Genomic DNA, 56996 nt, shown 5'->3' with positions numbered 1-56996 from the left:
CTGCGGCACGGACAGCACCACCGGGGAATACGCGAAGGGGGCCGCGTCCGGCTCCAGCGACACATAGCTGCGCCGGAGCCCGGTGGAGCGCGCCCGTGCCGCCGTCGCCGCCGTGGCCGGGATCCAGATGTCGGGCTGGGGTCCGATGTCGCGCTGCGGGTCGGCCTCGTCGCCGACCGGCCGCTGCCAGGGGTCCGACTGGTCGCGCAGGCCCGCCACCACGGCCGCCGACCCGGCGCCGTACACCGTGATCCCGCTGCGCCGGCAGCCGTCGTCCGTGGTGTTCGCCGCCGACGTGAGGTAGGTGTCGGCCGCCTCGCGGACGGTGGACTCCAGGTCGGGATCGGTGAGCAGGCGCAGTTCCAGGGGCGGGGCGCAGGGTGACCCGCCGGACGCGCCGTGGCCGAAGACCAGGTAGCCCGTGAGACCGAGGACGGCGACGGCCAGGCCGACGGCGGCGGCGGTGCGGCGGGGCCGACGGCGCGGGGAGCGCCACGGTCCGCGCGGGCGAGCGGTCCGGCCGGGCCGCCGGGACTCGGCCGGGCCGGTGGACCGGGGCCGGGTGAGGGTGCGGGCCGGGTGGACGCGGGTCCTTGCGGCCCGGACGGCGCCGGCTGCCGCGGCGAGGAGGCCGCGGATCCGGAGCCGGAGGGGCACGTCCGGACCCGGGGGCACGGTGGGTCCGGCGGGCGCGGCCCCGACCGTCCGGCCCGCCCCGGCCCCGGTCTCCCCGCCGGATGCGGTGGCCCCCGGCCGGACCGCCAGCAGCACGTCCACCGCCGGGTTCTCCGTACGGCTCTGCGGTTCCCAGGGTTCCCCCCGCTCGGTGCGGTGGTGGGCGGACATGTACAGCCTGAGCGCTTCCGAGAGGGCCAGGAACCGGACCTCGTCGCCCTGTCCCTCGACGCCGTCCGTCAGCAGGTCCACCAGCCGGGCCGTGAACGGCGTGGGGGTGTCGCCGTCCCCCGCGTCGACGCGGTGGTTGGCCTGCACGCCCATGAGCACGGAGACGCGCCGTCTGATGTCGGGTCTCTCCACCGCCTCCCACACCCGGGCCGCGTTGCCCGCGTTGCAGCAGTCGAGGACGACGACGATCCGCTCCGCGTCGCTGTTGGCGAGGATCCTCAGCACGTTGGTGAACGGCGCGGCCCCCTCGAACCCGGCCGTCCCGCCCCGGACGACCTCCGCGTCACGCATCTGCAGCCACAGCTCGTCACCCGCGCTGGGCACGGCGCCGTGTCCGGCGAAGTAGAGCAGGAGCAGGCCCTCGGCGGCGTCGACGGCCGTGCGCAGCTCCTTGCGGAACTCCCCCAGCACCGGGGAGGCCGCCACGGTGATCCCGTCCGGCCCGAGGACTCCGCCCCGCTCCAGCGCGCCGGCGAGCAGCGAGAGGTTGTGCGCGACGGCGGGCAGCGGGCTCGGGACGCCGTGACGGTGCTCCGGCCGCGTGAACTCGTACGCGGACACCCCGACCAGCAGTGCCCGGTTCACTCGTCCGCGCGGGTCGAAGCGGTCCACCCGACTACCTCTCGTCGGGGTCCACGGAATCGACGCGGGCATCGGGCGGATCACCGTTCTCGACGGAGCCGCGGTTGTCCCGCCAGGCCCCCACGGCACTCTTCACCTGGGCGAGCAGTTCCTTGAAGAGAGTCTCGGCGCCCGCGCCGATCAGGACCAGCACGATGTCCGTGCCGACGCCCATGGGCGTGCCCCGCGCGTCGGTCCCGGCGCGCTCCTCGATCCTGAGGTCGCCCCGCCCGACCAGCTCCTCCAGAGGCTTCTCGCGCTCCAGCCACTTCTTCAGTGCGCCGACGTCGCTCTCGCTCGCCGTCCCGTCCAGACGCACACGGACGGCACGGGTCGCCACACCCTCCCCCTCAGCAGTCATGACTCACCATCATGGCACCGGAGCACGCGTCCGGGGAGGCTCTCGACCGGGGCAGCGCGGCACGGACATCACGCACGCGGCGCCCCTGTGCTCCCCGTTGTCGGCGACATGACCTAGTCTTCGCTCACTCGTCACACACGGCTCACAGGTCACACACATGACCGGGACGCGATCCGTACGGATGACACCCACAGCTTCGTTCGTTCCGGGGGGTTCGAATCAGCGTGCGTATGCGCACTCTTCCCGCCGCCACTGCGCTGGCGGTCCTCTTCAGCTCGGCCGCCCTGGCCCTGGGCGGCACCGGCGTCGCGGCGGCCGACTCCAGCGGGCCACTCGACGTCAAGGACCCGTACGACACGGTCGTGGACTCCGTCCACCAGCGGCTGTTCATCAGCGACCCCGGCTCCCACCAGATCGTGGTCACCGACTACGCGGGCCGGATCGTCGGCAGGCTCACCGGTCTGCCCCAGGTCTCCGACCTCGAACTCGTCCCGGACTCGGGCACCTTGTACGCGGCCGTCGAGGGCGCCGACGAGATCGTGGCCTTCGACACGGCGCAGCTCACGCGGACCGCCGCGTATCCGACCGGGACGCATACCGAGCCCTCCTCGCTCGCGCTCGCGGGCGGCAGGCTGTGGTTCGCCTACGGCGACCAGTGGGAGTCGGGGCTCGGCGCCGTCGACCTGACCGCCGGGACACCCACGGTCACGCTCGATCTCGGCGCGGACCACGACTACGCCAGTCCGCCCCTGCTCTACGCCGACCCGGACAACCCGGGGACGCTGGTCGCCCTCGACGCGGGCATCAGCTCCGGTCCGGTCCTCGTCTACGACGTCTCCTCCGGTACGCCGGTGATCCGCGTCTCCGCCGACAAGGGCGGCTTCCCGAAGGACGCGGCCCTCACCCCGGACGGCCAGAACCTCGTCGTGGCAGGACCCGGGAACAAGGCGCTCACCGAGTACCGGCTGTCCGACCTGGAGCAGGTGCGCACCTACCCGGTGCCCGACACCCCGCAGGGCGTCAGCATCGCCCCGGACGGCACGGTCGCGGCGACCACCTGGGACTTCGACGACACCGGCGACACGTATGTCTTCACGGGCGGCCCGGACCAGCCCGCGAGCGTGCGCAACCTGCAGCCGGGCACGGTGTGGAACCGGCACGGCGCGGTCTGGTCGCCGGCCGGCGACAGCTGTTCGTGCTGACGGAGATCGCCTACTCGACCACGTTCCACGTCGTCGACGAGCCGCGGAAGTACGCCGGCACCCTGACGGTCGACGCGCCCGCGACCGCCTCGCGCGCCAAGTCCCTCACCGTCGACGGCAGGCTCACCGCCGGCCTGGCGCTGCCCGCCGGGACCCCGCTGACCGTCACGCGCACCGACATGGAGACGCCGAACGGCAAGTCGCTCGGCACCAAGACCCTCGGCTCCGGCGGCAGGTTCTCCTTCAAGGACACCCCGCCCGCCGGCGGCAAGGTGAAGTACACGGTCAAGTACGCCGGCGACGCCACCCACACCCCGGCGGCCGCCACGGACACCGTGGACGTCTCCCGCAGCGCCCCCTCCCTGACCCTCGACAACAACCGCAAGGTGTACGCCTACGGCACCGACGTGAAGTTCACGGCGCACCTGGGCTCCATCTACAAGAACCGCACGGTCGAGATCTGGGCGGACCCCTTCGGTTCCGACAAGCCCGACAAGCTGGTGAAGACGGGCAGGGTGAACTCGTCGGGCCACCTGTCGGTGACGCTCGACCTGACGCGCGACGCCAAGGTCACGGCGAAGTTCGCGGGAGACGCGCACTACGCGCCGAAGTCCGTGAGCAGCACCGTCGGCGCCCAGGTGAAGGTGTCCACGGCGATCAGCGGCCAGTACCGGACGAAGGCGGTGTACGGCCACACGTACGCCTATTTCCACAAGTCCAAGGACCCGCTGTTCACCACGACGATGACGGCGTACCCGAACCGTCGCCAGCGGCTGGAGATGGAGGTGTACTACCAGGGCACCTGGTACGACGCCGGCACCGACTACTTCAAGCTCGGCTCCACGGGCGTCTCCGAGGTGCGCCTCGGCGGCACCCACGAGACGGGCTACCGCATGCGGGTGCGCTCCTCGTACTACGACAACACGTCGGGCGACACCGTGAACTCGACGACGCACGGCGCCTGGAAGTACTTCCTCTTCACCAGTTGACGTACCCGGCGTGATCCGGCGGCCCGCTTCCCCCGCGAGGGGAGGCGGGCCGTCACACCTGGGCCTCCAGCCGGCTGAGCCGGCCCTGCACATGGTCCAGCGCACCCTGCCGGCGCCCCGGTACGCGCAGCCGCAACCCGGCCAGCGCGAGCCCCAGTTCACGGGCGCGCGGCGGGTCGTCGACCCGGCCCCACTGATGATGGGCCCGGTCCACGGCCGACTCGACGGACGGAGCGTCGCCGGGCTGTCCCGCGTCCAGGCGCGCGGTCGCCACCGACAGCCAGACCCGGCAGCTGCCGGCCGCGTCACCCGCGAGCATCGCCAGGTCCGCACGGACCTCCGCCCAGTGCAGGGCCTGCTCGGACGCGGTGCCCCAGGTGCGGACCGCCTCCTGTTCCCGGCGCGCGGCCAGCGCCGCGGCCTCTTCGTGCCGGCCCGCCTGCGCGGCGGCGGTGATCGCGGCGTGCGGGTCCGGCGCCGCGGGCACCCGCGCGTCCACCGCCAGCACGATCCCCGGCCGCCCGCCCTCACCGTCGGCGCGGGCCAGTGCCCGCTCGTGCAGGAGCGGCAGTTCGGGCCGGTGACCGCTGCGCAGGATGGTGGCGACGGCCTTCATGTACGCCGGGGACGCCACCGTGCGCCGGGGCGGCGGCGGGGCCACCCGCCCGTACAGGCCGACGCCCTTCCCCACCGGCAGGGTGTTCGTGGCGAGGTACTCCCAGCTCTCCGCGTCGGCGTGCAGGTCGGCCAGCAGCGCGGTGTTGCCCGGCGGGCGCAGCCGGAGTTCCTCGGCGATCCAGTGCCAGGGGAAGGCCGTGTAGCGGACGGTCGCCGGGGTGGTGCGGGCGAGCGCGAGATGGGGGAGGCGCTGACGGCGGTCCAGTTGGAGCTGACCGGTCACGAACACCGTCAGCGGACCGGGTGCCGTCGCCGCGGCACGCAGCCGGGTCAGGACGGCCTGCGGGTCCAGCGGGTCGGCCAGTTCGACCACGTTCGCCGTGTCCGTGCCGGACAGCACCGCGGGGGAGACGGCCGCGAGTACGGGGAGTACGGACGCCGCGTCCACCAGACATCCCTTGCCCATCGGCGAGGCCGCGAGGAGCAGCACGGTTCCGGGCATGGTTGCCTCCCCATCGATCACGTACGCCAGCACCGTAACCGCTGCGCCTGCAAAGGGGGCACGACAGACGTGCAAACGCCCCCTATGGCTGGCTTGTGCCGTCCGCCGTGCTGCCGCCGCCCGTCCGCCGCCGTACCGCGAAGATCGTCGTGTCGTCGGAGAGGCGTCCCCCGCAGTGCCGCAGCGTGCCGTCACGGACGAATTCGACGAGGCGTTGCGGATCGGCGGTGCCCGGGTCCGCGGAGAGGGCGCCGGCCACCCGTTCGCGGAGCGGGAAGAACACGCCGTCGGCGTCACGGGCCTCGGTGACGCCGTCCGTCACCAGGAGCAGGGTCTCGCCGGGTGCCAGCACGGCCGTCAGGACAGGGGGCCGGTCGGTGGTCAGGGCGGCGAGGCCCAGCGGCAGGCCGTGGCCCGGCGGCAGGCCGCGTACGCCGTCGGGGGTGACCACCAGCGGTGGTTCGTGGCCGAAGTTGACGAACTCCACGGTGTCGCGGTCGTCCTGGGGGAAGCCGACGAGGATGCCGGTGGCGAAGCGGTCCTGGTCGTCGCGGCCGAGCGCCGCCCGGTAGCGCACATGCCGGAGCATGCGCACCTCCAGCCGGTCGGCGACCGTGTCGAGGGTGGGCTCGTAGAACCCCGCCTCCCGGAACGTGCCGAGCAGCGCGGCCGCCGCCTCCACCGCCCCGAGCCCCTTGCCCTGGACGTCGCCGAGCAGCAGCCGGGTGCCCCGGGGGCCCGGCTGGATGTCGTAGAAGTCACCGCCGACCCGGGCCTCACTGTCCGCGGCGAGGTACACGGCCGCGTGGTCGAGGCCGCCCCAGCCCGCCGGCATCGGTCGCAGCACGGTGCGCCGGGTCGTCTCGGCGACATCCTGCATGTGCAGCATGCGCCGCTCGCCGCGGACCCGGACCACGCAGGCCAGGATGGCGAGGAGGCTGCCGACGGCTACGAGGATGAAGTCGGGCAGTCCCGTCCGGTACTGGTGCGGCCAGGACCTGTCCACCGCGAAGTAGGTGAGGATCGAGAGGCACGCGAGGACCGCCGTGCCCCACACTCCGCAGATCGCCGCCGCGATGCCCGGCACGAGCACGATCCAGGAGATCATCCGGAACGCGCCCGAGGTGTTCCAGTCGGCCGCCGCGATCGCGCCGAGCAGCAGCGCGGGCGGCAGCCACGCGACGCTGCGGCCGCGCAGTCTCAGGAGCTTCTGCCGCTGGACCGGATCGTCCCGTCCGGCCGGGGACGCCAGCGGGCCGAGCGGGGACAACCAGTCGCCCACCTCGCCGTACCGCCTGTCCTTCTCGGCGCGACCGATGTCAGTACGCCACGGACATCCGGGCACGCGGGTGCGTGGGCTTCTCCAGCTCGTCGACGAAGGCGACCGCGTAGTCCTCGGCGCTGATCCGGCTGTTGCCCTGGTCGTCGGTGAGCATCCGGTCGCCGCCGGTCCTGAACCGGCCGGTGCGCGGGCCGGGGGCGATCTCCGCGGCGGGCGAGACGTACGTCCAGTCGAGGTCGTCGACGGTGCGGTAGTAGGTGAGGGCGTCCCGGTGGGCGAACGCCTCCGCCAGCACGGTCTCGGGGAAGCCCGGCTGGTCGCAGAGCTCCTGTCCGGGCGCGACCTCCAGACTGCCCGCGCCGCCGACGACCACGAGCCGTGCCACGCCCGCCGCACGCGTACCGTCCACGAGCGCGTGGTTGAGGGCGAGGAAGGGGCCCGTGAGATCCGTACTGTCCCTCGGCGGTACGCACGCCGAGGCGACCGCGTCGGCGCCCGCCGTCAGTTCGCTCACCTTCGCCGCGTCGGCGGCGTCCGCGGCGGTGGCGGTGACCCCGGGGACCGGGGACCGCCCGGACCTGCTGACCGCCAGGACACGGTGGCCGCGCTCCAACGCCTCCGTGGCGATACGGCTGCCGACCATGCCGGTGGCGCCGAAGAGTACGAGCTTCATGGAAGTCAGCGAAACACGGGGCCGAGGCCCCCGCATCCCGACTTGCCAGGCGTCCGGGCGAGGTGTGCCCTGGAAGGCAGGGGCGAGGAGAGAGGAGTGCTCCCATGGCTCACGCGGCACCTGCCTCATCGGCGTCAGGGACACGGCACACATCACGGACGCCACGGCCCTCGGACGTCTTCGACGCGCGCACCCACGCCGTCGCCCAGCGGGCGGTACCCGTGCTCGGCGGGCTCGTCTACGGATTCTGGGCCGCGGCCATCAACCGCGACGGCGGACCCATCACGGGCTGGAACGTCCTGTTCGGGTTCGTGAGCGCGATCGTGTTCGCCGCGGTCTGCACCGGCGTCCTCATGGTGGCGCCCCTGCTGAGACGCGAACTGCACGCGGTGCTGTGGGCCGTGTTCGCCGGCCTCGCCTTCGGCTTCATCTACAGCCAGGCCGATCACAGCGTGTGGCGGTCCACGATGATGTCGCTGGCCGTCGCGTTCGGCGTGTTCGCGGTGAACTTCTACCGCTACTACACCCACGAGGACGGAGCGGGTCATCGCGCGGGCTGACGTCCCGCCCGCTTCGTATGTGGTGCACGAGACCCCGGCGGCCGCCGGGGTCTCGTGCACCTCCCTCACTCACCTACCTCCTGGAACGCCGGTCCCAGGAGTCACGGGGCGTGCCGCCCACGCCTGGCTCTTCCGGATTCCAGGAAACACCCGTTCGGGTGAGCCCTCCACCGGAGCGGGCGGAGCCCGTGTGCCGCCCGGCCTTCCCGGGGGTGCCGTCCGGGTCCCCGTCCGGGTCCCCGTTCGGCTTGTCGCATGCCCCCATATGCAGTCACACCGCTCGCGCCCTGCTCCGCCGGGGCTTTGCCTGAAGGGGTGTCCCCTCGTGCCCGGAGCGTCCTGTCGGCCGTTCTGATCGTCCTCGCCTGTCTGCTCGCGCCGCTCGGCGCGCTGTCCGGCTGGGCGATGTACGGCATCGGCGACAGCGGGCGGTACGAGGCCACGGTGGCGCCCCTCGCCTCCGACTCGGACGTGCGGGAGGCGATCGTCTCGGCCGTCACGGACGGGATCCTGCGCGAGGTCCACGTGGGCGCACCGCTCCAGAAGCCGGTGAACCACTTCGTACGGGACGCGGTGCGTTCGTTCACCCAGACCCCGGCGTTCCGCACGGCGTGGCAGGCGGTGAACCGGGCCGCGCACGACGCCGTGATGCGCGCGCTGCACAGCGACCGCGAGGAGGCCGTGACCATCGACCTCGCGCCGGTCGCCGAGCGGGTCAAGAGCCAACTCACGGTCGAACACATGCCGTTGGCGAACCGGATCCCCGTCGAGCACACCGAGATCACGGTGTTGCCGTCCGAGGACCTGAACCAGCTCCGGAAGGGGTTCCACGTGCTTGAATTCGCCGGCTTCTGGCTGCCGGCCGCGGCAGCCGTCCTCGCCGTGACGGGCATCCTGGTCGCCGTGTGCCGCAGACGAGCGGTGCTGGCCACCGGACTCGGCACGGCGCTGGGCGCCGCGCTGCTCGCTGTCGCGATCGCCGTCGGCCGCCGGCTCACGCTCGCCGACCTGCCGGCCGACGTGTCCCCCAGCGCGGCGGGCGCGGTCTACGACGCCCTCACCGGCACCCTCCGGCTCGTCTCCTGGCTGCTGCTCGCCCTCGGTGTCACGGTGGCGTCGACCGCGCTGCTCACCGCCGCGTTGGGGCGCCGCCGGCGAGCGTCCGCGGCGCCCGCGCAGGCCTCGGCGGACCAGCCGACGCAAGTCCGGGCCTGACAGGCGCTGCCTGAGGGAGGATTCGGGCATCCCACACGGACGAGTGGAGGGCCGGGCGTGGACACTGCGGCAGCGGAGCGGACGGACGAGCGGCGGCCACGGCGGCCACGGCGACCGGCCGGACGGAGGGCCGGGCCCTGGATGTCCGGCGCACTGCTCACCGGCCTGAGCGTCGTCGTGGGCTGCCGCGCCGCCGACACCGACGGGATCACCCCCGTGCCCCAGCTGCTCGCCTTCCTGCCGTGGCTGCTCGCCCCCCTCGGTCTCGCCCTGCTGCTCGCCCTGTTCGCGCGCTGGCGGACCGGGATGGTGTGGGGCGTGGTGGTGCTGGGGGCGATCGCCTGGTTCACCGAGCCGTACGGGAGGACCCGCGAGCCCGTCGGCAGTCCCGTCGCCGAGCTGCGGGTGCTGGCCTCCAACGTGCAGTTCGGAAGGGGAACCCCCTCACTCATCGCCGCCGTCCGGCGCGAGCGGCCCGCCGTCGTGTTCGTCGAGGAGTGCGAGTACGCCTGCTCCCGGGCACTGCACAACGCCTTCCAGCGGGCCGACGGCCCCTATCCGTACCGGGAGTCCGTCGAGGGCGCCGGCTCCGACGGGTCGGTCATCCTGAGCCGCTTCCCGCTCACGAAGGCCGCCGGCATCCGCGCCACGATGGGGATGCCGGGGGCCGTGGCCGACGTCGACGGCCACCCCGTACGGCTCCAGCTCGCGCATCCCAAGCCCCCGCTGCCGGGACAGGTCGGCCTCTGGCGCCACGAACTCGGCGAGCTGCGCGCCTACGCGTCCGCCGACAAGGCCACCCCCACCCTGATCGCCGGGGACTTCAACGCCTCCCAGGACCACGCCGCCTTCCGCCACCTCCTCGACACCGGCCTGCGCGACGCCTCCCGCCTCGCCGGCTCCCCGCGCACCCCCAGCTGGCCGGCCCGCACCACCCCCGCCCTCGGTGCCCAGATCGACCACGTCCTGGTCTCCGAGGAGTTCTCCGCGACCGGCGCCGCCTTCCTCCCCGTCGCCGGCAGCGACCACCGCGCCCTGCTCGTCGATCTCACCCTCCACCAGCCCGGATGAGTCCGGGGACGACTCCGCCCGGCTCCGTGAAACGGTCATAATGGGCCCATGCCCCGCCAGTTGCCCAGTGTGCTCACCCCTCCCGACTGGCTGGTCAGGAACCTCCGCCCGCAGAACGCCCCCGTCTCCCGCGCCGCCGTCGTCCGCGCCGCGGTCGCGATGTCCCTGCCGCTGGTGGCCGGCCTCGCCGTGGGCCGGCCCGCGTACGGGGCACTCGCCTCCATGGGCGCCCTGTCCGGCGTCATCGGCGACACCGCCGACGCGTACCGCATGCGCATCCTCACCATCGCCGTCCCCCAGCTCTTCGGTGCGGTCGGCGTCACGATCGGCGCGCTCGCCTTCGGCCACGGCTGGATCACCGTCACCGCCGTCACCGCCGTCGCGCTCGTCTCCGGGATGTTCTCGACGATCGGCTCCGTCGCCTCCGTGTCCGGACTGCTGCTCCTCCTCAACTGTGTGATCGGTGCCGGGCTGCCGTTGCCGGGCCCGTGGTGGCTGGCGCCCGTCCTGATGTCCGGCGGCGGCCTGCTGGTCCTCGCGCTCGCGCTGCTCGCGTGGCCGCTGCGCTCGGGCGTGCCCGAACGGATCGCCGTCGCGGACACGTACCGGGCCGTGGCGGACCTGCTCGCCGCGAGTGGCACCGACGCGTACGACGACCGCCGCCACACCGTCACCCAGTCCCTCAACCAGTCCTACGATCTCGTCCTCGCCCGGCGCGCCCGCCACCACGGCCGCAATCCGGAGCTCGCCCGGCTGCTGGCCCAGCTGAACGCCGTCACCCCCGTCGTGGAGAGCGCTCCGGCCGCCCACCAGTACGGCCGACAGCACGCCGAGCCGCTGCCCGCCGAGGTGCCCGCCGCCGTGCGCCGGCTCGCGGACGCCGTCGAGTCGGGCCGTACCGGCCCGGCAGACCTCAAGCTGCCCGTGCCCGCCAACGAGACCGCGCGCGCCGTCGACCACGCGCTGACCCACGCGGCCGGCGTCGTCACCGACCGCACCCCCGACGCGCGCGCCGCCGACGACCCCGTCGGCAGACCCGCCCGCCTCGGCGTCCGCGCGGCGCGCTCGGCCCGCGACGTCCTCCTGTCCTCCGGGTCCTGGCGTTACGGACTGCGGCTGGCCGTCTGCATCGGCCTCGCGCAGGCCCTGGTCTCGCTCGTGCCGGTGGCCCGCTCGTACTGGGTCGCCCTCACCATCACCTTCGTGATGAAGCCCGACTTCGGGTCGGTCTTCTCACGGGCGCTGATGCGCGCGCTCGGCACGGTGGCGGGGCTCGTCGTCGCGGCCGTCGTCCTCGCCGCGGTGCCGCTCGGCTGGTGGGACGTGGCGGCCATGGTCGTCCTCGCCCCGCTCATCCCGGTCCTCGGCGCACGCGGCTACGGCCATCAGACCGCCGCCGTCACCCCGGTGATCCTGCTCCTGTCCGACGTCCTCAACCACCAGGGCACCGCCCTGCTCGTCCCGCGGCTCGTGGACTCCCTCATGGGATGCGCGATCGCGCTCGTCGCCGGCTATCTGCTCTGGCCGGAGAGCTGGCACACCCGTGTCGGCGACCGGCTCGCCGACACGGTCGCGGACACCGCCCGCTATGTGGAGTACGCCTCCGCGCAGGACGCCGACGCCGCCGAACGCGCCCGTATGCGGCGCCGCCTCCACCGCGACCTGTCCGGCATCCGCACCGAGTTCCAGCGGGCCCTGAGCGAACCCCCGCCCAACGGCCGGCGCGCCGCCGCCTGGCTGCCGCTCGTCGTCGCCGTCGAGCGGATCGTCGACGCGACCACCGCGGCCGGGGTACGGATCCGGCACGGGGCCCCGCGTCCGTCGGCCGCCGAGTTCGCGCAGGTGGCCCTGCAACTGCGGGAACTGTCCGAGGGGCTGCGCGAGACGGACGTGCTCGTCGCCGTCCGTACGGATCTCGCCGGGCCGGCCGGCAGTGTGCTCGAACCCCTCCGGCAGGAAGTCGCCGCGGCCCGCGCGATCGCGTCACCTCGCTGAACGACCGGGGAACGGACCGGACCGGACGGGGGCCTCAGCCCTCAGCCTCGGCACCGGCACCGGCCCGGAAAAGCGGCGGTGCGGGCCGCCCGTGCAGGGGGCGGCCCGCACCCGTGGGGGGTGGGGCTGGTAAGGGGTCCGGCTAGCGGGCGTTCGCCTTGCTCAGGGCCTTGTCCAGCGCCTGTGCGAAGCCATTGGCCCACAGCTGGTTGACACGCGACCGCTCGGTCGTGTTGGGGTTCGCGTTGGTGCAGGAGGGACCGGGGCCGCCGCCCGACATCAGCTCGCTGCACGGACCGGAGTAGTGGTCGGGCAGACCGAGGACGTGACCGGTCTCGTGCGCGGTGATGCGGATCGGGTTGTACTGCTCGCTCTGCGCGTAGTCCAGGAAGACGTACCCGCTGCCGTGGCCGTCCGTCGAGGCGTACGAGCCGCGCGAGTCGTTGCCCTCGCGGTAGGTGAAGTCGGCGCTCGACGCCGAGCCCGACTGGAGCTTCACGTTCGCCACCGCGCCGTTCCATATCGCGGTGCTGCGCGCTATCTCGGTACTGAAGGAGGGCGCGCGGGAGGCGTTGTAGATCACGGTGACGGCCGCCGCGCTGTTCGGGTTCGCGGCGCGCTTCTCGGCGACGGACTTGATGACCGCCGCGAAGAACGCCTGGTTGACCTTGCTCTCCTCGGCGGAACCCGCGTAACCGGAGTAACCGGGGAGGGCGGAGTGTCCGGCGTGGACGGCGTCCCGCGCGGGGACGGGAGCCGCCACGGCGGGGACCGTGCCGAACCCGGCGGCCGCGAGGCCCAGACCGAGCGCGGCCGCGAGCACGGCCTTGGACTTGGGCAGGGGAACTCTCATCGATGACTCCTCGTGTGGGGGGTGAAGTCGTCACCGTGAGTTTCGGTGCCTGTGCGGCGGCTGTGATGATGGCAAGTGGCGATAGGCCAGGGCTATCGGCCCGTGGGGTCCGCCCAACTCGCCCGTTCCTCATGGGGTTTGTGCGTCTGGTGCAACCTCTGCTTCCGACTTAGGCTCCGCAGGCATGGAGCTTGAGGTCAGGCACCTCCGCGCGCTGTGCGCCGTCGCCGACACCGGCAGCCTGCACCGCGCCGCGCGCCTGCTCGGCGTCGCCCAGCCCTCGTTGAGCACCCAGCTGCGCAGGATCGAACAGGAGCTGGGCGGCGAGCTGTTCATCCGCGAACGGACCGGCTGCCGCCCCACTCCGCTCGGCCGGATCGTGCTCGGGCGGGCCCGCCCGCTGGTGGCCGAAATGCGGTCCCTCGTCGCCGAGGCGCGGGCCGCCGCCGCCGACGGACTCCAACTGCGTATCGGCTCCACCGCGAGCCGCGCCCTCGCCGGGTGGCTGCGCCGGCTGCGCGAACACCGCCAGGAACCGCTCCTCCAGATGGACGTGTCCGCGAACGCCCTGCTCAACCTGGTCGCCGAGGGACGGCTCGACGTCGCCTTCGTACACGAGGTGGAGGGCTGCCCCCTGCGCATCCCGGACGGACTGCGGCTGCGCGTCCTGGTCGAGCGCGAGCCCCAGTTCGTCTCCCTGCCCAACGATCACCCGGCCGCCGTGCGTCCCGTGGTCCACCTCTCCGAGCTGGCCCAGGACCGCTGGATGGTGGATCCCACGGTCGACGGCGAGTGGGACGCCGTACACCGGATGCTGCGCTCCGCCGGGCTCAACCCCCGTGTCCTGCACGGCGACTACCACACGGCGGCCTCCCTGGTCGCCACCGGCGAGGTCGTCACGGTCTGCCAGCCCACCCGCCAGTCCGGCCCCGAGACGGCGGTGCGCCCCCTGCACGGCGACCCGCTCGGCGTACGACTGCTGCTCGCGGCCCGTACGGAGGCGGAGCTCGACGGCGTCTATCCGGAACTGGCGGAAGCCTACGAGGAGACGGCACGGCAGGCACCCGCGTACCGGGAGTGGCTGGAACACGGCGGTTCGGGAACGCCGGTCCCCGCCCTCCCGTGAAGGTCGGCCGGTCTGCGCCCGGCTTCCTGTGTGAGGATGTGGGCCACGGCAGCAGTCTGCGCACTTTACTCTTCTCATACGAATCCATGACCTGGACTTGGTGCGGGGGAGAGGTGGGCGCGGGGGTGCGGTGGCCCGATGAACGTGCGGTGAACCCGTGGGATCCGTAGGGGTCTTGATAACGCTCTTGACACCGCTACCTGTCGGTACCCGACCCTGCCCAAGATCGCCGACAGCGGCCGCTAACCTTACGTGTCCGTCCTGGCCAGGGATTGACGGGCTTCAACTCATGCGAAGGGTTGCGCACATGGGCATTCTCACTCTCCTGCGGAACGCGTTCGGCCGCTCACGCCAGGGGCGTGACGCCGACGCGGAGACCTCGCGGGAAGCTTCGGCTCCCTCGGTTTCGGCCCCGGCGGCCGAACACGTTCCTTCGCAGGAGGCCGGACCGGTCTCCGCGCCGATCCCCTCCCAGGCGGCCGAACGGGCCCCCGCGGAGACCGAACCGAAGATCCCCTCGCCTTCGTCCGAACCGACGCCGGGGCCGACGTCGTCGGTGGTCGACGAGCTGGTGTCGGCGGCGTTCGACAACGTCACGGTCCCCAAGCCGACGGAGTCGACGGAGTCGGCCAAGCCGACCGGGGCGACCGGGGCGACGAAGTCGTCCGAGCCGGAAACGGCGACGACCTCGTCCCCGGAGACGGTGACCGAGGCCGCGCCGACGGCCGAGGTCGAGCCGGAGGCCGAGGCGGAGGCCGAGGCTCAGGTCGAGGCGGAGGCCGTGGTCGTCGCCGAGCCCGAGGCGGACGCTGAGGTCGACGCCGTGGTCGTGACCGAGGCCGACGCCGTGGTCGTGACCGAGGCCGAGCCGGCGCCCGAGACCGGGCCCAAGGCCGAGGTCGAGGCCGCACCCGTGGCCGAAGCCGAGGTCGAGCCTGCGGCTGAACCCTCGGTCGAGCCCGTTGCCGAGACCGAACCCTCGGTGGAGGCCGAGCCGGAGGCCGAGGCCGCCGCCGAGCCCGTCGCCGAGGTCACCCCCGAGCCGGAGCCCGAGGTCGAGACCACGCCCGCGACCGAGGTCGCGCCCGCGGTCGACGCCGAAGCCGCGGTCGTGGCCGAAGCCGAGGCCGTGGTGGAGGCGGTCGCGCCCGAGGCCGAACCGGTTGCGGAGGCCCCCGAGGTCTCCGAGCCGGAGGCCGAGGAGCCCGCCGCCGCGCACGCTCCGGAGGCGGAACCGGTCGCGCAGAACGCACCGGAGCCGACGCCGGTTCCCGAAGCCGTCGCCGCGCAGGCCGCCGAGCCCGCGGCCGCCGAGGACGCAGCCGAGGCCGGGGCCACGCCCGGGGCCGGAAACGACACTCACGTCGACACCGACCCCGACACCGACACCGACGCCACGACTCCCGCCGTCCCCCTCACCCACGTCCAGTCGACCGCCGCGACCCTCACCACCGCGTACCGGGAAGCCGCCACCACCCTCGAGAAGCAGAACCTCACCGGCGCCCGCGCCAAGGTCTACCTCGTCCTGGACCGCTCCGCGTCGATGCGCGCGTACTACAAGGACGGCTCGGCCCAGGCCCTCGGTGAGCAGGCCCTCGCCCTCGCCGCGCACCTCGACCCCGAGGCCACGGTCCCGGTCGTCTTCTTCTCCACCGAGCTCGACGGCACCGGCGAGCTCACCCTCGCCGACCACGAGAACAAGGTCGACGAGCTCCACGGCACCCTCGGCCGCATGGGTCGTACCAGCTACCACGTCGCCGTACAGGAAGTCCTCGCCCAGCACGAGAAGTCGCAGAACCCCGCGGCCCCCGCGCTGGTGATCTTCCAGACGGACGGTGCCCCGGACGCCAAGACCCCGGCCACCCAGGCGCTCACCGACGCGGCGCGGTCCCACCCCGCCGTCTTCTTCTCCTTCGTCGCCTTCGGCGAGCAGGAGAACAAGGCGTTCGACTACCTGCGCAAGCTGAAGACCGCCAACGCGTCCTTCTTCCACGCGGGTCCCACCCCCCGCGAACTGACGGACGCCGAGGTCTACGAGGGGGTCCTCGCGAACTGGCGCCCGTAGGCGGCGCCGGCCCCGGCCGGAACCCCAGCGCGGACCACCGGAGGCCGCCCGCTTCCCATCCCGTAAAACGGGAGGCGGGCGGCCTACCCATGTCGGCTACGATTTCAAGGTTCGTAAGACGACCGGCGACCCGATCCGAATCGCCGGCCGTCACCCCACGTAGCGACTTGGGAGCAGCCCGCGATGGCTCGACACCTCATCACCAGCGCCCTTCCGTACATCAACGGGATCAAGCACCTGGGCAACATGGTGGGGTCCATGCTCCCGGCGGACGTGTACTCCCGCTACCTCCGCCAGCGCGGCCACGACGTGCTGTACATCTGCGCGACGGACGAGCACGGCACCCCGGCCGAACTGGCGGCGAAGGAGCGGGGCATCCCCGTCGACGTGTTCTGCGCGCAGGCGCACGACGCCCAGAAGGCGGTCTACGACGGCTTCGAGCTGGCCTTCGACTACTTCGGCCGCAGTTCCAGCGAGCAGAACCGCGAGATCACCCAGCACTTCGCCCGCCGCCTGAACGAGAACGGCTTCATCGAGAAGCGCGCGATCCGTCAGGTGTACTCGCCGACGGACGGCCGTTTCCTCCCGGACCGCTACGTCGAGGGCACCTGTCCGCACTGCGGCTACGACAAGGCGCGCGGCGACCAGTGCGAGAACTGCACGCGCGTCCTGGACCCGACCGACCTGATCAACCCGCGTTCGGCGATCTCCGGCTCGACGGACCTGGAGGTCCGCGAGACGACGCACCTCTTCCTGCTCCAGTCGAAGCTGCAGCACGAGGTCGAGGCCTGGGTCTCCCGGCACGAGGAGGAGTGGCCGCAACTGGCCTCCTCCATCGCCCGCAAGTGGCTGACCGAGGGCCTGCACGACCGCGCGATCACCCGTGACCTCGACTGGGGCGTCCCGGTGCCCGCCGACACCTGGCCGGAACTGGCCGCCGAGGGCAAGGTCTTCTACGTCTGGTTCGACGCCCCGATCGAGTACATCGGCGCGACGAAGGAGTGGGCGGACGCGGCGCCCGCCGGCGAGGTCCGCGACTGGAAGTCCTGGTGGTACGAGGCCGACGACACGGTCCGCTACACGGAGTTCATGGCGAAGGACAACGTCCCGTTCCACACGGTGATGTTCCCGGCCACGGAGCTCGGTGTCCGAGAGCCCTGGAAGAAGGTCGACTACGTCAAGGCCTTCAACTGGCTGACGTACTACGGCGGGAAGTTCTCCACGTCCCAGAAGCGCGGTGTCTTCACCGACCAAGCGCTCGACATCCTGCCCGCGGACTACTGGCGCTATTTCCTCATCGCCAACGCCCCCGAGTCGGACGACTCGTCCTTCACCTGGGAGCACTTCACCACCACGGTCAACAAGGACCTCGCCGACACCCTCGGCAACTTCGTCAACCGCGTCCTGTCCTTCTCCAGGAAGCGCTTCGGCGACGAGGTCCCGGCGGGCGCGGCGGCCGGCGAGGCGGAGACGAAGCTCGGCGAGGAGATCGCCGGTCTGCTGGCCGAGTACGAGACCCAGATGGAGGCCCTCCAGTTCCGCAAGGCGGCGGCGGCGCTGCGTGCCCTGTGGTCGGCGGGCAACTCCTACCTGGAGGAGAAGGCCCCCTGGCTGGAGATCAAGACCGATCCCGACGGCGCGGCCCTGACCCTGCGCACGGCGATGAACCTGATCCACCTCTACTCGGTGGTCTCGGAGCCCTTCATCCCCGCCTCGGCCAAGGCGATGCGCTCCGCGTTCGCGCTGGCGGACGACACGGCGGTGTGGGTGTCCGCGGACGAGGCGAAGTCCCTGGACGCCGTGCCGGCGGGCACCGCGTTCACCGTGCCGCCGGTGCTCTTCGCCAAGATCACGGACGAGGACCTGGAGTCGTACAAGGAGCGCTTCGGCGGCGCTCCGGAGTAGTCCGGACAGCGGGAGCGGGGCCCGGCGTCACTCGACGCCGGGCCCCGCTGCCATGTCCGGCGGCCGGAAACCGACCCCGCTGGTGACATGCGCGCGCCCACCCGTATGGTTTCGCCATGGCAGTCCCTCCGGTCATCCCGATCGCCTTCGAGCCGAAGTCCCGCACCGAGACCATAGGTCGCTACGCGGACGGCCAGTTCCTGGCGTCGGTCACCTACGCATTCCCCGAGGGCTACCGGCCCGACGACGGCTGGGAAGAGCACAAGCACCTCTACACGGTGCTGCACACCTTCGACTCCCAGGGCCACTACCGCGACTCCGAGATCTGGTGCGCGGGTACCTGGGCCGAGCAGCAACTGACCCCGGACGGCGAGGGTTCGGTCCTCTCCCTGGCCAGGGCCCACCTGGCGAAACTCCTGCGGAGCCTGCCCCGGCGCTCCTACACGGACATCGCGGTCCGCCCCTTCCAACTCACCGTCGACGGCGTGCTCTTCGGCCTGGTGATCAAGGAGGACGAGGAGGAGACCTGGGCCGAGCTCTACCCGGACCGCCTCGGCTTCGCCGACCCGTGGGACGGCACGTACGACACCTGAGCCCCACGTACGGCCGCCGGCACTCCGGCGCGAACCGACCCCGGCGGCGTGAACGTTTCATCGACCCCCGAAAGAGTGATCCCCTCCTGTCGGCCCGACACCCGGGCCAAGATCTCTCTAGGTTCAGCCGCATGGTCACATCAGCTCACGAGGGCTCGCACCGGATCTTCCAGGAACGGCCCGAGATCCTCACCCCCGTCTTCGGGGTTCTGGGCATCGCGTTACCCGAGAAGGCAACGGTGGACGCGATCACCACCGACGTGACGGAGACCCGCCCGCTGGAACGCCGAGTAGACACCCTGCTGCGGGTCGGCCCGTCCGACGGGGATCCTTTCCTGCTGGCCATCGAGGCGCAGGGGAAACGAGACGCGGACAAGGCGTCGAGCTGGTCGTACTACGTCGCCCACCTCCAGGCGAAGTACGACCTGCCCGTACTGCTGCTCGTGGTCTGCCAGGACAGGGCCACGGCCAAGTGGGCGGCAGGCCCTTTCGACTGCGAAGCGCGTGGCTGGACAACCCAGCGAACCTGTCCCCTGGTCATCGGGCCGGACAACCTCCCGGTGATCACTGACCGGCGAACCGCGGCCGAGAACCCCGCGATGGCCACCTTCTCCGCACTGACACATGCACGAAGTCCCGACATCGACGCCATACTGGAAGCGCTGGGTCGCGCTCTCCAGTCGATGGATGAGAAGTCCGCGGAGTATTACAACGAGTTCCTGGACGTCAACCTGGGGCGCACCCCAGCCGGAGACAAGTGGAGGGAAATCTTGAGCTTCGTCACCTACTTCCCGGGCCGGGGCACCGTTCGAGAGACGGCGTACCTCGAAGGCAAGGCCGAAGGCAAGGCAGAAGGCCAGGCAGAAGGCCAGGCTGAGGGACGGGTCGAAGACCGCGCCGCGCTGATCCTGCGCGTGCTGGAGAAACGCGGTATCGACGTTCCCGAGCCCGCCCGGGAGCTCATCGGTTCCTGCACGGACCTCGACACCCTCACCCTCTGGTTCGACCGGGCCCTGACGGCCGCCAGCAGCGAGGATCTGTTCGTCGAGGAGTCCGGCGCCGGCGACGGCTCCGTCTGACGTTCGCGGAGGGGGCCGCCGAAGTGCCCCGCGCCCGGGGTGCCTTGGCGGGGCCCGGTCCGGCCGGCCCGTATCGGCCTGCCTACCCTGGCTCGGTGATCACCACTTCGTCGGTCCTCGGACAGTTCGATCTCTGCGCGGACCGGGCGGCGTTCCCCGATATCGACAACGGCTACTACTACCCGGTCGACGCGCGGCTCCATGTGCTCGGGGACGGTACGCGCTGGGCCATGGTCGCCGAGCTGCTCGGCTACAACCCGCGCGGCGGCAATCTCATCGACGTCATGCACCGCTTCGGCAACTGCCTCACGCACGGTGAGCCCGGGTTCGGCGCGTTCCTGGACCGGGTGGACAACATGGCGGAGATCGATCCCGAGGATGCCGAGGTCTGCGCCGGAGGAGCCCCCCTGGTCGTCCGGGGGACCGCCCTCACGGTCGGCGCCGACGCCGGCACCCCCCTGCAGGACGTGTTCCGCCTGCTGGCCCCGGAGAACAAGCGGCTTCTCCTGGCCGACGAGACGGAACTCCGGGACGGCCTCCCCGCCGACCTGCCCGTACTGCTGCGGCTCGACGAGTGGAACCAGCCCGAGGACCTCTGGGACACCCCACCCAGCGCTCACGAGACCTTCCGGCTGATCGCCGACGTACTGAACTCCTCGGACCCGGCCCGGTACCGGCCGACGCTCCCGCCCAACACCCACTGGTCCCACTGGCCCGACGCCGGAACACTCTGACCAGGACCGGCCACCGCTCAGGCGAACCGTCGCGTCAACTCGCCGAAGCCGAGTCCGAAGCCGTCCCGCCCGGCACCGTGTCGGTGCTGTCGTGCGTCTCGTCCGAGGCCACGCCCACCGTCAGGTGCGCGCGAACTCCCCTCGCCGGGTGCTTCCTGTCGTACGTGAGGTACAGGAGTCCGCCCGTGTGACCGTTCTGCGGGTAGATCGTGTCCTCGGTCAGCGTGGTGCGGGTGGCGGTGTTCGTGGAGTACGGCGAGACCGTCGCCGCCGCCAGGACGGACGGCTCGTCGAAGAAGAACTGGCCCGTGTGGCAGGTGTGCCCGCCCTCGTAGCCCGCGTCGGTCCAGGCACCGTCGACGTGGACCTTCGTGTGGATGTGGACGGCACGGCCCCGGTACCAGCCCGGGAAGACCGTCTTGAAGGTGACGTGACCGTGCCTGTCGGTCTTCCAGGTGCCCCGGAGGTAGCGCTCGTCGTCGGTCGGCTCGGAGTGCCCACCGCCCGTGCCGCCGGAGGGCCCGCCGGACGGAGGCTCACCCGTGGGCGTGCCCGAGGGGGCGCCGGGCGGGGAACCGGTGGGCGGAGTGCCCCCGCCACCACCCCCGCCACCGCCGCTGCCCATCGCCTCGTAACCGGAGTAGATGCCCAGCGCGGTGCAGTGCCAGATGTCGACCGCCGCGTTCTTCACGGGTCTGCACGTGTCCGCGTCGATCACCTTGAGCCGGAGGGTCATGGGAATGCCCTCCTGGCCCTCCGTGATGTCCTGTCGGATCTTGTCCGCGTCGATGTAGTAAGGGCCTTCGGTGGTCTCCGAGGTGAGCGTGTAGCACGCCTGCGTCGCGCCGGCGGAAGCGGAGGCGCCGTTCTTCCTCTCGTCCGCGAACGCGTCCACGGCGAGCCCGCCGGCCACGGCCACCGCGGCGACAGTCGCTCCACCTGCGACGATGACCTCACGCCGGGTCACGTTCCGTTGATGTGGCGGTTCTTGTCTCTCAGTCATGGGCAGCGACGCTAGGGACGCCACCTGTCAGCACCATGGGTGCGGGCTGTGGTTTCACACGGCACGCAAAAGTGGCCCGGAACCGACGTCGGTTCCGGGCCACTCCGCGGACAGGGCCTACTTCGGCTGCGGCTTGCGCACCGAGAGGTGCAGCTCCCGCAGACGGGTCTCGTCCAGCTCCGTCGGCGCGCCCATCATCAGGTCCTGCGCGTTGCCGTTCAGCGGGAACGCGATGGTCTCGCGGATGTTCGGCTCGTCCGCGAGGAGCATGACGATGCGGTCGACGCCCGGGGCGATACCGCCGTGCGGCGGGGCGCCGAAGCGGAAGGCGCGGAGCATGCCGGCGAACTGCTCCTCGACGGTCTCCCGGTCGTAGCCCGCGATCTCGAAGGCCTTGAGCATGATCTCGGGCTCGTGGTTCCGGATCGCGCCGGAGGACAGCTCGACGCCGTTGCACACGATGTCGTACTGCCAGCCCAGGATGTCCAGCGGGTCCTGGGTCTCCAGGGCCTCCAGGCCGCCCTGGGGCATCGAGAACGGGTTGTGCGAGAAGTCGATCTTCCCGGTGTCCTCGTCCTTCTCGTACATCGGGAAGTCGACGATCCAGCAGAACCGGAAGACGTTCTCCTCGAAGTTGCCCGAGCGCTTCGCGGCCTCGACCCGCACCGCGCCCATGATCTTCGAGACCTCGTCGAACTCGCCCGCGCCGAAGAACACCGCGTGGCCGGGGGCCAGCGACAGCCGCTTCGTCAGCTCCGCCACGTTCTCCTCGGTCAGGAACTTGGCGATCGGGCCCGTCAGCGAGCCGTCCTCGCCCACCCGCACCCAGGCCAGGCCCTTCGCGCCCTGCTCGACCGCGTAGTCGCCGAGGCCGTCGAAGAACTTCCGCGTCTGGCCGGAGACGTCCGGCACCGGCAGCGCGCGCACGTGCTTGCCGGCGAAGGCCTTGAACTCCGAGCCCGCGAAGATGTCGGTGATGTCGGCCAGCTCCAGCTGGGCCCGCAGATCCGGCTTGTCGGAGCCGTACTTCAGCATCGACTCACGGAACGGGATCCGCGGGAACGGCGAGGTGACGTGACGGTCACCGCCGAACTCCTCGAAGAGCTCCGTCATCAGCTTCTCGATCGGCTGGAAGACGTCCTCCTGCTCGACGAAGGACATCTCCACGTCGAGCTGGTAGAACTCGCCCGGCGAACGGTCCGCACGCGCGTCCTCGTCGCGGAAACAGGGCGCGATCTGGAAGTAGCGGTCGAAGCCGGAGATCATCAGCAGCTGCTTGAACTGCTGCGGCGCCTGCGGCAGCGCGTAGAACCGGCCCGGGTTGAGGCGGGACGGCACGACGAAGTCGCGGGCACCCTCCGGAGAGGTCGCGCTGAGGATCGGCGTCGCCATCTCGTTGAAGCCCAGCGTCGTCATCTTGTGACGGATCGCGGAGATCACGGCCGTACGCAGGAGGATGTTGCGGTGCATGCGCTCGCGGCGCAGGTCGAGGAAGCGGTACTCCAGGCGCCGCTCCTCGTTGACGCCGTCCTCGGCGTTGATGGTGAACGGGAGCGGAGCGGCCGCGCCGAGCAGCTCGACGTCGCTCACCTCGACCTCGACCTCGCCGGTGGGCAGGTCGGGGTTGACGTTCGCCGCGCCGCGGGAGACGACCCGGCCGTCGACGCGGACCGTCGACTCCTTGGAGACCTTGTCGAGGGCCTCGTAGGCGGGGGTGCCGGGGCGGGCGACGAGCTGCGTGATGCCGTAGTGATCACGCAGATCGATGAAGAGGATGCCGCCCAGGTCTCGGCGATTGTGCAGCCAGCCGCTCAGCCGGACGTCGCTGTCGACGTCAGAGGCGCGGAGCTCGCCGCAGGTGTGGGACCTGTACCGATGCATCGTCGTTCATCCAGTCTTCGCGGATCGGGGTCTGTTTCACGTGAAACTTCCGGGCGCGGGCCCGGACCCCCCAAGGGTACCGGCCACCCATAGATCACCACTCCGCATACTCTCGGTGGCACCCACCGATCACCTCTTCATAGAGTGGTTCAATGCGCACTGGTGAGCCCCTGCCCGCCGTGGGGGACGTCCTGGCCGCCCTCGCGACCGGCCTGTGGCGCTGGGACAACGCTCAGGGGCTGGTCACCCTCGACGCGGAGGCCGCCCGCCTCCTCGGCCTGCCCGCGGAGGCGGTGACACTCACCGAGGCCGCCGTGCGCGCCCGGTTCCACCCGGCCGACTGGAACGAGGTCGCCGGCGTCGTCCAGCTCGCCGCCGCCGAGGACACGCTCGCCGAGGTGCGGTTGCGGGTCATGGACGGGCACGGCAGGGTGCTGCGGACCGCACGAAGCCGCTCCAAGCCGACGATCGACCCGGAGACCGGGGAGTTCCAGCTGTTCGGCACCCTCCAGGAGGTCACCGAGCCCTCCCCCGGCAGCGCCGCGCGCACCCCGGTCACCGGTGACTGGCGCCGCTCGCGCGAGGCGTTCCTGCTGGACGCGGGGCGGGCCCTGGCCGAGGCCCGGTCGACGGCGGAGGTGCTGCGGGTCGCGGCCGGCCTGTCGATGCCCGGGTTCTCGCCGGACGGACTGGCCGTCTTCGGCGCCGAGGGCGACCGGCTCACCGTCGTCGGGCACCACGGACAGCAGCCCGGGGACGAGGGTCCCTTCACGCACATGTCGCTGGCCACGGACTATCCGGCGGCGGAGGTGGTCCGCACGGGCCGGGCCGTCTATCTCTCCTCCCCCGAGACCTACAAGGAGCGCTATCCCGTCTCCTGGCCGCTGGCCCGGCATTTCGGCCGGGAGTCCTGGGCCTTCCTCCCGCTGACCGTCGCGGGCCGCACGATGGGCGCGTGGATGGCGGCCTTCATGTACCCCGTCAATTTCACGCCCGACGAACGCTCGGTGCTGACGACCGTCGCCCGGATGCTCGCGCAGGCCCTCTCGCGGGCGGGGGCCGCCGAGACGGAACGTGAGCTCACGGACGGTCTGCAGCGCTCGATGATGCCCACGCTGGGCCCGCGGATGCCGGGCATGGGCGTCGCCGCGCGTTACGTCCCCACCGGCGGTGGCCTCCAGGTCGGCGGCGACTGGTACGACGTGATCCCGCTGCCGACCGGCCGCTTCGCGCTCGTCATCGGCGACGTCCAGGGCCACGACGTACGCGCCGCCGGGCTGATGGGACAGCTCCGCATCGCCCTGCGCGCGTACGCCTCCGAGGGCCACCGCCCGGACGCGGTCCTCTCCCGGGCGTCCCGCTTCCTCTACGGCGTGACGGACTCGATGACGCACGGTTCCAGTGGGGAGAGCGGCCGCAGAATCGCTGACGCCCGCTTCGCGACCTGCCTGTACGTCGAGGTGGACCCGGCGACCGGGCTGCTGGACCTCGCCCGCGCGGGCCATCCGGACCCGGCGATACGCATGGCGGACGGAACCGTGCTGATGCGCCCCACCGCGGGTGGGCTGCCGCTCGGCATCGACCCGGACGCCGACTACCCGACGACCCGGCTCGCCCTGGAGCCCGGCGAGACCATGCTGATCTGCACGGACGGGCTGATCGAGACCGGCGGCCACGACCTCGACACCGGCTGGCGGCGCATCCGCCGCATCCTGGAGTCCCATGACGGCGACATGGAGGAGCTCGCCGACGCGCTGGTCCAGGGCGTCCACGGGCCCTCCTCGCACCACACCCCGGGGCCGCTGGCCGACCGGCGCGAGGACGACATCGCGCTGGTGCTGCTCTCCCGCCAGGGCGTGGACGCGGACGACACGGTCATGGCGGCGCCGCCCACGACACGCCGTACCGCGCTGACCGTGGCGCAGACCGCGCCCGAGCGGATCGCGGACGCCCGCCAGCAGATGCGCGAGCTGCTGCACGACTGGGGCTCGGAGGACCAGCGCGACTCGGCGGTCCTCCTCGTCTCCGAGATCCTGACCAACGTCCTGCTGCACACCGACGGCGACGCGCTGCTGGTCGCCGAGGTGACCGGCGAGCCGGGCGACCGCCGGACACGGGTGGAGGTCACGGACGCGAGTGACGACCTGCCGCACCGGCGCCACCCCGGTGAACTGGCCTCCTCCGGGCGGGGACTGGTGCTCGTGGAGATCCTCGCGGACGCCTGGGGCGTGGACCCGCGCGGCGAGGGCAAGAGCATCTGGTTCGAGTTCTACGAGTCGTCGACGACCAAGCCCGACGAGTAGCGCTTGCGCAGCTCCGAGATCACCCCGAAGGCGGCCGCCGTCAGCGGTACGGAGAACAGCATCCCCAGGATCCCCGCGACGGACGCGCCCGCCGTGATCGCCAGCAGCACGACCGCCGGGTGCATCTGCACGGTGCGGCTCTGGATCATCGGTTGAAGTACGTGTCCTTCCAGCACCTGCACGGCGAGGACGACCCCGAGCGCCCACAGCGCGATCACCAGCCCGCGGTCGGCGAGCGCGACCAGCACCGCCACCGCGCCGGAGATGAACGCGCCCAGGTAGGGGATGTACGCGCCCACGAAGACGAGCGCGCCGAGGCCGACCGCGCCCGGGACACGCAGGATCAGCAGCCCGACCGTGATGCACAGGGCGTCGATCAGGGCGATGAGCGTGGTCCCGCGCATGAAGCCCTCGACGGCTCCGAAAGCGCGGCGGGCCATGGCTTCCACGGTGTCGGCGGTGCCGTGGGGCGCGAGCGAGCGCAGCAGGCCGGCGGCGCGGTGGGAGTCGCGGAGGAAGAAGAAGACGAGCAGCAGGGCCAGTACGGCGATGGCGATGCTCTCGCCGACCAGACTGACCCCGCTGATGACGTTGGACGCGGCCGTCCCGCCGAACTTGGTCAGCAGTTCCTTCGAGTGCGAGGTGAGGTCGTCGAGGGAGGTGCCCGGCGCGCCGAAGTGCTCGGCGACGGATCGCGCGGCCTGTTTGAGCGAGGCCAGGATCTGGTCCCCGGTGTCGATGAGCGCGGCGACGACGATGTAGACCGCCCCGCCCACCACCACGACGACCGCGACACAGGTGAGCCCCGCGGCCAGTGACCGCTGCACCCGCATGCTCACCAGCCGCCGGTACAGCGGCCGCAGCAGCGCGGTGCCCAGCAGCGCGAGCAGCACGGGCACGACCGCGGTCCGCAGCTCCCCGCACAGCTGGATCCCGACCCACGCCACACCGGCGACGAGCAGGATCACGGCACACCAGGCCGCCAGCCGCCGGACGCCCTCGGAGAGTAGCTGCACCTCTCCACCCGACCACGCGAAGGGCGGGCCGTCCTCTCGGAACGGCCCGCCCGGGTGACGCGGTGTCAGACGCGCGCGGCCGCGGGGGCGTACGGCGTCGGGATCGTACGGCGCGTGGGCCGTACGTCCTTACAGCCCGCGCTCGGACATTCCGTGCACCGCCGGGATGGTGCCCAGGCGGCCCTTCTGGAAGTCCTCGAAGGCCTGCTGCAGCTCCTCGCGGGTGTTCATCACGAAGGGGCCGTAGTGGGCCATGGGCTCACGGATCGGCTGTCCGCCGAGGAGGACGACCTCGAGGTCCGGGGTGTTCGCGTCCTGCTTCTCGTCCGCGCGGACGGTCAGCGAGCCGCCCGCGCCGAAGACCGCGGTCTGGCCCTTGCGGACCGGACGGCGCTCGGTACCGACGCTGCCGCGTCCGGCGAGGACGTAGGCGAGACCGTTGAAGTCCTCGCGCCAGGGCAGGGTGATCTCGGCGCCGGGCGCCACGGTCGCGTGGACCATGGTGATCGGCGTGTGCGTGATGCCGGGGCCCTCGTGGCCGTCGAGCTCACCGGCGATGACACGCAGCAGCGCGCCGCCGTCGGGGGTGCTCAGCAGCTGGACCGAGCGACCGCGGATGTCCTGGTACCTCGGGGCCATCATCTTGTCCTTGGCCGGGAGGTTCACCCACAGCTGGAGGCCGTGGAAGAGGCCACCGGACATGACGAGCGACTCCGGCGGGGCCTCGATGTGCAGGAGGCCCGCACCGGCGGTCATCCACTGGGTGTCCCCGTCGGTGATGGTGCCGCCGCCACCGTTGGAGTCCTGGTGGTCGAAGATCCCGTCGATGATGTAGGTCACGGTCTCGAAGCCGCGGTGCGGGTGCCAGGGGGTGCCCTTGGGCTCTCCCGGCGCGTACTCCACCTCACCCATCTGGTCCATCATGATGAACGGGTCGAGGTGGCGGTAGTTGATCCCGGCGAACGCGCGACGGACCGGGAATCCCTCGCCCTCGAAGCCGCTGGGCGCGGTCGTCACGGTGAGCACGGGACGGGCCACGGCGTCGGCCGGCGCCACCACACGGGGCAGGGTCAGCGGGTTTTCGACGGTCACTGCAGGCATGTCGGTACCTCCTTGTGCTTCGAGTTTAGTTGATTGTTGAACTTTCTGCCACCCGTAACGGCGGACGCCCGGAGGGAATTCCCTCCGGGCGTCCGCGGTGGTCCGTGAGCGGCAGGACTAGCCGTACATACGACGCATGGCGAAGTCCACCATCTGCTCCACGGCCTTCGCGTCGAAGACCATGCGGTGCTCACCCTCCATGTCGAGCACGAAGCCGTAGCCGGTGGGCAGCAGGTCGATCACCTCCGCACCGGTGATCACGAAGAACTTGGACTCCTTGCCGGCGTACCGGCGCAGCTCCTTGAGCGAGCTGAACATGGGGATGACCGGCTGCTGGGTGTTGTGGAGCGCCAGGAAACCGGGGTTGTCACCGCGCGGGCAGTAGACCTTCGAGGTGGCGAAGACCTGCTGGAAGTCCTCCGCGGCGAGCGATCCCGTCGTGAAGGCGCGGACCGCGTCCGCCAGCGACGGCGGGGACGGCTCGGGGTAGAGCGGCGGCTGCTGCCCGTAGCCGCCGGGCATCTGCTGCTGCGGCTGGGCGTACTGCTGCTGAGCGCCCGCGTTCTGGTCGTAGCCGTACATGCGGCAAAGACTAGTGGGCGCGGCCTCCGGGGGAGTCACGGACGGCCCATCCCCGTACCCGGCCACCGGCTCCGCCCGGCCATCGGCGCCGCGGACGCGCCCCGCGTACGGCTCCCCGCCGGAGTCCGGCCCGTGCGCGGCACGCGTCGCGCCCGTTTTCGGCCCGAGTCCCACCTGCGTCCGGCTGAAGTCCCGTTAGAGCCTCATCACATAGGGACCGTCAGGGGTTGATTCTTATTACCGACGGGTAGCATCATCGTAGCTACTTGCTGGTACGTGTAACGAGGCCGCGAGTACGTCCGCCTCCCCGAACCCTTACGGAGCCGTCGCCATGGGGCACTACAAGTCGAATCTCCGCGACATCGAGTTCAACCTCTTCGAGGTGCTCGGGCGCGACAAGCTGTACGGCACCGGACCGTTCGCGGAGATGGACACGGACACCGCCAAGAGCATCCTGGAGGAGCTCACCCGCCTCTCGGAGAACGAGCTGGCCGCGTCCTTCACCGACGCCGACCGCAACCCTCCCGTCTTCGACCCCGAGACCAACACCGCCCCGGTGCCGGCTTCCTTCAAGAAGTCGTACCAGGCGTTCATGGACTCCGAGTACTGGCGTCTGGGCCTGCCCGAGGAGATCGGCGGCTCCACCGCCCCCCGCTCCCTCATCTGGGCCTACGCGGAGCTGGTGCTCGGCGCCAACCCGGCCGTCTGGATGTACTCCTCGGGCCCGGCCTTCGCCGGCATCCTCTTCGAGGAGGGCACCGAGGTCCAGAAGCACATCGCGAAGATCGCCGTCGACAAGCAGTGGGGCTCCACCATGGTCCTCACCGAGCCCGACGCGGGCTCGGACGTCGGCGCCGGCCGCACCAAGGCCGTCCAGCAGGCGGACGGCTCCTGGCACATCGAGGGCGTCAAGCGCTTCATCACGTCCGGTGAGCACGACATGTCGGAGAACATCCTCCACTACGTGCTCGCCCGCCCCGAGGGCGCCGGACCGGGCACCAAGGGCCTCTCCCTCTTCCTCGTCCCGAAGTACGAGTTCGACTTCGAGACCGGCGAGCTGGGCGCGCGCAACGGCGCGTACGCGACGAACGTCGAGCACAAGATGGGCCTCAAGGCGTCCAACACCTGCGAGATGACCTTCGGCGACCGTCACCCGGCCAAGGGCTGGCTGATCGGCGACAAGCACGAGGGCATCCGCCAGATGTTCCGCATCATCGAGTTCGCCCGCATGATGGTCGGCACGAAGGCCATCTCGACCCTGTCGACGGGCTACCTGAACGCGCTGGAGTACGCCAAGGAGCGCGTCCAGGGCCCGGACCTCGCGAACTTCATGGACAAGAGCGCGCCCAAGGTCACCATCACGCACCACCCGGACGTGCGCCGCTCGCTGATGACGCAGAAGGCGTACGCCGAGGGCATGCGCGCCCTGGTCCTGCACACCGCGGCCATCCAGGACGACATCCAGGTCAAGGAGGCCGCCGGCGAGGACACCGCCGCGCTGGAGGCCCTCAACGACCTGCTCCTGCCGATCGTGAAGGGCTACGGCTCCGAGAAGGGCTACGAGCAGCTCGCCCAGTCCCTGCAGACCTTCGGCGGCTCCGGCTTCCTGCAGGAGTACCCGATCGAGCAGTACATCCGCGACGCCAAGATCGACACCTTGTACGAGGGCACCACCGCGATCCAGGGCCAGGACTTCTTCTTCCGGAAGATCGTCCGCAACCAGGGCGCGGCGCTGAACTCGCTCGCCGAGGACATCAAGAAGTTCCTGGCGCTCGCCACCGGCGGCGAGGAGCTGTCCGCGGCCCGCGAGCAGCTCGCCAAGGCGGCCGTCGAGCTGGAGGCCATCGTCGGCCTCATGCTCACCGACCTCACCGCGACCGAGCAGGACGTCAAGAACATCTACAAGGTGGGTCTGAACACCACCCGCCTCCTCCTCGCCTCCGGTGACGTGGTCGTCGGCTACCTGCTGCTGCGCGGTGCCGCGGTCGCCGCCGAGAAGCTGGAGACGGCGTCGGCGAAGGACAGGCCCTTCTACACCGGCAAGATCGCCGCCGCGAAGTTCTTCGCCGCGAACGTCCTGCCCGGCGTCACCGGCGTGCGCGAGCTGGCCGAGGGCGTGGACCTGGACCTGATGGAGCTGGACGAAGCGGCGTTCTGAGTTCGAGCCCCGCGGCGCCCGCGCGGCGCCCACTCCTCGTCCGCTCGACGGCCCGCTCCCGGATTCGTTTCCGGGGGCGGGCCGTTCGGCACGGCGGAGGCGGCGGCGGGGCCCTCGACGGGGTGCCCGGGGCGGCCCGAACGGGGTGTCCGAACTGAACGCCGGCACAGGAGAGCCAGGGGCGCAGAGAGGGCGTATAAAGGGGCGCGCGATTCGATACGCGCCGGGGCGTGCAATTCCGAAGGCCCCCACGGCGGGCCGGAACACGGGCGGCGCCTCCCCTCCCGCACCGTTGTCCACCAGCGGGCACCACTCGGGAACGTCCGGCTCCCACCAGATGTCCGCCCTTCACATCCCCCTTACGAGAGCCCGCTCACCATCCCGGGGAGGGGGCCCCCGAGCGTCGTTAAGGTGAACTCATGAGCTACCCAGCCCGCTTCGACCGCGGCCACACCGACGACCTCATGACCTTCCTGGCGGCGAGCCCCACGCCGTACCACGCCGTGGCGAACGCCTCCGAGCGGCTGGAGAAGGCCGGATTCCGTCAGGTCGCCGAAACCGACGCGTGGGACGGCACGAGCGGCGGGAAGTTCGTGCTGCGCGGCGGCGCGATCATCGCCTGGTACGTGCCCGAGGGCGCCGGACCGCACACCCCCTTCCGGATCGTGGGCGCGCACACCGACTCCCCCAACCTGCGCGTCAAGCCGCAGCCGGACACCGGGGCGCACGGCTGGCGCCAGGTGGCCGTGGAGATCTACGGCGGACCGCTGCTGAACTCCTGGCTGGACCGCGACCTCGGGCTGGCAGGCCGGCTGGCGCTGCGCGACGGCTCCACGCGTCTGGTCACCATCGACCGGCCGCTGCTGCGCGTCCCCCAGCTGGCCGTCCACCTCGACCGTTCCGTCTCCACCGAGGGCCTCAAGCTCGACAAGCAGCGCCATCTCCAGCCCGTCTGGGGCCTGGGCGACACCCACGAGGGCGACCTGATCACGTTCCTGGAGGAGGAGTCGGGTCTGCAGGCCGGCGAGATCACCGGCTGGGACCTGATGACCCACTCCGTCGAACCGCCGGCCTACCTGGGCCGCGACAACGAGCTGCTGGCCGGCCCCCGCATGGACAACCTGCTGTCCGTGCACGCGGGCACGGCGGCGCTGGTCGCCGTGGCCACGGCCGCGGGCACCGGCTCCGAGCTCCCGTACATCCCCGTCCTCGCGGCCTTCGACCACGAGGAGAACGGCTCGCAGAGCGACACCGGCGCCGACGGTCCGCTGCTCGGCGGCGTGCTCGAACGCTCGGTGTTCGCACGGGGCGGCACGTACGAGGACCGGGCACGCTCCTTCGCGGGGACCGTCTGCCTCTCCTCCGACACCGGCCACGCCGTGCACCCCAACTACGCGGAGCGGCACGACCCGACGCACCACCCGCGCGCCAACGGCGGCCCCATCCTCAAGGTGAACGTCAACAACCGCTACGCCACCGACGGCGCGGGCCGCGCGGTGTTCGCCGCCGCCTGCGAGAGGGCCGGCGTCGACTTCCAGTCCTTCGTCTCGAACAACTCCATGCCCTGCGGCACCACCATCGGCCCGATCACCGCGGCCCGCCACGGCATCAAGACCATCGACATCGGTGTGGCCATCCTCTCGATGCACAGCGTCCGCGAACTGTGCGGCGCCGACGACCCGTTCCTGCTGGCCAAGGCGCTGGTGGCGTTCCTGGAGGGATAGTCCTCGGGCGAGGACGCCGAACGGTGCCACCGAGCGGCGAGTGAGCGCCTCCGCATGTCTCGCGGGGTCCCGGGTACTCGGAACGAGCCTGGAAAGACCGCGAGTTGCTACTCCAAGGAGGCGACACCCATGGGCCTGGGCGGCTGCATCATCCTGATCGGCGCGGGGGCCATCCTCACGTTCGCGACCGACTGGCACATGAAGGGGGTCAACCTCGATCTGGTCGGCGTCATCTTCATGGTCGTCGGACTGATCGGGGTCCTGACGTTCAACAGCATCGCGAGGCGGCGGCGCGTGGTGGTGCCGCCGAGCACCCCGGTGATCGAGGAGGAGCGGCACCACCGCGGCGGATACGGCGTGTAGCCGCAGGTCAGTCGTCCATCCCCGCCAGCACCAGCGGCAGCCGTCGCGCACCCTCCGCGGTGAGGCGCACCGGCACGCCCCAGTCCTGCTGGTGGACATGGCAGGCCGGGTACTCGTTCGACGGATCGTCGTCGCAGGACGCGGCCATCGCGGAGACGTGCAGGACACCCTCCGTGACGGCCGGGTTCAGCTCCAGGGCCCGGAAGAGGTCCGTGCCCGCCCCCTCGCCGTCGAGCAGCAGCTCGGGCGGGGTCGACGAGACGAGCAGCCGGGTGGACGGACCGTAGCGGGTGTCCAGCTTCTGGCCCGCCGGAGCCTGGAAGATCACGTCCAACCGGAGCCCGCCCGGGGCGACTTCGGTGGGGGCGCGCCGCGTACGGTGGGCCACCGACTCCACCCGCACGGCCTCCTCGGGCAGACGCAGCCGGGTCAGCCGGTGCCGGGCGGACTCGACGACCACGATGTCGTCCCCGACCAGGACCGCGTCGCTCGGCTCCCGCAAGTCCGTGGCCAGCGTGGTCACTTCGCCCGTCGCCGGGTCGTAGCGGCGCAGCGCGTGGTTGTACGTGTCGCTGATCGCGACCGATCCGTCGGGCAGCGCCGTCACGCCCAACGGATGCTGGAGCAGGGCCTGTCCGGCGTCGCCGTCACGATGACCGAAGTCGAACAGGCCGGTGCCGACGGCGGTGTGCACGCTGCCGTCGAGGTCGACCCAACGCAGCGCCGAGGTCTCGGAGTCGGCCACCCAGAGCCGGTCGGCGGTGGCCGCCAGCCCGGACGGCTGGGCGAACCAGGCCTCGGCCGGCGGCCCGTCGACGAGTCCCTCGTTCGTGGTGCCCGCGGCGACCCCGACGGTCCCGTCCGCCGGGTCGTACGCCCACAGCTGGTGCACCCCGGCCATGGCGATCCAGACCCTGCCGCCGAAGAACGCCACGTCCCACGGCGAGGACAGGTCCACCTCGCGCGCCGGGCCGGACGTCGGCGAGCCCTGCCACCACTGCCGGCCGGTGCCCGCGAGGGTCGTGACCTCGCCGGTCGCCAGGTCGACCCGACGCAGGGCGTGGTTCACGGTGTCGGCCACCACGACCGGACCGTCCGCGCCGAGCAGCGCCAGCCCCTGCGGCTCGCTGAAGCCGGCCGCGTCGGCCGGTCCGTCCACGAACCCGCGCACGCCGGACCCGATGCGCCGTACGACCGTCTCGCCGTCCGCCTCGAGTTCCACCAGCTGATGCCGGGTGGTGTCGCTGACCAGGAAGTTCCCGTTCGGCAGGGCGAGCGCCTTGCCGGGAAAACGGAGCGCGGTCGGCTCGGGCTCGGGCGCCACATAGGGCCCGTCCCCGCGCCGCAGCGTCCCCTTGGCCGCGTGCTCGGCCTCCAGTTCCTCCACCAGCCGGGCGATCGCGTGCGCGTGCCCCTCCCCGGCGTGCTGCGCGACGACGTAACCCTCGGGGTCGATCACCACGAGCGTCGGCCAGGCCCGCACCGCGTACTGCTTCCAGGTGGCGAGCTCGGGGTCGTCCAGCACCGGGTGCTCGACGCCGTACCGCTCGACGGCGTCGACGACCGCCTGGTGCTCGGCCTCGTGCACGAACTTCGGCGAGTGCACCCCGATGATCACCACGGTGTCCCGGTGCTTCTCCTCCAGCTCCCGCAGCTCGTCAAGGACGTGCAGGCAGTTGATGCAGCAGAAGGTCCAGAAATCGACAACAACGCACTTACCCCGCAGGTCGGCGAGGGTGAGTGCGTTGCCTCCGGTGTTCAGCCAGCCCCCCTTGCCGATCAGCTCGGGGGCGCGGACACGGACACGGCGGGGCGCGGGGGCGGGGGCGGCGTCGTTCATGCTTCAAGCATGCCATCCGGGCAGGAACACGCTCTCGGCGCTCAGCCCAGGGCATGCCCCGTGGTGGCGTCCACGTGGTCCGGGATCTCGTCGTGGCGGTCGCCGACGGTGAGGGTGCCCGTGGGTTCGAACATCAGGATCGCGGCGCCGGCCGGAGCGCTCGGCCTGTGTTCGGTGCCGCGCGGGACGGTGAAGGCGGAACCCTTGGGGAGGACGACGGTCCGCTCGCCGTCCGGCTCCCGCAGGGCGATGGTCAGCTCGCCCTCCAGGACCAGGAAGAACTCGTCCGTGTGATCGTGCGTGTGCCAGAGGTGCTCGCCCTCGACCTTGGCCACGCGCACGTCGTAGTCGTTGACGGCGGTGACGATCCGGGGGCTCCACAGGTCGGAGAAGGAGGCGAGGGCGGCGGTCAGGGAAACGGGTTCGTCGGGCATGCGGTCATCCTCGGCCCGGCCGGGCGGGTCCACGAGTGCTAGAAATCGCACATGCCGCAAGGATCCTCGCACCCCGCCCTCGGGGACACCCCCGGGACCGCTCCCCAGGTCCCTCCGGGGACCGCTCCGGGGGCCGCCCCCGGGACCACCGCGCACCGGGTCGTCCTGATCGTCGACGAGAACTCCAACCCCTTCGAGATGAGCTGCGCCATCGAGGTCTTCGGGCTGCGCAGGCCCGAGCTGGGGCGGGAGCTGTACGACTTCCGGCTGTGCGCGGCCTCCGGGCGCACCCGGATGCGGGACGGGTTCTTCACACTCGCCGACGTCGCCGGGCTGGACGCGGCAGAGGGCGCCGACACCCTGATCGTGCCGAACCGGCCCGACACCGACGCGCCGCGTTCCCCCGAGGTCCTGGAGGCCATACGCCGGGCGCACACGCGGGGCGCGCGACTGATCGGATTCTGCTCCGGCGCATTCACACTCGCGGAGGCCGGTCTGCTGGAGGGGCGACGGGCGGCCTGCCACTGGATGTGGGCGGCGTCCTTCCGGGCCCGGTTCCCGGAGGTGCGGCTGGAGCCGGACGTGCTGTTCGTCGACGACGGGGACATCCTCACCGCGTCCGGCAGCGCGTCGGCGCTCGACCTCGGCCTGCACGTCGTACGGCGCGACCACGGTGCCGAGATCGCCAACGCCGTCAGCCGGCGGCTGGTCTTCGCCGCGCACCGCGACGGCGGGCAGCGGCAGTTCGTCGAGCGCCCCGTGCCCGACGTGCCGGACGAGTCCCTCGCACCCCTGCTGACCTGGGCGCGGGAGCGGCTCGGGGAACCCCTCACGGTCGCCGCCCTCGCGGCGCACGCGGCACTCAGCCCGGCCACCCTGCACCGGCGCTTCCGGGCCCAGCTCGGGACCACCCCGCTGGCATGGCTGACCGGGGAGCGGGTGGCGCTGGCCTGCCGCCTCATCGAGCGGGGCGAACACCGGATCGAGGTCGTCGCGCGGCACAGCGGCCTCGGCACCGCCGCGAACCTCAGGACGCGGCTGCGGCGGGAGACGGGACTGAGCCCATCGGCCTACAGACGGCGTTTCGGACCGGCCACCGGGGAAGCCGTGACGGTATGAGATTCCTCGTGCGCGACCGGCTCCTCGGCTTCGGTGACGACTACTGGATCGAGGACGAGCACGGCAACAAGGTGTTCCTCGTCGACGGCAAGGCGATGCGGCTGCGGGACACGTTCGAGCTGAAGGACACCCGCGGGCGCGTCCTCATCGACATCCACCAGAAGATGTTCGCCCTGCGGGACACGATGGTCATCGAGCGGGACGGCGAGACACTGGCCACCATCCGGCGCAAGCGGCTGTCCCTGCTGCGCAACCACTACCGGGTGGCCCTGGTGGACGGCAGCGAACTCGACGTCAGCGGGAAGATCCTGGACCGGGAGTTCGGCGTCGACTACGACGGGGAACTCCTGGCGCAGATCTCGCGGCGGTGGCTGCGGGTGCGGGAGACCTACGGCGTCGACGTCGTCCGGGACGACGCGGACACCGCGCTGCTGATCGCGGTGGCGGTCTGCGTGATCCACCTGGCGGAGAAGGAGCACGGCGCGGACTGAACCGGCACGCTGCGCCGGTCGCGGCAGCCGTCCGCGGCAACGGCGTGCGCCACCGCCGCGGGCGCCGGCGGCATGCGTCGGGTCCGTGCGCCGGCCGCACGCGTCGCTACCGTGCGTCACCCGCGTGGTGGTGCGAGGCCCAGTGCGCGGTCCTTGAGCGCGGGGAACTGGTCCCTCGTCGTCGCCACCTTCCCGGGGTCGAACTCGACCTTGAGGACCTCCTCGTCGCGGCCCGCCTCCGCGAGGACCTCGCCCCACGGATCGACCACGATCGAGTGACCGGCCTGGGGAACGTCCGCGTGGGTGCCGGCCGTTCCACAGGCGAGTACGAACGCCTGGTTCTCGACCGCCCTGGCCCGGGCGAGGAGGGTCCAGTGGGCGCGGCGGCGCTCGGGCCAGCCGGCGGGGACGACGAATGTCTCGGCGCCCGCGTCGACGAGCCCGCGGAACAGCTCGGGAAAGCGGAGGTCGTAACAGGTGGCGACGCCGACGGTGGTCTCCGGGAGGCGGACCGTCACCAGCTCGGCGCCCGCGCCCATCAGTACGGCCTCGCCCTTGTCGAAGCCGAAACGGTGGATCTTGCGGTAGGCGGCGGTGAGGTCGCCGGCGGGCGAGAAGACGAGGGAGGTGTTGTAGAGCGTTCCGTCCGGGGCGCGTTCCGGGACCGAGCCGGCGTGCAGCCACACGCCCGCGTCGCTCGCCGCCTTCGCCATGACCTCGGCGGTCGGTCCCTCGAGGGTCTCCGCCTCGGCGGCGAACGACTCGTAGGCGAACGCCCCCGTGGTCCACAGCTCGGGGAGCACCACCAGGTCCACTCCGGCTTGTTCTCGTACCAGAGCCGCCACCCGCCGCCGGCGCGAATCGACCGATTCGGTGGCATTTACGTCGATCTGGAGCAGAGAGGCGTGCACACTACCACCGTCCTGGCATTCGAGCCGTCCATACGGGCCTACGATCGTCACACCAAAGCACTGCCGGGGTGCCTCACAGCAGCGTAACTTAGCGTTCCAAGACACCCACTGCCCGCGTACCGACCGCCCGAGGGGTCCCGTTCCGTGAGTCTGCATCCGAGCCTTCAGTCCTACGCCGACGCCTGGACCCACTCCATCGACGCGATATCCGAACTGGTGTCGCCGCTGGTGGAGGGCGAATGGAACCGGCGTACGCCCTGCCCAGGCTGGTCGGTAAGGGATCTGGTGTCGCACGTGATCGGGCTCGACTGCGAGATGCTGGGCGATCCGCGGCCGATCCACACGCTCCCCCGGGACCTGTTCCATGTCACGAACGAGCACCAGCGCTACATGGAGATGCAGGTCGATGTGCGCCGCCACCACACGGCGCCCGAGATGACCTCCGAGCTGGAGTACACGATCATCCGCCGCAACCGTCAGCTGCGGAACGAGACACGGCAGCCGGACGCCAAGGTACGCGGTCCGCTCGGCACCGAGGTGACCCTCGAACGCGCCATGCTGAACCGTGCGTTCGACGTGTGGGTGCACGAGCAGGACCTCCGGACCACCCTCGGCCGGCCGGGCAACCTCGACTCCCCGGGCGCGCAGATCGTCCGCGACCAGCTGCTCGCCGCGCTGCCGAAGGTGGTGGCCAAGGAGGCGGGGGCGCCCGCGCATTCGGCGGTCGTCTTCGATGTCCACGGGCCCGTGGAGTTCCTGCGCACGGTGCGTGTCGACGCCGAGGGGCGCGGCTCGATAGACGGTGCCCCCTCGCTCGGCCCGGCCGCCACCCTCACCCTCGACTGGGAGACCTTCTACCGTCTGGCCTGCGGGCGGGTGACCCCCGACGCCGTCTCCGACCGCATCAAGACCGAAGGCGACCCGGAGCTGACCACGACGATCCTCCGCAACTTCACGGTCACGCCGTAACGGGCGGCGGGCCCGGAGGTATCCACGGTCCGCGGCGAAGGCCCCGGACGCAGCGCGGGCCGGTCGCCCCCGCCCGAGCGAGGCCGAGAGCTCGGGGGAAGGGTGGGGGCGGCGGGGCGAGGAGCCCCGGCGGTGACTACGCCGGTACGTGCACGGTCTCCACGCGGCTCGCGACCAACCGCTCCCGCTCCCTGCGCGCCGCCTCCTTGCGCAGCCGGAAGATCTGGCTCAGGCCGACCGCCTGAAGGACGAACACCGCGGAGAACGCGATCCGGTAGTTGTCCCCGGTCGAGTCCAGCAGCACCCCGATCGCGAACAGCGTCGTCATGGAGGCGACGAAACCACCCATGTTGGTGATCCCGGACGCGGTCCCCTGCCGCTCGGGCGGATTCGCGGGCCGGGCGAAGTCGAACCCGATCATGGAAGCCGGCCCGCAGGCACCCAACACGGCGCACAGTGTCACCAGCAGCCACATCGGCGCGTGCTGCCCGGGGTAGGCCACCGCGCTCGCCCACGCCACCGCGGTCGCCGACACCGTCCCGAGCGCCAACGGCAGCCGCGCCGCGTGGTGCCGGGCGACGATCTGCCCGTAGACGAGCCCGACGAACATGTTGGACAGGACGACGAGGGTGAGCAGCTCACCGGCCGTCGCCCGCGACAGTCCCTCCGCCTCGACCAGGAACGGCATGCCCCACAGCAGGAGGAACACCATCGCCGGGAACTGCGTCGTGAAGTGCACCCACATGCCCAGCCGGGTGCCGGGCTCGCGCCAGGACGCCTGGATCTGCCGGCGCACGTAGGCGGCGCCCTGGTGCGGGAACGGCTCGGGCTCGTGGCCCTCGGGGTGGTCCTTGAGGAAGAGGAGCAGCAGGACGAGGACGACCACACCCGCGAACGCGCTGCCCGCGAACGCCGCCGTCCACCCGACCCCGTGCAGCAGTCGCGCGATCACGAGGGTCGACACGAGGTTGCCCGCCATGCCGACGAGCCCGGCGAGCTGGGCGACCAGCGGCCCGCGCCGGGCCGGGAACCAGCGGGTGCCCAGCCGCAGCACGCTGATGAACGTCATGGCGTCCCCGCAGCCCAGCAGCGCCCGTGAGGCCAGCGCCATCCCGTACGAGGACGAGAACGCGAAGCCCAGCTGTCCCGCCGTGAACAGCACCACGCCGAAGGTCAGCACCTTCTTGGTGCCGAGCCGGTCGACGAGCAGCCCGACCGGTATCTGCATGCCCGCGTAGACGAGGAGCTGGAGGATCGAGAAGGTGGAGAGGGCCGAGGCGTTCACATGGAAACGGTCCGCGGCGTCGAGTCCGGCCACCCCGAGCGACGTACGGAAGATGACCGCGACGAAGTAGACGGCGACACCGATGCCCCAGACGCCGACGGCGCGGCGCCCGCCGGGCGGATCACCGGGCAGCGACACGGCCGAGTGGGAGCTCATCGCACCTCTCCCCGCGCCAGGTTCGAGAACCAGCTGACGTGGCGGTGGACGATGCCGACCGCCGCCTCCGCGTCCCCGGAGCGCAGGGCTTCGAGGATCTCCTCGTGCTCGGTGAGCGTCTTGGTGATCCGGTCGGGGTGCGCGTGCATGACGGCCACTCCCATCCTCAACTGACGGTCGCGGAGCTGGTCGTAGAGACGGGAGAGGATCTCGTTGGCGCCACTGCGGACGATCTCCGCGTGGAAGCAGCGGTCGGTGACGGCGGCGCCCGCCAGGTCGCCCGCGGCCGCCTGTTCCTTCTGCTGGGCGAGGAGTTCCTCCAGCCGCGCGATGAGCCGCGGCGCCGCCGGTACGGCCTTGCGGACCGCATGCTCCTCGACGAGCTGGCGGGTCTCGACCACGTCCGCGATCTCCTGCGCGGAGACGGGCAGGACGAGCGCGCCCTTCTTCGGGTAGAGCCTGATCAGACCCTCGGCCTCGAGCCGGAGCAGCGCCTCGCGCACCGGCGTACGGGAGACCCCGACGGCGTCGGCCAGTTCGCCCTCGGTGAGCAGCGTCCCCCCTTCGTAACGGCGTTCCAGGACACCCTGCTTGACGTGGGCGTAGACCCGGTCGGCGGCGGGCGGCTGTTTCACCGGAGGGGTGGCGGGCAGGGCGGAGACGGGTGGGGCGGCAGGCATGCGCACATCATAGATACAACACGGACGCATGACGGTTCCCCGTCCAGGATGCGGACCGGCGCGACCCGGCGGCTTCTCGCGCGTTCACCTTTGGGGCTCCCGACGTAACCCACGTCACATCACTAAGTTCCCCTTTCCGTGCATCCCTTTGGGGGCGTGGGGAGTCCGTACGTGAGACGGCACTGCCATGTGCCGTTCTCCCAGGGGCATTTCGCGCATTCGGAGCGTTCATTTTGATTACCGGCATTAAGGGCACGCGATTCCGCAGGGCCGCCGCTGTGACCGTCACGACCGGCGCCGTTCTGGCCGCCGGAGCCTTCGGCGCGGCACCCGCGGGTGCGGTGACCACGCCCACGATCGCCGCCAAGGGCGGCTACGTGATGAACAACGGCACGGCCAAGACCCTCTACACCAAGGCCGCTGACACCAAGCGGTCCACCGGTTCCACGACCAAGATCATGACCGCCAAGGTCGTCCTCTCGCAGTCGAACCTGAACCTGGACACCAAGGTCACCATCCAGAAGGCGTACAGCGACTACGTTGCCCGCAACAACGCCTCCCAGGCCCACTTGATCGTCGGCGACAAGGTCACCGTCCGTCAGCTCCTCTACGGTCTGATGCTGCCGTCCGGCTGCGACGCCGCGTACGCGCTCGCGGACAAGTACGGCTCGGGCTCGACCATGTCCGCCCGTGTGAAGTCGTTCATCGGCAAGATGAACAGCACGGCGAAGTCCCTCGGCATGACGAAGACCAAGTTCGACTCGTTCGACGGCATCGGCAACGGCCACAACTACTCGACCCCGCGCGACCTGACGAAGCTCGCCAGCAGCGCGATGAAGAACAGCACGTTCAAGACGGTCGTGAAGACGAAGTCGTACACGGCGAAGACCGTCACGAAGACCGGCAGCACCCGCACCATGGGCGCGTGGACCAACACCAACGGCCTGCTCAGCAGCTACAGCGGCACCATCGGCGTGAAGACGGGCTCCGGCCCCGAGGCGGGGTACTGCCTCGTCTTCGCCGCCACCCGAGGCGGCAAGACCGTCATCGGCACGGTTCTCTCCTCGACGTCCATCCCGGCCCGCGAGTCGGACGCGAAGAAGCTCATGAGCTACGCCTTCGCCAAGTAGTCCCCGAGGTGGGGGCCATGAGCTCCCGGCGTAAGGGAAAGGGGCCCGCCGCGCACCGCGCGGCGGGCCCCTCCGCCGTACGGCTCCCTTCGTCGCGCGGCGCGGGACGGCCCGGCGCGGACCGCGTCGTCCCGCTCGTCCCGCTCGTCCGGCGCCTTTCCCCGCCGAGTGCCCGGCTCGCGTTCATCGCCGGCTGTCGTACACGCGGCAGTGGTCCCGCGCGACGCGTTCGATGATCTTTCCCCCGCAATCATGAACCTCCCGGCGCCCGGCTGGCATATTCGATTTGCCCCGCTCTACGTTCCGCAGCGGAGGTGGTTCACATGAACGAACCCAGCAAGCGGCCCAGCTCGGCCGAACCGCACGAGGCGATCGACATCAGCGACTTCGTGTTCGCGGCGACCGGTGACCGGATCCGAAGGCTGACCATGCCGGACGGAAACCACTGGTTCCCGTCCGTGGACGTCTGCAAGGAGTTGGGCTACACCACGCCCCGGAAGGCACTCCTCGACCATGTCCCAGAGCAGCATCGAGACAATCTCGAGACAGTGACTGGAGGTCACGGTCTCAGCATTCCCGCAGGCAGGACATGGCGCCGAGACTTGCAGCTGATCGACCTCCAGGGTCTGATCCTCCTCGTCAACGCCTGCACCAAGCCTTCCTGCGCCCCCTTCAAGTTGTGGGTCGCCGAGGTCATCGAGACCGTGCAGCGAGAGGGTTCCTACTCTCTCGAAGAGGCCGAGGTGCAGCCCGCCGACCCGGGCGCGCCCATCGCCTACGCCATGCCCGAACAGGTCGCCGAAGCCATCGTCCGGCTGGAGGAGCTCAACCTGCGGGCGGACGAACAGCACGCCCTCGCCCAGCAGGAGTCGCTCACCCTGCAGCGGACCATGGTCGAGATGCAGCGCGCGACACTCGTCACGCAGCAGGCCATCGCGCAGGCCATGGAGCGCATCGCGGACCGGCTCGACGTCCTGGCCCTCGACCGCCCGGCGCCCACCGCCGCGTTCTCCGCGCACGCGACCGCCGAGTCCGTACTGGCCGACTGGCGGCAGCGGCTCAGCGTGACGTCCGACGTGTGGGCGGTCGCGGTGGTGATCGTGCCGGTCCTGGTCGACGAGGGCGAGCTGCGGCAGCCGCTGGAGTCCATCGCGGCGCGTACGGGACTGTCCGTGCAGCGGGTCAACGACTGCCTGCGGATGCTGCGCAAGCACGCCTGCATCCACTCCCGGGGCGGCGGCGAGAACGGGGCGCCGGTCTACGTGCTCAACCGTCCCTGACCCAGGGCCCGGACGGAGCGGACCGGACGGAGGGGGCGGTCGCAAACAGAAGTTGCGGCCGACCCCTCCGGAGTCGAATCTATCCGATCGGCGCGGCTGTCACGCCCAGGTGATGAGTTTCTTCGGCTGTTCCAGGATCGCCGCCACGTCGGCGAGGACCTTGGAGCCCAGCTCGCCGTCGACCAGGCGGTGGTCGAAGGAGAGGGCGAGCGTCGTCACCTGACGCGGCTTCACCTTGCCCTTGTGGACCCAGGGCTGGAGCTTGATCGCACCGATCGCGAGGATCGCCGACTCGCCGGGATTGAGGATCGGCGTGCCGGTGTCGACGCCGAAGACGCCGACGTTGGTGATCGTCACCGTGCCGCCCTGCATCGCGGCCGGCGAGGTCCTGCCCTCACGGGCCGTCGCCACCAGCTCGCCCAGGGACTCGGCGAGCTGGGGGAGCGTCTTGGTGTGCGCGTCCTTGATGTTCGGGACGAGCAGACCACGGGGTGTGGCGGCGGCGATGCCCAGGTTGACGTAGTGCTTGAGGACGATCTCCTGGGCCGCCTCGTCCCAGGACGCGTTGACGTCCGGGTTGCGCTTGATCGCCACCAGCAGGGCCTTGGCGATGAGCAGCAGCGGGTTCACACGCAGGCCCGCGAGATCCTTGTCCTGCTTGAGCTCCTCGACGAGCCGCATCGTGCGCGTCACGTCGACCGTCACGAACTCGGTGACGTGCGGAGCGGTGAACGCCGAGCCGACCATCGCGGTGGCGGTGGCCTTGCGGACCCCCTTCACCGGGACACGGGTCTCCCGCACCGCGTCGTACGCGGCGACCGGGGCGGGCGCCTGGACGCGGGCGGCCGTCACGGTCTCCTCGACGGACGTCTGCGGGGCCGGCACCGGTGCGGGCGCCACGGCCGCGTGGACGTCCTCACGCGTGATGACGCCGCCCGGGCCGGACGGGGTGACCGACGTCAGGTCGACCCCGAGGTCCTTGGCGAGCTTGCGGACCGGGGGCTTCGCCAGCGGGCGCGGCCTGCCGTGTCCGTTGAGCTCGCCCTGGATCGCGGTGGCCGCGTGGGACACCTCGGACTGCTGCGGGGGGACCTCGACGCCCTTGCGGGGGCGTCGCTTGGTGGAGGACTCGGCCACGCCGTACCCGACGAGGACCGGCTTGCGGCCCGCGGACTTGGGCTCTCCGTCGGCGGGAACCGCCGGGGCCGGCGGCGTCACGGGCACGGGCTCGGCGGCCGGGGCCGCCGCGGGCGCCGCTCCTCCGGCCACGTCCACCGCGATGATCACCTGGCCCACGTCCACCGTCGTCCCCTCGGGGAAGCGGAGTTCGCGCACCACGCCGTCGTACGGGATGGGCAGCTCGACCGCGGCCTTGGCGGTCTCGACCTCGCACACGACCTGGCCGTCGGTGACGGTGTCACCGGGCTGGACGTACCACTTGAGGATCTCCGCCTCGGTGAGTCCCTCGCCCACGTCGGGCATCTTGAACTCGCGGAGCCCCGACGCGTTCTCAGTCATCGTCGTCACGACCCTCTCCTCAGTACGCAAGCGAGCGGTCGACGGCGTCGAGCACCCGGTCCAGGCCCGGAAGGTACTCGTCCTCCAGGCGTGCCGGCGGATAGGGGGCGTGGTAGCCCCCGACCCGCAGGACGGGTGCCTCCAGGTGGTAGAAGCACCGCTCCGTGATGCGGGCGGCGATCTCCGCGCCCGTGCCCAGGAACACCGGAGCCTCGTGCACCACGACCAGGTGGCGGGTCTTCTCCACCGAGGTCTGGACGGAGTCGAAGTCGATGGGCGACATCGAGCGCAGGTCCAGGACCTCGATCGACTTGCCCTCCTCCTGGGCGGCCGCCGCGGCCTCCAGGCAGACCTTCACCATCGGGCCGTACGCGGCGAGCGTCAGGTCGCTGCCCTCACGGGCCACGACCGCCTTGTGCAGCGGGCCGGGGATGGCGTCGGTGTTGACCTCGCCCTTGTCCCAGTAGCGCCGCTTGGGCTCGAAGAAGATCACCGGGTCGTCGCTCTGGATGGCCTGCTGCATCATCCAGTAGGCGTCGCTCGGGTTCGACGGGGAGACCACCTTGAGGCCCGCGACGTGCGCGAAGAGCGCCTCGGGGGATTCGGAGTGGTGCTCCACGGCACCGATGCCACCGCCGTAGGGAATGCGGATGACGACGGGGAGCTTGATCTTGCCGAGCGCCCGCGCGTGCATCTTCGCGAGCTGCGTGACGATCTGGTCGTACGCCGGGAAGACGAAGCCGTCGAACTGGATCTCCACCACCGGGCGGTAGCCCCGCAGGGCGAGGCCGATCGCCGTACCGACGATGCCCGACTCGGCGAGCGGGGTGTCGATGACCCGGTCCTCGCCGAAGTCCTTCTGCAGGCCGTCGGTGACCCGGAAGACACCGCCGAGCTTGCCGACGTCCTCACCCATGATCAGGACCTTGGGGTCGGTGTCGAGGGCCGTGCGCAGCGACTCGTTGATCGCCTTGGCCAGCGCCATCTTTTCCGCAGCCATCGCTACTTGCCCTCCCCTTCGTCCGCGAACGACGCCTGGTAGGCGGCGAACTGGGCTCGCTCCTCGTCGACGAGCGCGTGCCCGTCCGCGTACACGTTCTCGAAGATCGCGAGGTGGTCGGGGTCCGGCATGGCCCGGACGACTTCGCGTACTCGTTTGCCCAACGTCTCGCTCTCGGCCTCGAGTTCCGCGAAGAATCCCTCGTCCGCGTGGTTTGCGGCCTCCAGGTACGCGCGCAGGCGCAGGATCGGGTCCTTCGCCTCCCAGGCCTCGCGCTCCTCGTCCGCCCGGTACTTGGTCGGGTCGTCGGAGGTGGTGTGCGCGCCCATGCGGTACGTGTACGCCTCGACGAGCGTGGGCCCCTCGCCGCGGCGGGCCCGCTCCAGGGCCCACTTGGTCACGGCCAGGCAGGCCAGGACGTCGTTGCCGTCGACGCGGACGCCCGGGAAGCCGTAGCCCTGCGCGCGCTGGTAGAGCGGGACGCGGGTCTGCTTCTCGGTGGGCTCGGAGATCGCCCACTGGTTGTTCTGGCAGAAGAACACGACGGGCGCGTTGTAGACCGCGGAGAAGGTGAACGATTCGGCGACGTCGCCCTGGCTGGAGGCGCCGTCCCCGAAGTACGCGATCACGGCCGAGTCCGCGCCGTCCTTGGCGATGCCCATGGCGTAGCCGGTGGCGTGCAGCGTCTGCGAGCCGATGACGATCGTGTACAGGTGGAAGTTGTTGCCGTTCGGGTCCCAGCCGCCGTTGTTCACACCCCTGAACATGCCGAGCAGGTTGGTCGGGTCGACCCCGCGGCACCAGGCGACGCCGTGCTCGCGGTAGGTCGGGAAGACGTAGTCGTCGTCACGGGTGGCCCGGCCCGAACCGATCTGGGCGGCCTCCTGGCCGAGCATCGAGGCCCACAGGCCCAGCTCGCCCTGGCGCTGCAGAGAGGTGGCCTCGGCGTCGAAGCGGCGGCTCAGCACCATGTCCCGGTACAGGCCGCGCAGCTCCTCGGGGGTGATGTCGGCGACGTACGGGTCGTACGTGGCGTCCGCGACCCGCTCGCCCTCCGGCGTCAGCAGCTGGACGAGTTCGGGGTCCGCGCCCGAAGTACCCGGTGACTTCTTGCCGGCCGCGCCGGTGCCCTTGCCCGCTGCCGTCCTGCTCGCGGCGGTCTTTGAACCGGCCGTACTGGCGCCGCTTTTCGCAGCGGTCGTACCGGCGCTGCGTCGCGGCTTGCGCGCGGCAGTGCTCTCCACGGTCACGTGTGCTCCTCCGTCGGTCCGGCCCCCGGGGTTGCCGGGTGGCTGGGTTCCCCCTTGCTCATCGAGAGCTCGAGGGAGCGGCTCGCCGTTCCAGTACCCGTGCACGGGGTGGGTGCCACTCGGCCGGAACAGGCGTGACAGGTGCCCCGGCGAGCGCCCTGCATCGGTCACGTTACCCAGTGCTCCACATTTCTGTGAAACCCCTCCTGACCTGCGTTTTTGCTTGGATTTCCAACTACTTTTTAGTCGGATTTCCAAGTAGTTCGCGCGGGTCGGGAACAGTTGCTGGTCACAGCACTGGTCGCAGCCTTGCGGGGGGCCGGAACACCGGCACGTTATCCCGGCCACCCCGGGCACGGGAAGAGTGGACCTCCACAGGGCCGAAGGTGGTGTGTGACACTTACTTTGTGCCCGAAAACGGAAAAATTACCGTATTTCTCGTCGATGACCACGAGGTGGTGCGGCGCGGGGTCCACGAGTTGCTCTCCGTGGAGGACGACATCGACGTGGTCGGCGAGGCCGGGACGGCGGCCGACGCGCTGGTACGGATTCCCGCCACGCACCCGGACGTCGCGGTGCTCGACGTGCGGCTCCCGGACGGCAGCGGCGTGGAGGTCTGCCGCGAGATCCGGTCCGCCGACGAGGCCGTCAAATGCCTGATGCTGACCTCCTACGCCGATGACGAGGCACTTTTCGAAGCGATCATGGCGGGTGCGTCGGGCTATGTACTGAAGGCGATCCGCGGCGGTGAACTGCTGGCGGCCGTGCGCGATGTCGCGGCCGGGAAGTCTCTGCTCGACCCGGAGGCCACGGCCCGGGTCCTGGAGAGGCTGCGCGACGGCGGCCCCCGCGGCGACGACCGGCTCGCGCACCTCACCGAGCAGGAGCGCAGGATCCTCGACCTGATCGGCGAGGGGCTGACCAACCGCGCGATAGGCGAGCGGCTGCATCTCGCCGAGAAGACGATCAAGAACTACGTGTCGAGCCTGCTGTCCAAGCTGGGCATGGAGCGGCGTTCCCAGGCGGCCGCGTACGTGGCACGCATCCAGGCGGAGAAGCAGCGCCGCTGACGCACCCGGGCCGACGCGGGCCGGGACCCGGGCCCGTTCGGGACCTATGGCCCCCTCCCCGGGACGGGCGGCACTTGTCGGGGCGGTGCGGATACCGAAGATTGGAAGAATGCCCACCGACGAACAGCTCGCCGTGGACCTGATGCGCCGCACCGATCACGGCCGGGTGGCCGCCAGCCGGCACGCGCTGCCCCTGCTCGCGTCGGCCCGCCACATCGTGGTGGAGGGGCGCGTGCTGCTGCGCATGCACCGGGGCTGCGGAAGCCACCAGGCGTGCGCCGGCGGCGTCATCGCCTACGGCACCGACAACCTGGGTTCCGCGCGGCCCGGCGAGAGCCTGTGGTCCGTGCAGATCGTCGGCCGGTGCGAGACGGTCGAGCCGACCGCGGCCGAGCGGGAGCGTTTTGGACCCGCCCCGCGACTCGTGGACGGCGAACGCTTCGACCCGGTCTATCTGGGCGTCACCCCCCAGTTCTGCACCGTGCACTCCACGGACGATGGCCCGGAACGGCAGTTCCGGCACATCCTGTGACCGTCTCGTGATCAAACATGACTGTGTGTGACAAACGCAGGTCAGGGCCGTATACAGTGTCCTAGCATCTGGCGCGTGCCGCGCTCATCCGTACCCATTCCTGTGATTCACGCGCCCCCTCTGGGCGCCCTCCTCCGCCAGTACGCCGCCGGGTCCGCGCTGACCTGCGACCCCGTCGAACAGGGGCTGCTCAACCGCGGCTACCGACTGCGCACCACCCACGGCCGCTATTTCCTCAAGCACCATTTCGACCCCGAGACGGCCGACCCCGCCGCGATCGCCCGCCAGCACCGGGCGACCCAGCGTCTCGCGGATCTCGGCGTTCCCGTCGCCCCGCCGCTGGCCGGCACCGACGGACGCACCGTCGCCGTCGTCGGAGGCCACGCGTACGCGCTGCACCCCTGGATCGACGGCGGGCACCGGCACGGCGGTCAGCTCACCACGGCGCAGTGCGCCCGGCTGGGGGCCCTCCTCGGGGTCGTCCACGCGAGTCTGGAACGGGTCATGGAGCGGGTGATGGCGACACAGGGACGCGCCCCCGCGAAACCGCCCGCCGAGGCCAGGACCGGCCAGGACCAGGACCAGGGCCACAGCCACAGCCAGGCTTCGAAGGGAACGGCCGACGAGATGGCCGGGACGCCGGAGGTGGCGCCGGAGAGGACGCCGGACAGGGGGCGGGTCGCACAGGTCGGGGCCTCGGTGACGCCGGAGGGCGCCGCGAACACCGGGGCCCGCGCCCAGGAGGGCACCGACCCGGCGCGGGGTGCCGACCCCGTCGACACCTTCGCGCTCATCGACCGCCTGCTCGCCAGGGTGCGCAGCCACCGCCCGCCGGACGCCTTCGACGAACTCGCCCGGCACCGGCTCCTGGAACGGCGCGCCCTCCTGGAGAAGCACGCCGACCGACGGCCTCCGCAGGGCGGCTCGGTGGGCTGGGTGCACGGCGACTTCCACCCGTTCAACCTGCTCTACCGCGACGGCGAACCGGCCGCGATCGTCGACTGGGACCGGCTGGGCGTCCACCCCCGCGCCGAGGAGGCCGTACGCGCCGCGATGATCTTCTTCGTGCGCCCCGTCGGCGCGCTCGACCTGGCCAAGGTGCGGGCCTACGCGCGCGCGTACCGGCGCGCGGCGGGCGCGGGGCCCGCCGAACTGGCGGCCGCCGTGCACCGCGTGTGGTGGGAACGGCTCAACGACTTCTGGATGCTGCGCTGGCACTACGAGCGCGGCGACACCCGTGCCGACCCCCAGTTCCCGGCGGCCTCGGCGCTGGCGGTGTGGTGGACACGGGAGTACGACGCGGTGTGCGAGGCGTTCACGGGCTGATCCGCGGCCGGGTGGGGCCACGGGAACACCCCGGGAGACGGCCAGGACACCCCGCGAGGGCGCTTCCGGGGCCCGCGAACGCCCACGCGCGCGTGGCGCCCGTTTCCGGGCCTCACGCGCGCGTGGAGGGCGTTTCGGTGGGATCCCCTCAGGGATTCGCGGTGTTGCCCTGAGTGTCGCCACCACCGTCCCCGGTGGGGTCCGGGGAGACCGGCGCGTCGGTGCTCGGCTCGTTCGACGGCTGCGAGGGCGTCGACTTCGTCGGGGTGTCCGAGGGCTCGTCGGACGGCTCGTCCGAGGGCTTGCTGCTGTAGCTCTCGGACGGGGTGTCCGACGGCGTGTAGTCCGAACCGGGGTCCGAGCCCGTGCCGTTGTCCGTGGAACTGTCCGTCGAGGTGTCCGTGGAGTCGTCGCTCGGGCTCGCGCTGGTCTCGTCGCCCTTGTCGGACGGCGTGACCTTGGGCGACTGGGTCGTACCGGTGCCGCCGCTGCCGCCGCCACCGGTGTTGTTGAGCGCGAGTGCTACACCCGCCGCGATCGCGATCACCGCGAGCACCGCGAGGATCCACAGCTTGCCGCGGCCGCCGCCCCCGCTGCCGTGCCCCTCGAAGCCGCCGTCGTCCCCGCCGCCGTACGGCGGGATGATCGGCCCCGGGATCTGCGTGGTGCCGGAGTCGCCCGGGTGCGGCAGCGCGGTCGTGCCCGCGAAGCCCGCCGACGGGCTGTGCAGGCCCTCGTGCACGGTGACCGGCCCGGTGTTCCAGCTGCCGGTGTGTCCGCCCTGGTCGTACAGCATCTGCAAGCCGTACTGGACGAGCCCGCGCATCTCCTCGGCGGTCTGGAACCGGTCGTCCGGCTCCTTCGCGAGCGAGCGCATGACCAGCCCGTCGAGCTCCGGCGGCGCCCCCGCCGCGACCTCGGACGGAGGGACCGGGATGTCCTGGACGTGCTGGTAGACCACCGACAACGGCGTCTCACCGGTGAACGGGGGCCGCAGCGCGAGAAGTTCGTAGAGCAGGCAGCCGGTGGCGTACAGGTCGGAGCGGTGGTCGACGGCCTTGCCGAGCGCCTGCTCCGGGGAGAGGTACTGCGGCGTTCCCATGACCATGCCGGTCTGGGTCATCGTCGACTGCGCGCCGTGCAGGGCGCGCGCGATGCCGAAGTCCATCACCTTCACGGCGCCGGTCTGCGTGATGATCACGTTCGCCGGCTTGATGTCGCGGTGCACGATGCCGTGCTGGTGCGAGTAGGCCAGCGCCTCCAGCACGCCCGAGACGATGATCAGCGCCTGCTCGGGTCCGGGGGCCTCGGCGTTGATGAGCAGGTCACGAATGGTGTGGCCCTCGACCAGCTCCATCACGATGTACGGGACGACCCCGTGCCCGACCACGTCCTCGCCGGAGTCGTACACGGCGACGACGGCGTGGTGGTTGAGTCCGGCCACCGACTGGGCCTCGCGCGTGAAGCGGGCCTTCGAGACGGGGTCCTCGGCCAGATCCGAGCGGAGCAGTTTGACCGCGACGGTGCGCCCGAGGCGCACGTCCTCGGCCGCGAACACCTCGGCCATGCCGCCCCGGCCTAGTCTGTGGGTCAACCGATACCGGCCATCCCCCACAAGTCCGCCGTTACCCCACATCTCCGGCGCATCTGACATACCGCCGCCAGTCGCCTCGGGGTCGGACGGGCCCTGAGCGCGCTGCTGCTGTGCCATCAGTCCTCGCCGTCGTTTCTGCCCGCGGTCTGCGCGGTGGTTGTTACGGTCTCCGTCGGGCCACGCTACAGGCTCGGCGTGGGGTGCCGGTCCGAGATGGAATCGAGATGGACCGGTCATCCAACCCGCCCCGGGTAGCCTCGCGCAAATCCTGTGTACCGCCCGTACGGCACCTGTAACGCTTCCGCGACGCTTCTTTCGCGTACGGTCACGGAACGGGCACCGAGCTTGACGTGTCACCGCCCTCGGGCAGACTTGGCCGGGAATAAGCCAATCGATCACCGGAGCACAGGTGATCACAGTCGATCGATTCGATCACAGTCAATCGATCACGGACCGCGGGAGCAACCAACCGACGCTGCCGCCGTGCCGATGGGGGACGCAGAACATGAGCCAGGACGGCGCACAGGGCCGGTACGCGGGGCGCGCGGTCGCCGGCGGCCGCTACCAGCTGCGCGATCTGCTCGGCGAGGGCGGCATGGCCTCGGTGCATCTCGCGTACGACTCGGTACTCGACCGCCAGGTGGCGATCAAGACACTGCACACGGAGCTCGGCCGTGAGCAGGCCTTCCGCGAGCGTTTCCGCCGCGAGGCCCAGTCGGTGGCCAAGCTCACGCACACGAACATCGTCTCGGTCTTCGACACCGGCGAGGACGACCTCAACGGCATGACGACGCCGTACATCGTCATGGAGTACATCGAGGGCAAGCCGCTCGGCTCGGTCCTCGACGCGGACATCCAGCAGTACGGCGCCATGCCCGCCGACAAGGCCCTGAAGATCACCGCGGACGTGCTGGCGGCCCTGGAGATCAGCCACGAGATGGGTCTGGTCCACCGGGACATCAAGCCGGGCAACGTGATGATGACGAAGCGGGGCGTCGTCAAGGTGATGGACTTCGGCATCGCCCGCGCGATGCAGTCCGGGGTCACCTCGATGACCCAGACCGGCATGGTCGTCGGCACCCCGCAGTACCTCTCTCCCGAGCAGGCGCTCGGCAGGGGCGTGGACGCCCGGTCCGACCTGTACTCGGTCGGCATCATGCTGTTCCAACTGGTCACCGGACGGCTGCCGTTCGAGGCGGACTCACCGCTGGCCATCGCGTACGCGCACGTCCAGGAAGAGCCGGTCGCGCCCTCCTCGGTCAACCGCTCGCTGCCGCCGGCCGTGGACGCGCTGATCGCCCGGGCGCTGAAGAAGAACCCGAACGAGCGTTTCCCGAGCGCCGAGACGATGCGCGACGAGTGCCTGCGCGTGGCCCAGTCGCTCCACGCCGTCCCGCCGAGCATCGTCCCCGGCGCCAGGACCTCGAGCGGCGCGGGCGTGGGCTCCGCCGTCTTCCCGCCGGTCGACCAGTCATCGATGCCGACACCGGGTCCCGTGCAGACCCCGTACCAGCCGGGCCCCTACGGCGCGCCGACCCCGCCCCCGACGTCCCCGGCGTACGGCTATCCCCAGCAGGGCGGCTACCAGCCGGCCCATCAGACCACGCCGTACGCCCCGCAGCACGGTGTGCCGACCCCGCCGCCGTACAACCTCGCGCCCCAGCACGTGCCGTCCGCCACGGGCGGTCCGGGGGGCCGCGGGAGCAACAAGGGGGTCGTCATCGGGTCGATCGTGGTCGCGATCGTCGCGGTCGGCGGTCTGATCACCGCGCTCTCGATGAACGACGGCGGCGGCAACGACGACAAGGGCGGCGGCCGCACGAGCACGTCGCCGTCCGTGGTGGCGAGCCACCGGGGTCCGGACACCTCGAAGACGATCGACACGGAGAAGTGCACGAATCCACAGGAGTCGTACGACGACCCGGACAAGATCCAGGTTCCGGACTTCACCTACCGGTACATCAAGTCGGTCAAGTCCTGCTTCCAGGCCGCGGGCTGGCGGATGAAGCAGACCCGTGTCGACGAGAACACGTACGGCGAGGGCACGGTCATGGAGCAGTTCCCCACCGCCGGAACGGACGTCGACCCGAAGGACATGCCCGAGATCGAACTCAAGGTCTCGACCGGCGACCCGTCCTGAACGGCCGGTGACGACCGGTCCCCGCCGACCGGTCCCCGCCGGTCGCTGCCACCGGTCGCCGACGACGGGTGACCACCCGCTCGACGGCCGGAAGCAGGAAACGGGCCCGGCACCTGCGTGCCGGGCCCGACCTGTCCGTACCGTACCGTCGCCTGTTTCCCGTCCCGCGGTGCCGCCGGGACCTACAGGTACGGGCCGCCCGAGCGGCCGCCCGTGCGCGGATCCTCGTCACCTTCCACGCCGCCGACGCCCGGCGGAAGGGCACGGCGCATCTGCTCCAGCTGTGCCCTGGCCGCCATCTGCTGCGCGAACAGGGTCGTCTGGATTCCGTGGAAGAGACCCTCGAGCCAGCCGACCAGCTGCGCCTGCGCGATCCGCAGCTCGGCGTCGCTGGGGGTCGCGTCGTGGGTGAAGGGCAGTGACAGCCGTTCCAGTTCCTCGACCAGTTCGGGTGCCAGGCCGTCCTCCAGCTCCTTCACGGAGCTGGCGTGGATCTCCTTGAGCCGGACCCGGCTCGCCTCGTCCAGGGGCGCGGCGCGCACCTCTTCGAGGAGTTGCTTGATCATGCTCCCGATGCGCATGACCTTGGCTGGCTGTTCGACCATCTCTGTCACCGGGACCTCGCGGGAGTCCTCGTCACCGGTGCCACCGAGAGTCATTCCGTCCTGGCCCACGACCAGGATCTGGGGGTTCTCCGGCGACCGTTCGTTCCTCGGCATCTCCATGCCGCCATTGTCTCGCACCCCTCCACCTCATCACGCTGGCGCCCCCCCACACAGGGTGATCCACTCGGCCGGTCACCGTCGAGATGCCGGGAAGAGGGCGTCATGTGAGGCTTGCCCCAATGATCATGGGACTCCTCTACCGGGAGGGGGTCACGGGCGTGACTCCATGGCTCGGCCCACCCCGCGGGCTGATATTGCTGCTGCTTCTGGCGACCACCGCGGCATCCCCGTTGTGCGCCGCCTCGTACGCGGCCGCGTCCTCCGCGCCACCGGCCACCTCGCCGCCCGCCGCACCGTCCGCTTCGTCCTCCGCGTCACCGTCGCGCCGGCCGTCCGCGTCGCCGTCCGCACCGCCCCGCCGGCCGTCCGCGTCGCCGCCCCGCGCGCCATCCGCCCCACCGTCGCACTCGCCGTCCCGCGCGCCATCCGCCCCGCCATCGCACTCGCCGTCCCGCGCGCCGTCGCGCTCGCCATCCGTCGCGGCCGCCGCTTCGGCCCCCGGATCAGCCCCCGGATCGGCCCCCGCCAAAGCGCCGTCCGTCGCGGAGGCGGCCGGGCCGACACCGGCCGCCGCGGACTCCCGCGCGGGAAGCGACGCGGGGGCGGGCCGTGTGCGGCCCGGACGCGAGGAGAGGAACCAGGGGGAGAGTGAGCACGACGAGGACACCGCGCCGACGTACACCGACCGGGACCCCGTCGAGGAGGGCCCCGGATCCGGGGCCCTGCAGGACGGCGTGGGCGGGACGGGAGACGTCACCACCGGGCCGCCGCCGAACGCGGCCGTCCCCGTCGAGCAGCACGTCGTCGGCCCCGGCAACGGCCCGGCACGGCCGATGCTCCGGATCCTGCCCCTGGGCGGCGGTCTGATCCTCATCGGCCTGGGGCTGGGGATGGCCTTCGTCGCCCTGCGCCTGCGGCGTGGCTGAGCGGCCCGCCCGGCCACGCCCCACCGCCACGCCCATCGCCACCGGCCCCTCATGGGGGCGCTGGAGGGCGCCTGGGCACGCGTCAGGGAGCGATGAGCAGCACCTTGCCGATGTGACCGCTCTCCTCCAGGATCCGGTGCGCCGCCGCGGCCTCGTTCATCGGCAGCTCGCGGTCGACCACCGGGCGCACGTGACCGGAGTCGATCAACGGCCACACGTGCTCGCGTACGGCAGCGACGATCGCCGCCTTCTCGCCGAGCGGACGGGCGCGCAGCGAGGTCGCGCTGACGGCGGCCCGCTTGGTGAGGAGCGCGCCGATGTTCAGCTCGCCCTTGGCACCGCCCTGCAGGCCGATGATCGCGAGTCGTCCGTTGACGGCGAGGGCCCGCACGTTGCGGTCGAGGTACTTGGCGCCCATGTTGTCGAGGATGACGTCGGCGCCCGCCCCGTCCGTGGCCCGCTCGATCTCCTCGACGAAGTCCTGCTCGCGGTAGTTGATCAGGATGTCCGCGCCGAGCTCGGCGCAGAAGTCGAGTTTCTCCTTGGTGCCCGCCGTGACGGCGACCTTCGCGCCCACGGCCTTGGCGAGCTGGATCGCCATGGTGCCGATGCCGCTGGAACCGCCGTGCACGAGCAGGGTCTCGCCCGGACGCAGGTGGGAGATCATGAAGACGTTCGACCAGACGGTGCAGGCCACCTCGGGCAGCGCCGCGGCCCGATCGAGGTCCAGGCCCTCGGGTACGGGCAGCAACTGTCCGGCCGGGACGACGACCTTCTCGGCGTACCCACCGCCCGCGAGCAGCGCGCACACCTCGTCACCGACGGCCCACCCCGAGACACCCGGCCCGCTCTCGACGATGCGTCCCGCGCATTCGAGGCCGGGGTAGGGGGACGCTCCGGGCGGCGGGGCGTAGAAGCCCTGCCGCTGCATCAGGTCGGCGCGGTTGACCGCGCTCGCCACCACCTCGACGAGGACTTCGCCCTCGCCGGGCACGGGGTCCGGGACCTCGTCCCACACCAGCGCCTCGGGCCCACCAGGTTCAGGAATCGTGATCGCGTACATGAGGGCGACGCTACTCCTGCGGGAGGGAACGGGTGCCCGGCGCCACCGGTGGACGCGGAGCGACCCGCACGATCGTGATGAGGCGGTCGGTCAGCTGGAGCGTTCCGACGGCCGGATCGTCGTAGCCCAGCACCCGATGCCCCCGTACGACGCTCACCACCAGGTCGCCGGTCTCGCGTACACCCTTGCCCACCTCGGCCTTTATGACCGGACGTTCGACGATCTCGAGCCCGCTGCCCTGCTGGATGAGGTCCTCCATGACCAGGCCCGCGCTGGGGCTGAGCACGGAGAGTCCGAGGAGCCGTCCCGCCGCGCTGGCGCTGGTGATGACGGCGTCGGCGCCCGACTGCCGCAGCAGCGGCGCGTTCTCCTCCTCGCGCACCGCGGCGACGATCTTCGCCTGGCGGTTGAGCTGCCGGGCGGTCAGCGTGACCAGCACGGCCGTGTCGTCGCGCTGGGTCGCGATGATGATCTGCCGCGCCCTCTGGACCTCGGCCCGCACCAGCACGTCGCTGCGGGTCGCGTCCCCGACGACCCCCGTGTATCCGGCGGCCGTCGCCGCGTCGACCGCCTCGGAGCTGGGGTCGACGACCACGACCTGTTCCTTGCGCAGTCCCGTGGCACAGACGGTCTGCACCGCCGACCGCCCCTTGGTCCCGAAGCCGACAACAACCGTGTGGTCCCTCAAGGTCCGCCCCCTCCAGCAGTCTTCCGCATGCACCCTATGAACCTGGCGACGGTGCCGACGCTACTGCCAACGGGTACGACGCCACTGCCGACAGGACGGCGAGCCCGCGTTCCTCCGGAGGGCGCGCCGCTCGCCTTCCGGCGGCTCCGGTCGCGGTCGGGGTCACGGTCGGGGTCGTACTCGCGGTCCCGGTCGGGGTCGCGGTCGCGGTCCCGTCAGGGGAGCGACGTGCCGGATTCCGCGGCCTGCGTGCGGGGGGACGTTCGTCCGGGACCATGGTCACCGTGCTGACCGACCGGATCACCGCCGCAGGGGGCAAGCCATGAACCACGAGAAGCAGCCTCTCCCCAGACCCGAGAGGTTCTCGATCCTCCGATCCCTCTGGCAC

At 71.3% G+C, this 56996-nt stretch carries 50 protein-coding genes and 1 pseudogene (2 of these 51 cut by a window edge); 28 read left to right on the top strand and 23 right to left on the bottom strand.

All coding sequences use genetic code 11. The annotated features are described in order from the left end of the window. Together ABZV34_RS06760 and ABZV34_RS06755 are read right to left on the bottom strand one after the other, a co-directional pair. Nucleotides 1-1518: the 5' portion of a vWA domain-containing protein gene (locus tag ABZV34_RS06760; RefSeq protein ID WP_356271986.1), read on the bottom strand. 1293 nt of this gene lie to the left of the window's left edge; the window shows 1518 of its 2811 coding nt (coding positions 1-1518); it begins with the start codon at nucleotides 1516-1518; its stop codon lies off the left edge, out of view. 4 nt (nucleotides 1519-1522) lie between these two features. Continuing rightward, a complete protein-coding gene (locus ABZV34_RS06755) occupies nucleotides 1523-1888 on the bottom strand; it encodes a hypothetical protein (protein WP_356271984.1) in 366 nt (121 codons plus the stop codon). Between the two features lie 230 nt (nucleotides 1889-2118). Between ABZV34_RS06755 and ABZV34_RS06750 the strand changes: the two genes are divergently transcribed. Further along, complete coding sequence (locus tag ABZV34_RS06750; RefSeq protein ID WP_356271982.1) at nucleotides 2119-3090, top strand: hypothetical protein; 972 nt, start codon at nucleotides 2119-2121, stop codon at nucleotides 3088-3090. After that, nucleotides 3036-4079 (top strand): hypothetical protein, encoded by a 1044-nt coding sequence (locus tag ABZV34_RS06745; RefSeq protein ID WP_356271980.1) that lies wholly within the window; start codon nucleotides 3036-3038, stop codon nucleotides 4077-4079. The genes ABZV34_RS06750 and ABZV34_RS06745 overlap by 55 nt, the downstream gene beginning before the upstream one ends. A 52-nt stretch (nucleotides 4080-4131) precedes the next feature. Here the strand turns inward: ABZV34_RS06745 and ABZV34_RS06740 are convergent, their stop codons facing one another. The 3 genes from ABZV34_RS06740 to ABZV34_RS06730 all read right to left on the bottom strand — a co-directional run bounded on the left by ABZV34_RS06740 (nucleotide 4132) and on the right by ABZV34_RS06730 (nucleotide 7154). Next, nucleotides 4132-5199, bottom strand: a complete 1068-nt coding sequence (locus ABZV34_RS06740; protein WP_356271979.1) for a hypothetical protein — start codon at nucleotides 5197-5199, stop codon at nucleotides 4132-4134. A gap of 82 nt (nucleotides 5200-5281) precedes the next feature. Further along, nucleotides 5282-6451 (bottom strand): PP2C family protein-serine/threonine phosphatase, encoded by a 1170-nt coding sequence (locus ABZV34_RS06735; protein ID WP_356272331.1) that lies wholly within the window; start codon nucleotides 6449-6451, stop codon nucleotides 5282-5284. 67 nt (nucleotides 6452-6518) lie between these two features. Next, nucleotides 6519-7154, bottom strand: a complete 636-nt coding sequence (locus tag ABZV34_RS06730) for an NAD(P)H-binding protein (protein ID WP_356271977.1) — start codon at nucleotides 7152-7154, stop codon at nucleotides 6519-6521. 104 nt (nucleotides 7155-7258) lie between these two features. Between ABZV34_RS06730 and ABZV34_RS06725 the strand changes: the two genes are divergently transcribed. From ABZV34_RS06725 to ABZV34_RS06710, 4 genes are all read left to right on the top strand, one after another. Further along, nucleotides 7259-7714: a hypothetical protein gene (locus tag ABZV34_RS06725; RefSeq protein WP_356271975.1), complete on the top strand. Its 456-nt coding sequence runs from the start codon at nucleotides 7259-7261 to the stop codon at nucleotides 7712-7714. Between the two features lie 315 nt (nucleotides 7715-8029). Further along, the gene (locus ABZV34_RS06720; protein WP_356271973.1) at nucleotides 8030-8929 is read left to right on the top strand and encodes a hypothetical protein; all 900 of its coding nucleotides are present in this window, start codon (nucleotides 8030-8032) and stop codon (nucleotides 8927-8929) included. A 141-nt stretch (nucleotides 8930-9070) separates the two neighbouring features. Then, nucleotides 9071-10000, top strand: coding sequence for an endonuclease/exonuclease/phosphatase family protein (locus ABZV34_RS06715; protein ID WP_356271971.1), 930 nt, complete (start codon nucleotides 9071-9073; stop codon nucleotides 9998-10000). A gap of 48 nt (nucleotides 10001-10048) precedes the next feature. Further along, complete coding sequence (locus tag ABZV34_RS06710; protein ID WP_356271969.1) at nucleotides 10049-11995, top strand: FUSC family protein; 1947 nt, start codon at nucleotides 10049-10051, stop codon at nucleotides 11993-11995. Between the two features lie 142 nt (nucleotides 11996-12137). Here the strand turns inward: ABZV34_RS06710 and snpA are convergent, their stop codons facing one another. Continuing rightward, a complete protein-coding gene (gene snpA / locus ABZV34_RS06705; RefSeq protein ID WP_356271967.1) occupies nucleotides 12138-12848 on the bottom strand; it encodes a snapalysin in 711 nt (236 codons plus the stop codon). A 184-nt stretch (nucleotides 12849-13032) separates the two neighbouring features. On the opposite strand from snpA, the gene ABZV34_RS06700 reads away from it, so the two are divergent. The 6 genes from ABZV34_RS06700 (at nucleotide 13033) to ABZV34_RS06675 (ending at nucleotide 20350) form a co-directional block, all read left to right on the top strand. Further along, entirely contained in the window at nucleotides 13033-13974 is a 942-nt protein-coding gene (locus ABZV34_RS06700) for a LysR family transcriptional regulator (protein ID WP_356271965.1), read from the top strand. Between the two features lie 307 nt (nucleotides 13975-14281). After that, nucleotides 14282-16039 (top strand): VWA domain-containing protein, encoded by a 1758-nt coding sequence (locus ABZV34_RS06695; RefSeq protein WP_356271963.1) that lies wholly within the window; start codon nucleotides 14282-14284, stop codon nucleotides 16037-16039. Between the two features lie 183 nt (nucleotides 16040-16222). Beyond that, complete coding sequence (gene metG, locus ABZV34_RS06690) at nucleotides 16223-17944, top strand: methionine--tRNA ligase (protein ID WP_356271961.1); 1722 nt, start codon at nucleotides 16223-16225, stop codon at nucleotides 17942-17944. Between the two features lie 116 nt (nucleotides 17945-18060). Next, a complete protein-coding gene (locus ABZV34_RS06685; protein ID WP_356271959.1) occupies nucleotides 18061-18537 on the top strand; it encodes a hypothetical protein in 477 nt (158 codons plus the stop codon). A gap of 131 nt (nucleotides 18538-18668) precedes the next feature. Beyond that, nucleotides 18669-19616 carry a hypothetical protein gene (locus tag ABZV34_RS06680; protein WP_356271957.1) on the top strand — a complete coding sequence of 316 codons (948 nt, stop codon included), beginning with the start codon at nucleotides 18669-18671 and terminating at the stop codon, nucleotides 19614-19616. Between the two features lie 95 nt (nucleotides 19617-19711). Continuing rightward, nucleotides 19712-20350: a hypothetical protein gene (locus ABZV34_RS06675; RefSeq protein ID WP_356271955.1), complete on the top strand. Its 639-nt coding sequence runs from the start codon at nucleotides 19712-19714 to the stop codon at nucleotides 20348-20350. 34 nt (nucleotides 20351-20384) lie between these two features. Here ABZV34_RS06675 and ABZV34_RS06670 read toward each other — a convergent pair whose 3' ends face one another. Beyond that, nucleotides 20385-21353: an intradiol ring-cleavage dioxygenase gene (locus ABZV34_RS06670; protein ID WP_356271953.1), complete on the bottom strand. Its 969-nt coding sequence runs from the start codon at nucleotides 21351-21353 to the stop codon at nucleotides 20385-20387. A gap of 117 nt (nucleotides 21354-21470) precedes the next feature. Further along, a complete protein-coding gene (aspS, locus tag ABZV34_RS06665) occupies nucleotides 21471-23234 on the bottom strand; it encodes an aspartate--tRNA ligase (RefSeq protein ID WP_356271951.1) in 1764 nt (587 codons plus the stop codon). A gap of 152 nt (nucleotides 23235-23386) precedes the next feature. Between aspS and ABZV34_RS06660 the strand changes: the two genes are divergently transcribed. Continuing rightward, nucleotides 23387-25537, top strand: coding sequence for a SpoIIE family protein phosphatase (locus ABZV34_RS06660; protein ID WP_356271949.1), 2151 nt, complete (start codon nucleotides 23387-23389; stop codon nucleotides 25535-25537). On the opposite strand, the gene ABZV34_RS06655 is transcribed toward ABZV34_RS06660, so the two are convergent. From ABZV34_RS06655 to ABZV34_RS06645, 3 genes are all read right to left on the bottom strand, one after another. Beyond that, complete coding sequence (locus ABZV34_RS06655; protein ID WP_356271947.1) at nucleotides 25504-26553, bottom strand: AI-2E family transporter; 1050 nt, start codon at nucleotides 26551-26553, stop codon at nucleotides 25504-25506. The genes ABZV34_RS06660 and ABZV34_RS06655 overlap by 34 nt on opposite strands. Before the next feature lie 129 nt (nucleotides 26554-26682). Beyond that, on the bottom strand, nucleotides 26683-27654 hold the full coding sequence (locus tag ABZV34_RS06650; protein WP_356271946.1) for a pirin family protein: 972 nt from the start codon (nucleotides 27652-27654) through the stop codon (nucleotides 26683-26685). Between the two features lie 117 nt (nucleotides 27655-27771). Then, a complete protein-coding gene (locus ABZV34_RS06645) occupies nucleotides 27772-28236 on the bottom strand; it encodes an SseB family protein (protein ID WP_356271944.1) in 465 nt (154 codons plus the stop codon). A 331-nt stretch (nucleotides 28237-28567) separates the two neighbouring features. Between ABZV34_RS06645 and ABZV34_RS06640 the strand changes: the two genes are divergently transcribed. From ABZV34_RS06640 to ABZV34_RS06630, 3 genes are all read left to right on the top strand, one after another. Continuing rightward, entirely contained in the window at nucleotides 28568-30394 is a 1827-nt protein-coding gene (locus ABZV34_RS06640; protein ID WP_356271942.1) for an acyl-CoA dehydrogenase, read from the top strand. A gap of 419 nt (nucleotides 30395-30813) precedes the next feature. Continuing rightward, nucleotides 30814-32118 carry a M18 family aminopeptidase gene (locus ABZV34_RS06635; protein WP_356271940.1) on the top strand — a complete coding sequence of 435 codons (1305 nt, stop codon included), beginning with the start codon at nucleotides 30814-30816 and terminating at the stop codon, nucleotides 32116-32118. Nucleotides 32119-32247: 129 nt separating this feature from the next. Then, a complete protein-coding gene (locus ABZV34_RS06630; protein ID WP_356014021.1) occupies nucleotides 32248-32481 on the top strand; it encodes a hypothetical protein in 234 nt (77 codons plus the stop codon). A 7-nt stretch (nucleotides 32482-32488) separates the two neighbouring features. Here the strand turns inward: ABZV34_RS06630 and ABZV34_RS06625 are convergent, their stop codons facing one another. Then, nucleotides 32489-34321 carry an NHL domain-containing thioredoxin family protein gene (locus ABZV34_RS06625; protein ID WP_356271938.1) on the bottom strand — a complete coding sequence of 611 codons (1833 nt, stop codon included), beginning with the start codon at nucleotides 34319-34321 and terminating at the stop codon, nucleotides 32489-32491. Between the two features lie 41 nt (nucleotides 34322-34362). Next, nucleotides 34363-34755 carry a cupin domain-containing protein gene (locus ABZV34_RS06620; RefSeq protein WP_356271936.1) on the bottom strand — a complete coding sequence of 131 codons (393 nt, stop codon included), beginning with the start codon at nucleotides 34753-34755 and terminating at the stop codon, nucleotides 34363-34365. A gap of 51 nt (nucleotides 34756-34806) precedes the next feature. Between ABZV34_RS06620 and ABZV34_RS06615 the strand changes: the two genes are divergently transcribed. Together ABZV34_RS06615 and ABZV34_RS06610 are read left to right on the top strand one after the other, a co-directional pair. Then, the gene (locus ABZV34_RS06615; RefSeq protein WP_356271934.1) at nucleotides 34807-35874 is read left to right on the top strand and encodes a helix-turn-helix domain-containing protein; all 1068 of its coding nucleotides are present in this window, start codon (nucleotides 34807-34809) and stop codon (nucleotides 35872-35874) included. Next, nucleotides 35871-36365, top strand: coding sequence for an LURP-one-related family protein (locus tag ABZV34_RS06610; protein ID WP_356271932.1), 495 nt, complete (start codon nucleotides 35871-35873; stop codon nucleotides 36363-36365). Before ABZV34_RS06615 ends, ABZV34_RS06610 begins: the two co-directional genes overlap by 4 nt. Nucleotides 36366-36481: 116 nt before the next feature. On the opposite strand, the gene ABZV34_RS06605 is transcribed toward ABZV34_RS06610, so the two are convergent. Beyond that, nucleotides 36482-37276 carry a carbon-nitrogen family hydrolase gene (locus tag ABZV34_RS06605; protein WP_356271930.1) on the bottom strand — a complete coding sequence of 265 codons (795 nt, stop codon included), beginning with the start codon at nucleotides 37274-37276 and terminating at the stop codon, nucleotides 36482-36484. Nucleotides 37277-37420: 144 nt separating this feature from the next. Here ABZV34_RS06605 and ABZV34_RS06600 point away from each other — a divergent pair, with 144 nt between their 5' ends. Beyond that, nucleotides 37421-38245, top strand: coding sequence for a maleylpyruvate isomerase family mycothiol-dependent enzyme (locus tag ABZV34_RS06600; protein ID WP_356271928.1), 825 nt, complete (start codon nucleotides 37421-37423; stop codon nucleotides 38243-38245). 136 nt (nucleotides 38246-38381) lie between these two features. Here the strand turns inward: ABZV34_RS06600 and ABZV34_RS06595 are convergent, their stop codons facing one another. Beyond that, nucleotides 38382-39686, bottom strand: coding sequence for an MFS transporter (locus ABZV34_RS06595; protein ID WP_356271926.1), 1305 nt, complete (start codon nucleotides 39684-39686; stop codon nucleotides 38382-38384). Next, nucleotides 39683-40366: a GntR family transcriptional regulator gene (locus ABZV34_RS06590; protein ID WP_356271924.1), complete on the bottom strand. Its 684-nt coding sequence runs from the start codon at nucleotides 40364-40366 to the stop codon at nucleotides 39683-39685. The genes ABZV34_RS06595 and ABZV34_RS06590 overlap by 4 nt, the downstream gene beginning before the upstream one ends. A 233-nt stretch (nucleotides 40367-40599) precedes the next feature. On the opposite strand from ABZV34_RS06590, the gene ABZV34_RS06585 reads away from it, so the two are divergent. After that, the gene (locus tag ABZV34_RS06585; protein ID WP_356271922.1) at nucleotides 40600-41496 is read left to right on the top strand and encodes a D-alanyl-D-alanine carboxypeptidase; all 897 of its coding nucleotides are present in this window, start codon (nucleotides 40600-40602) and stop codon (nucleotides 41494-41496) included. 323 nt (nucleotides 41497-41819) lie between these two features. Further along, the gene (locus tag ABZV34_RS06580; protein ID WP_356271920.1) at nucleotides 41820-42776 is read left to right on the top strand and encodes a Bro-N domain-containing protein; all 957 of its coding nucleotides are present in this window, start codon (nucleotides 41820-41822) and stop codon (nucleotides 42774-42776) included. 99 nt (nucleotides 42777-42875) lie between these two features. Here ABZV34_RS06580 and ABZV34_RS06575 read toward each other — a convergent pair whose 3' ends face one another. The 3 genes from ABZV34_RS06575 to pdhA are packed head-to-tail and all read right to left on the bottom strand — an operon-like array spanning nucleotide 42876 to nucleotide 46544. After that, nucleotides 42876-44303, bottom strand: coding sequence for a dihydrolipoamide acetyltransferase family protein (locus ABZV34_RS06575; RefSeq protein WP_356271919.1), 1428 nt, complete (start codon nucleotides 44301-44303; stop codon nucleotides 42876-42878). Between the two features lie 10 nt (nucleotides 44304-44313). After that, nucleotides 44314-45294 (bottom strand): alpha-ketoacid dehydrogenase subunit beta, encoded by a 981-nt coding sequence (locus ABZV34_RS06570; protein WP_356271917.1) that lies wholly within the window; start codon nucleotides 45292-45294, stop codon nucleotides 44314-44316. Between the two features lie 2 nt (nucleotides 45295-45296). Beyond that, nucleotides 45297-46544: a pyruvate dehydrogenase (acetyl-transferring) E1 component subunit alpha gene (gene pdhA / locus ABZV34_RS06565; RefSeq protein WP_356271915.1), complete on the bottom strand. Its 1248-nt coding sequence runs from the start codon at nucleotides 46542-46544 to the stop codon at nucleotides 45297-45299. 407 nt (nucleotides 46545-46951) lie between these two features. Here pdhA and ABZV34_RS06560 point away from each other — a divergent pair, with 407 nt between their 5' ends. The 3 genes from ABZV34_RS06560 to ABZV34_RS06550 all read left to right on the top strand — a co-directional run bounded on the left by ABZV34_RS06560 (nucleotide 46952) and on the right by ABZV34_RS06550 (nucleotide 49472). Next, the gene (locus ABZV34_RS06560) at nucleotides 46952-47614 is read left to right on the top strand and encodes a response regulator transcription factor (protein WP_356271913.1); all 663 of its coding nucleotides are present in this window, start codon (nucleotides 46952-46954) and stop codon (nucleotides 47612-47614) included. Between the two features lie 109 nt (nucleotides 47615-47723). Further along, nucleotides 47724-48146, top strand: coding sequence for a pyridoxamine 5'-phosphate oxidase family protein (locus ABZV34_RS06555; RefSeq protein ID WP_356271911.1), 423 nt, complete (start codon nucleotides 47724-47726; stop codon nucleotides 48144-48146). A 75-nt stretch (nucleotides 48147-48221) separates the two neighbouring features. Further along, nucleotides 48222-49472 (top strand): phosphotransferase, encoded by a 1251-nt coding sequence (locus ABZV34_RS06550; protein ID WP_356271909.1) that lies wholly within the window; start codon nucleotides 48222-48224, stop codon nucleotides 49470-49472. 148 nt (nucleotides 49473-49620) lie between these two features. On the opposite strand, the gene ABZV34_RS06545 is transcribed toward ABZV34_RS06550, so the two are convergent. After that, nucleotides 49621-51183, bottom strand: a complete 1563-nt coding sequence (locus ABZV34_RS06545; RefSeq protein ID WP_356271907.1) for a protein kinase — start codon at nucleotides 51181-51183, stop codon at nucleotides 49621-49623. 388 nt (nucleotides 51184-51571) lie between these two features. On the opposite strand from ABZV34_RS06545, the gene ABZV34_RS06540 reads away from it, so the two are divergent. Then, on the top strand, nucleotides 51572-53206 hold the full coding sequence (locus ABZV34_RS06540) for a protein kinase (protein WP_356271905.1): 1635 nt from the start codon (nucleotides 51572-51574) through the stop codon (nucleotides 53204-53206). A 182-nt stretch (nucleotides 53207-53388) separates the two neighbouring features. On the opposite strand, the gene ABZV34_RS06535 is transcribed toward ABZV34_RS06540, so the two are convergent. Continuing rightward, nucleotides 53389-53931: a bacterial proteasome activator family protein gene (locus ABZV34_RS06535; protein ID WP_356271903.1), complete on the bottom strand. Its 543-nt coding sequence runs from the start codon at nucleotides 53929-53931 to the stop codon at nucleotides 53389-53391. 232 nt (nucleotides 53932-54163) lie between these two features. Between ABZV34_RS06535 and ABZV34_RS06530 the strand changes: the two genes are divergently transcribed. Then, nucleotides 54164-54583, top strand: coding sequence for a hypothetical protein (locus ABZV34_RS06530; protein ID WP_356271901.1), 420 nt, complete (start codon nucleotides 54164-54166; stop codon nucleotides 54581-54583). After that, on the top strand, nucleotides 54543-54857 hold the full coding sequence (locus tag ABZV34_RS06525; RefSeq protein ID WP_356271899.1) for a hypothetical protein: 315 nt from the start codon (nucleotides 54543-54545) through the stop codon (nucleotides 54855-54857). Before ABZV34_RS06530 ends, ABZV34_RS06525 begins: the two co-directional genes overlap by 41 nt. 82 nt (nucleotides 54858-54939) lie before the next feature. On the opposite strand, the gene ABZV34_RS06520 is transcribed toward ABZV34_RS06525, so the two are convergent. Beyond that, nucleotides 54940-55920 carry an NAD(P)H-quinone oxidoreductase gene (locus ABZV34_RS06520; protein ID WP_356271897.1) on the bottom strand — a complete coding sequence of 327 codons (981 nt, stop codon included), beginning with the start codon at nucleotides 55918-55920 and terminating at the stop codon, nucleotides 54940-54942. 10 nt (nucleotides 55921-55930) lie between these two features. Then, nucleotides 55931-56611 (bottom strand): annotated as a pseudogene (locus ABZV34_RS06515) (NAD(P)-binding protein); the annotation flags it as partial. A 319-nt stretch (nucleotides 56612-56930) separates the two neighbouring features. On the opposite strand from ABZV34_RS06515, the gene ABZV34_RS06510 reads away from it, so the two are divergent. Continuing rightward, nucleotides 56931-56996: the beginning of a potassium channel family protein gene (locus ABZV34_RS06510; protein WP_356271895.1), read on the top strand. It continues 1044 nt past the right edge of the window; the window shows 66 of its 1110 coding nt (coding positions 1-66); its start codon is at nucleotides 56931-56933; its stop codon lies off the right edge, out of view.

This window comes from Streptomyces sp. NPDC005195 (genome assembly GCF_040608315.1).
GTDB lineage: Bacteria > Actinomycetota > Actinomycetes > Streptomycetales > Streptomycetaceae > Streptomyces > Streptomyces kaempferi.
The sequence above is the reverse complement of the archived record's forward strand: the minus strand, read 5'-3'. Positions and strand labels throughout refer to the sequence as shown.

Coding starts and splice junctions, on each gene's coding strand:
- ABZV34_RS06755 (WP_356271984.1), bottom strand. CDS start 1,888: ATGACTGCTGAGGGGGAGGGTGTGGCGACCCGTGCCGTCCGTGTGCGT.
- ABZV34_RS06750 (WP_356271982.1), top strand. CDS start 2,119: ATGCGCACTCTTCCCGCCGCCACTGCGCTGGCGGTCCTCTTCAGCTCG.
- ABZV34_RS06740 (WP_356271979.1), bottom strand. CDS start 5,199: ATGCCCGGAACCGTGCTGCTCCTCGCGGCCTCGCCGATGGGCAAGGGA.
- ABZV34_RS06730 (WP_356271977.1), bottom strand. CDS start 7,154: ATGAAGCTCGTACTCTTCGGCGCCACCGGCATGGTCGGCAGCCGTATC.
- ABZV34_RS06725 (WP_356271975.1), top strand. CDS start 7,259: ATGGCTCACGCGGCACCTGCCTCATCGGCGTCAGGGACACGGCACACA.
- ABZV34_RS06715 (WP_356271971.1), top strand. CDS start 9,071: ATGTCCGGCGCACTGCTCACCGGCCTGAGCGTCGTCGTGGGCTGCCGC.
- ABZV34_RS06710 (WP_356271969.1), top strand. CDS start 10,049: ATGCCCCGCCAGTTGCCCAGTGTGCTCACCCCTCCCGACTGGCTGGTC.
- snpA (WP_356271967.1), bottom strand. CDS start 12,848: ATGAGAGTTCCCCTGCCCAAGTCCAAGGCCGTGCTCGCGGCCGCGCTC.
- ABZV34_RS06700 (WP_356271965.1), top strand. CDS start 13,033: ATGGAGCTTGAGGTCAGGCACCTCCGCGCGCTGTGCGCCGTCGCCGAC.
- ABZV34_RS06695 (WP_356271963.1), top strand. CDS start 14,282: ATGGGCATTCTCACTCTCCTGCGGAACGCGTTCGGCCGCTCACGCCAG.
- metG (WP_356271961.1), top strand. CDS start 16,223: ATGGCTCGACACCTCATCACCAGCGCCCTTCCGTACATCAACGGGATC.
- ABZV34_RS06685 (WP_356271959.1), top strand. CDS start 18,061: ATGGCAGTCCCTCCGGTCATCCCGATCGCCTTCGAGCCGAAGTCCCGC.
- ABZV34_RS06680 (WP_356271957.1), top strand. CDS start 18,669: ATGGTCACATCAGCTCACGAGGGCTCGCACCGGATCTTCCAGGAACGG.
- ABZV34_RS06670 (WP_356271953.1), bottom strand. CDS start 21,353: ATGACTGAGAGACAAGAACCGCCACATCAACGGAACGTGACCCGGCGT.
- aspS (WP_356271951.1), bottom strand. CDS start 23,234: ATGCATCGGTACAGGTCCCACACCTGCGGCGAGCTCCGCGCCTCTGAC.
- ABZV34_RS06660 (WP_356271949.1), top strand. CDS start 23,387: ATGCGCACTGGTGAGCCCCTGCCCGCCGTGGGGGACGTCCTGGCCGCC.
- ABZV34_RS06650 (WP_356271946.1), bottom strand. CDS start 27,654: ATGCCTGCAGTGACCGTCGAAAACCCGCTGACCCTGCCCCGTGTGGTG.
- ABZV34_RS06645 (WP_356271944.1), bottom strand. CDS start 28,236: ATGTACGGCTACGACCAGAACGCGGGCGCTCAGCAGCAGTACGCCCAG.
- ABZV34_RS06640 (WP_356271942.1), top strand. CDS start 28,568: ATGGGGCACTACAAGTCGAATCTCCGCGACATCGAGTTCAACCTCTTC.
- ABZV34_RS06635 (WP_356271940.1), top strand. CDS start 30,814: ATGAGCTACCCAGCCCGCTTCGACCGCGGCCACACCGACGACCTCATG.
- ABZV34_RS06630 (WP_356014021.1), top strand. CDS start 32,248: ATGGGCCTGGGCGGCTGCATCATCCTGATCGGCGCGGGGGCCATCCTC.
- ABZV34_RS06625 (WP_356271938.1), bottom strand. CDS start 34,321: ATGAACGACGCCGCCCCCGCCCCCGCGCCCCGCCGTGTCCGTGTCCGC.
- ABZV34_RS06620 (WP_356271936.1), bottom strand. CDS start 34,755: ATGCCCGACGAACCCGTTTCCCTGACCGCCGCCCTCGCCTCCTTCTCC.
- ABZV34_RS06615 (WP_356271934.1), top strand. CDS start 34,807: ATGCCGCAAGGATCCTCGCACCCCGCCCTCGGGGACACCCCCGGGACC.
- ABZV34_RS06610 (WP_356271932.1), top strand. CDS start 35,871: ATGAGATTCCTCGTGCGCGACCGGCTCCTCGGCTTCGGTGACGACTAC.
- ABZV34_RS06595 (WP_356271926.1), bottom strand. CDS start 39,686: ATGAGCTCCCACTCGGCCGTGTCGCTGCCCGGTGATCCGCCCGGCGGG.
- ABZV34_RS06590 (WP_356271924.1), bottom strand. CDS start 40,366: ATGCCTGCCGCCCCACCCGTCTCCGCCCTGCCCGCCACCCCTCCGGTG.
- ABZV34_RS06580 (WP_356271920.1), top strand. CDS start 41,820: ATGAACGAACCCAGCAAGCGGCCCAGCTCGGCCGAACCGCACGAGGCG.
- ABZV34_RS06570 (WP_356271917.1), bottom strand. CDS start 45,294: ATGGCTGCGGAAAAGATGGCGCTGGCCAAGGCGATCAACGAGTCGCTG.
- ABZV34_RS06555 (WP_356271911.1), top strand. CDS start 47,724: ATGCCCACCGACGAACAGCTCGCCGTGGACCTGATGCGCCGCACCGAT.
- ABZV34_RS06545 (WP_356271907.1), bottom strand. CDS start 51,183: ATGGCACAGCAGCAGCGCGCTCAGGGCCCGTCCGACCCCGAGGCGACT.
- ABZV34_RS06540 (WP_356271905.1), top strand. CDS start 51,572: ATGAGCCAGGACGGCGCACAGGGCCGGTACGCGGGGCGCGCGGTCGCC.
- ABZV34_RS06535 (WP_356271903.1), bottom strand. CDS start 53,931: ATGGAGATGCCGAGGAACGAACGGTCGCCGGAGAACCCCCAGATCCTG.
- ABZV34_RS06520 (WP_356271897.1), bottom strand. CDS start 55,920: ATGTACGCGATCACGATTCCTGAACCTGGTGGGCCCGAGGCGCTGGTG.